Genomic DNA, 56,284 nt, shown 5'->3' with positions numbered 1-56,284 from the left:
TCAGTCCGTGCAGACCTATAACACAAGGCGACCACATCTTGCCTTGAAATACAAAACGCCCGATGCGGTGCACCGGGCGTTTCAATAGAAATAGGTGTAAACCTATTTCAGGACTAGACACTGTTTATTCCCCGAAGATTTCCTCATAAAAGCGCATGGTGCCCTGCCATGAGCGCCGCGCAGCCGCTTCATCATAGGCGATTGGCATGTCGAACTCTGCCGCCACCTTATCGGCATTGGGATTGGTAAAGGAATGCTTCACGCCAGGGAAGCTGACCAGCGTCAGATCCACTTCGGCATTCTGCATTTCCCGAACCAGCCCGGCTACCTGTTCCGAGGGAACCATGTCATCTGCGCCGCCTGTGTAAACCTGCACTCTTGCTTTCACCGTGCCAGCTTCGGCCTGCAGCGGGCTGCCCAAGGCACCGTGGTAGCTGACTACGCCATCCAGATCCACGCCCATACGAGCCATGTTCAGGACCACGGCACCACCGAAGCAATAGCCCTGGGCAGCAATACGGTCTGGATCAACACTGTCATGGTTCTGCAGAAGTTCCTTGGCTTTCAGGAAGCGGGTTTTAACCTGCTCCATGTTGCTCGTGGCTTCCTGCATGAACTTCTGGGCGGTATCCGGATGGTCGGCCTGTTTGCCGGAGCCATACATATCCAGTGCGAAGGCGGTGTAGCCGGAGGCTGCCAGCTTTTCCGCCTGCTCCCGGGCAAACTCATTGTGGCCCCACCATTCGTGTACCACCAGCACGCCGGGGCGTTTCTGGTCAAACTCGTCGTCCCAGGCCAGGTAGCCGGTGAAGGTTTCGCCGTCTACGGTGTATTCAATGGTTTCGGTCTGCATTTCTGCAAGCGCCTGTGTGCTGGTCATAAAAAGGGAAAGGATTGCTGTGGGTACTGCGGTTCTGATGCGGATCATCGCGTTTGTTACTCCTTGCCAGGGTTGGTGACACTTCCATGATTACGTTGGCAGCCAGAAAATCGATCCAGACTCACTGGTGTGTCCTGTTCTCAGAACAAAACGGTCTTATAGGCCGGATCTGATAAGTAAAGAGAATCAATGCCGGCTTTCCCGAATCTGATTCTTGACTATAGTTAAGAACAGGAACGGTTTTAAGTCCGAAATGGTTCGGGCACCGTATCCACCCATACCAACAACAGCAATAAAGGGGGTGGTTTATGCTTCTGTCCCATGCGTTTGGTCTCTTCACCCACCCGGAAGATGAGTGGGTATCCATCAAGAAAGAACACGAACATCCAACTCGTCTTTATGTGGCGTACGTCGTCGTTCTGGCGGCCATAGCGCCAATCTGTGCCTACATCTCGACGGCCCATTTTGGTTGGTCTATCGGTAGCGAACGGCTGATCAAGCTCACCGAAATCAGTGCGCTCCAGATGAGCGTTCTGACCTACCTCGCCATGCTGGTGGGGGTCTTCGCCCTCGGGTACGCCATTAACTGGATGGCGAAAACCTATGGCGCCAAGGAAGAGCACGTGCCGTCTAACGGTATTGCCCTGGCAGCCTATTCCTGCACGCCACTGTTCCTGGCCGGTTTCGCGCTGCTGTACCCGGTGCCCTGGTTCAATGCTGTGGTGTTCCTGGCGGCGGCCTGCTACGGCGCCTGGTTGATGTACGACGGCTTACCGATCGTCATGGGCATCGAAAAGGAGCGGGCGGTCATGTACGGAGGGGCTCTACTCACGGTGGCACTGGTGATCCTGGTATCCACCCGTGTCGGTTCGGTCATTCTCTGGAATCTGGGGCTCGGGCCGGTGTTCGTCAGCGGCTAGCCAAACACGTTATTCACTCTGTCATAACGGGAGCTTCGGCTCCCGTTTTTTGTTTGCCCGGCGAAGCCGGCAAACCCGGCCATCTGAAAGAAGGTGGCGTCACCCCGACTGAGGGGAAGACAATCCGACTGGCAAGGGCGTCACTGGCCAACGGTGGGGTCTGAAGGAAGCCATAGGAAGTTAACGGTACACAACGCAAGTGAACCTGCTTCGGCAGCTCAGGTGGGTTAGCGTGCAAAATAGCGCGACGCCCGATACTCAGTCAGACCTGTGCTGTGTTTGAGGGTGGCATCGTTAACAGGGAGCCGGTGCAGTAACCGGGGAAGCCTGACACCGAATCCGGCGATGCCGGAGGCTGTGGCGCAAGGTGAAAGCCGAGGCCGCAGTCGGTGCGAGGTGGCAGATGAAGCCGTAGTAGTGAGGAAGTTCCGGCCTGAGAAGCCTGGTAACAGCGTGGAGGACAAAACCGGAATGACCGCTGGCGGAGGTTCAGCGGACCGGTCAGGGTCAAAAGCTCTGGTCGGATGCGAAGGGCGGAAGTCATTAACGAGAGTGACGGACGACGAGCGAACAGGTGGACGCTGCGTTCACAAGCTGCCCGACGGGGCAGGGACGTGCATCGGGGTGCTGCGGGAACGCAGTGCTCTGGTGTTCTCCGAACAAGGGAGTAGAGCGATACCGTGGCGGCAGATTGCCAGAGCGCTAGTACCCGGACGGATCGCCTGAAACAGACCGGCAGCCAGACCGATCCCCGAAGCCGTCACCACAGAGATGAGCAGGCATGAGGAAATACTACAGTCTGTACGGGCAATTGCTGTCAAAACAGCGCCTGTATGAAGCCTTCAGACACATCAAACGCAACAAGGGCGCGGCCGGAATCGATGGGCAGAGCCTGAGTGCGTTTGAGGCGAATCTGGAGGTGGAGCTGTCGTGCCTGTTGCTCGAGCTGAAGGAAAAGCGCTATCGGGCGCAACCAGTCAGGCGCGTAGCCATCGCCAAGGATGACGGCGGTGAGCGTCTGCTGGGCATTCCGACGGTTCGGGACCGGGTTGTACAACAGGCGCTGCGCCGTATTATCGAACCGATCTTCGAGCCGGATTTCCACCCGTCGAGTTACGGGTATCGTCCGGGACGCAGTGGTCACCACGCCATCGGCAAGGCGGAGTTGTTTATCCGCCGCTACCGGCGTGACTGGGTTGTGGACATGGACCTGTCGAAATGCTTCGACACGCTCAACCATGACCTGATCATCCGCCAGTTCCGCCAACGGATCACGGACGGCAGTGTCCTGTCACTGCTGCGCCAGTTCCTGGAAAGCGGCGTGATGGTGGGGTACCACCTTGAAGAAACGGAGCTGGGAAGCCCGCAGGGCGGCGTGATCAGCCCGCTGATTGCGAACGTCTATCTGGACGCCTTCGACCAGTTCATGAAAGCCCGGGGTCACCGGATCGTCCGCTACGCGGACGACATCCTGATCCTGTGCGGCTCACGAGCGGGCGCGGAGAATGCGTTACGGGTTGCCCGGCGCTATCTGGAAAATGAGTTGAAGCTGACGGTCAATACCACCAAAACCCACATCGCCCATAGTGATGAAGGGGTTAAGTTCCTGGGCGTGGTGATACATAGCAAGTACACCCGCATACAGGGAAAGAAGGTGGTCAGGCTTAAGCAGAAGCTGAAATCACTGACGAAGCGAAACCGGGGCATCGGACTCGCGGCCATTATACGTGAGCTGAATCCGGTGTTGCGGGGCTTTGTCAGCTACTTCCGGGTGGCGAACTGCGCGCGGGTGTTAAAGCAGGTGATGAGTTGGCTAAGGCGGCGCCTGCGCTGCATCCAGCTCAAGCAGTGGAAAAAGCCGAGTCGGCTGCATCGGAGGCTGAAACAGCTGGGTTACCAACCCCCGTTCCGGCATATCAAGATGCAAAGCTGGCGCAATGCGGCATCTCCACTGGCCAGTCTGGCCCTGCCCAACACCTACCTGCACAATGACCTGCAGTTGATGGATCTTGCGAAGGTCAAAACCGGCATCACCGTCCCCGAGTTCGGGGTAAGTTAATGGCATGAGCCGTATACGTGGCCCGTATGTACGGTTCTGTGAGAGGGATGAGGCGGTAACGCCTCACCCTACTCGCTGTGACTGCTGTCTGCTTGCGATGCACCTGTCGGAATTTGCCACAGCCCTGTCGCAATCCGGCAACGCGTTCTTCATATCTCTGGTCTAGCTTTTCAGGCCAACCGGTTTTGGTTTCCGGACACGATAAAAAGCATATGACGAACATGACAGGGGTGGACAATGGCTAGACTGACGAGACGGGATTTTCTGAAAGCATCGGCACTGGGTATGGGGGCGGTGGCGATTTCCACCGGCCTGGCGGGGTGTGTGCTGGACAGCGACGACAAACGGCGGGTTGATTTTACCCATGGTGTGGCCAGTGGCGATCCGCTACAGGACAGCGTTATCCTCTGGACCCGTGCCGTGCCCGAGCGTGGCAGCAAGGTGAAAGTAGGTTGGGAAATCGCCACCGATGCGGAATTTTCCTCGGTGGTGCGTTCAGGTACTGCAGAAACCACCGAAGCCCATGATTTCACCATCAAGGTGGATGCCCAGGGGCTGATGCCGGGCCAGCGTTACTATTACCGGTTCCGCTCCTCGGGTGCCACCTCTCCCGTAGGTGCCGCGACTACCTTGCCGGACGGATCGGTAGAGCAGGTGCGACTGGCCGTGGTGTCCTGCTCCAACTACCCGGCCGGTTACTTTCACGTATACCGGGAAGTGGCAAACCAGGCGGACCTGGATGCTGTGATTCATCTGGGCGACTATATCTATGAATACAGCAGTGACCCGGACAGCTATGCCTCGGAAGATGCCCAGGCTTTGGGCCGTACCTTCCCGGAAAACAATAACCGGGAGTTGCTGACACTGGCCGATTATCGCCGCCGGTATGCTATTTACCGACAGGATCCGGATCTGCAGCTGGCCCATCAGCGGTTACCGTTCATTGTGGTGTGGGACGACCATGAAGTGGCTAACGATACCTGGCGTAACGGTGCTGAAAATCACGATGATTCTGAAGGCGATTTTGATCAGCGCAAGCTGTCGGCGCTGCAGGCCTTCTTCGAGTGGATGCCGATCCGACCGGTGATCGAAGGTAATGACGAGGCCATCTATCGCAGCTTCCATTTTGGCGACCTGGTGGATCTGCATATGCTTGATACGCGCATTATCGGGCGCGATCAGCAGCTGGATTACCTGAATTATCTGAGTGAAAGCGGGCTGAATGCACAGCAATTCATGGCCGATGTGACTGATCCAAACCGGACACTGCTGGGTGCTGAACAGCGTTTATGGTTGCAGAACAAGCTGGCCACGTCGTCCGGGCGATGGCAGGTGCTGGGGCAGCAGGTGTTGATGGGGCGTATGGATTTGCCTGCGGAATTGTTGCTGGGTATTGCCACGGGGAACGTTTCGGAACTGCCGCAAGCCCTGGCGGAACTCGCGACTATCAAATTCCGAGCCCTGCAGGGCGACCCCACACTCACCGAGCAGGAACTGAGCCGAATCAGCACGGCCGCGCCCTACAATCTCGATGCCTGGGACGGCTATCAGGCAGAGAGAGAAGTTGTTCTTGGCATGGCGCGGCAATTGGACAAAAACCTGGTGGTGCTGGCCGGAGATACCCATAACGCCTGGGCCAATAACCTGAAGGATATGAATGGCAACCAGGTGGGTGTGGAATTTGCCACCGCCTCGGTGTCTTCTCCCGGACTGGAGGACTATCTGGGGCTGCCTGATGCCCTAATTGCCGATGCGGAGCAGGGCATTGGCCTGCTGGTGGATGGCCTGGACTATCTGAACATCAATCAACGTGGTTATATGGTGGTTACTTTCACTCAGGACGAAGCCCTGGCTAACTGGTATTTCGTGGATACCGTCAAGAGCCGGGAATACACGGTTGATAACAGTCGGTCTGCGGCGCGGAAGACCTTGCCGGGTGCCGGGAACCGAACGGTCGATCCGGTATAGCCAACCGGGCGCGGCTATACCAGCCTTCGGTTTGACCTGGCGCATTGGCGGTATCGGCAGAATCCTGTGTAGTTGACCCAGACCTTAGGCAGGGAGCAGGGATATGTCAGAAGTCAGCACGCCAGGTTCACAGCGGACACTAGCCGGGGGCGCACAGTCTCAGCCCTGGCATGCCCTGGCCGCAGAACAGGCGCGGGTTCTTCTGGAAGCGCCGGAGCCTTTGACCGACGAAAGTGCGCGGGCCAGGTATGAGAGGTTTGGTCCCAACCAGTTGCCAGAGGGTAGGACGTCCGGCCCCCTGGCCCGGCTCGGTCGCCAGTTACGTAATTTCCTGATTTATGTACTGCTGACCGCAGCGGCCATCACCGGTGCTCTCGGACACTGGGTCGACGCCGGGGTGATTCTGGCGGTGGTGATTGTCCAGACCCTGGTCGGCTTCATCCAGGAGGGGCGGGCCGAGCAGGCATTGTCCGCTATCCGTCATATGCTGGCTCCCCGCGCCCGCATTGTCAGGGCCGGCGGCCAGCATCAGGTGGATGCCGGCGAGCTGGTACCTGGTGATACCGTGCTGTTGGAGGCTGGTGACCGTGTGCCCGCCGATCTTCGCCTGGAAAAAACCAACAACCTCAAGATTGAGGAAGCTATCCTGACGGGCGAATCCGAGGCGGTGGACAAGTTCCCCGATCCGGTGGAAGAGCAGTCGGCCCTCGGCGACCAGACTGGCATGGCGTTCTCCGGCACCATGGTGGCCACGGGCACCGCCCGGGGCGTTGTCGTACGTACCGGTATGCATACCGAAATCGGCCGCATTTCCGGCCTGCTGGCTGATACCACCAGTCTTAAAACTCCGCTGCTGGAACAGATGGACCGGTTTGCGCGGGGGCTTTCTCTGATTGTCATCGCCACCGGTATTGTCATCTTCTTTGGCGGCCTGGCGTTCAGTGGCCTGGAATTCCGGGAGCTGTTCATGGCGGTGGTGGGGCTCACGGTGGCAGCCATTCCGGAAGGCCTGCCGGCCATTCTTACCATTACCCTTGCCATTGGTGTACGCCAGATGGCCCGTCGCAAGGCGGTGGTTCGCCGGATGCCTGTGATCGAAACCCTGGGTGCGGTATCGGTCATCTGCTCCGACAAGACCGGCACGCTCACCCGTAACGAAATGATGGTGACCACAGCTGTGACCTCTGGTGAGCGCTATGAGATTACCGGCGAAGGTTATGGTCGCGATGGCATGGTCTGCCGGGAGGGTCAGCCGGTCACCGGCGACGGGGTGCTGGCTGAGCTTGCCCGGGCGGCGGCACTGTGTAACGACGCCAGCATTATTGGCAAAGACGGGCAGCCTTCTATTCATGGTGACCCCATGGAAGCCGCGCTGAAAGTGTTTGCCGGCAAGGCGGAATTTGATCATGTGGACAGTGCCTCCGCCTGGCCACGGGTTGATGAGGTTCCCTTCGATACCCGCATAAGGTTCATGGCCACATTGCACCATGACCACCACGGCCACGGTATTGCCTATCTCAAAGGCGCTCCGGAACGGATCCTGGCTATGTGCGCGCACCAGGTATCCCCGGATGGTGGAACCGAATCGCTGAGCAAAGAGCACTGGGAACAGGTCATCACGGAGATGGCTTCCGAAGGTCTGAGAGTGCTGGCACTGGCGCGCAGGCCAATGGCGAAAGGCAGCCGGGAACTGGTGCTGGAAGAGCTGGAACAGGGCGCTGAATTGCTGGGGGTGGTGGGCTTGCTGGATCCGCCCCGGCAGGAGGCTATCCGCGCTATCAAAGAGTGCCACGATGCCGGTATTCGGGTGAAGATGATTACCGGCGACCACGCCCTGACGGCCGGTGCCATTGCCCGAAAACTCGGGCTGCGTAATGCCGACCGGGTACTGACCGGCAAAGAGCTTGATGACCTGGATGAAGATCAGCTCCGGAGTCTGGCCGGAGAGGTGGATGTGTTTGCCCGCACCAGCCCCGAGCACAAACTTCGGTTAGTGAAAGCGCTGCAGGCACTGCACGGTGTGGTGGCCATGACCGGTGATGGGGTCAACGATGCACCGGCACTGAAGCGCGCTGATGTTGGTATTGCCATGGGCGTAAAGGGTTCGGAAGCGGCCCGGCAGGCGTCATCGGTGGTGCTGCTGGATGACAACTTTGCCAGCATTGCTGCGGCTGTCCGGGAAGGGCGCACGGTTTACACTAATCTGCGCAAAGGCATCGCCTTCATGCTTCCGATTAACGGCGGTGAATCCGTCAGCCTGATCACCGCCTTGTTACTGGGCCTCACGCTGCCTATTTCCGCCTTGCAGATTCTCTGGGTGAATATGGTCAGCTCAGTGCTGCTGGCCATGACTCTGGCGTTTGAACCGCCCGAGCCCGGAGTCATGCGGCAACCGCCAAGACCACGGGATGAATCCTTGCTGCAGGGTTTTGTGGTCTGGCGGGTAGCGTTTGTCTCCCTGCTGTTTCTGGTGGGTATCTTCGCGGCCTGGTTCTGGGTGATGCATCGCCATCAGGATCCGGTGCTGGCCAGCACATTAGCGGTCAACACCCTGGTGGCGATGGAGGTCTTTTACCTGTTTGCGGTGCGTTATCTTGATAGCGCCTCAATTACCCTGCGGGGGGTACTCGGCACGCCCGTTGTGCTGGCAGCGATCGCGGCGGTCGTGGCGTTGCAGCTGTTGTTCACCTATCTGCCCTGGTTCCAGAGCACCTTTACCACCGCTGCTCTGAGCCTGGAGCAGCTGGCATTTTCCGTGGTGGCCGGTGTCGTGGTCCTGGTGGTGCTGGAGCTGGAAACCGCGATACGTAACCGGCTCAAGGCAGCCCGCGGGTAATCACTCCCGGATCACCCCGGCCCTCCACAGCGGCCAGTTCGGCGCTGGAAAGCCATTCTCCGGGAGGTTTGTCCATCACCTCGGCGCAGGCCGCCAGGGCATGGCCCCATGAGCAACGGTTGGCGAACAGCATGCCCGCTTCATTCAGGGTACCACCCCGATTGATGTAGCCCAGTACCCGGGAATGGCCGGGCTGCGGGAACAGCGTGTGCAGGTGTCCGCGAAACACTTCCGGCCGCATATGGGTCAGGGCAACCCGTCGGTGCATGCGATGGGGGAACAGGCGCTCCCGCTCAAACTCGGTCAGGCAGGAGGCCGCTTCCATCGGATCCCGGGGTTGGCGGAAGCGCCCGGGTTCCTGCAGATAGACCAGCCGGAACGGTGTGCCGGTCTCGCGCAAACGCTCGCAGGCCCGTATGGCTTCGGAAAGCTGATAGGCGCCGTTGGCAATCAGCAGCAGGGGTTCTTCGCCAGCCGAGGTATCCTCGTCCACCACCAGTGCGCCGTGTTTTGCCAGTGCTTCGGCTTCGCTGCCGTTGAAGACGCACGGGCGCTCCCGTTTCGGGATAACGAGGCAACTGATGCGGCCCCGCTCCCGGTAAACCGATGGCAGAATCGCCAGAGCGCTGTTGTAGTCAGCCGGGAAAATCACCCGGGAGACATCGCTCATTTCTCCCAGTAAAGCCTCACAGAAGCTGGTGTCCTGGTGGGATTGCTCGTTCTTGCCGTTTTCCCAGGTATGCGAGGTGGCAATCACTGGCAGTCCCAGCCATTGCGGTGGCCGGCCCACTTCTTTCTGATGTCGGGCGAAGATCAACTCCTGCCGGATAGCGCCGAGCATTTTCACGCAGAAGGCTTCGTAGCTGGCCACCAGATTCAATCCCGCTTTGTTGGCCAGGCAGGCAGAGACGACCGCCTCTTCATTCAGTGCCGTAATGATCTTGCCGTGTACTGACTCGGCCTCGTTCTCCGGGTCGTTCACGCGGTGCTTGAGGCTGTCGAGCACGCCTTTGAGTCGATTGCTGGCGAGTTCGTCCGGGTTGCCGACCCGGGGCCGGAGTTCCGGGTTGTCCGCGACCAGAGCCTTGAAGAATTCATCAACGGCAGTCATGGGTGAGCATTTGTTCTGAGCCCAGGGCAAAACCGGAATGGCAGGTTCCGAGGGGCGGCGAAGCGCCAGCGGGTGATCCCGCTCCAGTGGCCGGCCCTGTTGGCTGTGTTCATTCAGCTCGGATACCGCCAGGTTTAGCTCCTGCGGCTTTACCCATAGCGGTGTTGCGTACTCATTGAACAGCTCCCGGGATATGGCATCCATACGAGGATTGCCGGGCAGAGGCAGATTGTGAGCTGCGTTTTCTCCGGCGCCATAGAAACCATAGCCTTTCACGGTCTCTGCGATACCGTAGGGTATGCGAACCGGGTAGCCGGTCTCACCTTGTTGCGCAGCAGTGCCATGGGCTGCTAGTGCCTGCTCCATGTCGTACATGGCACAGACGAAGGCCGCGGGATCACGGCCGTCAAATCGTACCGGGTCAAAGCCCCGGTGTTGCAGGTGCTGCTCAAACCGTTCCAGACCCTCTCGGGTACCAAGCTCGGTTCGTTGTTCAATGCGACGGCCATTGGCAATCATCACTGGTAAGACCAGTCCGCAGTCCTCGGCCCGCCACCACCGGGGTATCCAGTCACTGCCGCGCTGTTCTTCAGCGGCTCCGTCGGAAAGGAAGGCCACCAGGGATTCACCGGGCAGAGGCATATGAGCGTATTGCAGCTCGGCAAACCCAAGGTAGCCACCTTCGATAATGCCCCCGGCGGTATGGGGGTTCACGTGGCTACCGAGGGGCGCCGCCATCGTGCCATCCGGTTTCTGGCGATAGCTGTAGAAGTCGGAGGCCAGTCGAGATAGCCCCTCAGGCGCCAGGTAACGGGCGCGTTGCTCGGGATGCAGATTGCCGGTCAGAACGTTGAGTGCATCCACGGCGGCCACACAATGCCCTTGTCCCATCAGCCAGCTGCGGGTTTTTCCGGTCAGGTTGTTGAGGGCCAGGTAGGCCGCGTAGGCAGGCACCATGTTCAGGGCGCCTCCGGTATGGCCTTCCGGCGAAGCCTTGAAATCCTGGGCGACCAGGGGGGCGCCGGCAATGTCCACCCGGTTGCAATAGGTCATGTGCACCACCAGCCACAGGCCGGCGCTGGTGAGCCGGTCCAGGGCGATCAGCTTCCGGTACACCGTATCTTCATCCGGTTGGTGCCCGGCACTAACCAGTTTTCCAGCGAGTTCCCGGACTCTGGCGGAGGTCTGTTCGGAGTGCCGGATAACGCCATAGCCCTGCTGCCAGCACTGGAAGGCTGAGCCTGGTGTTGCCTCGTTGGGCGCCGGAGCTTGTTCAATTGGCGATGACATGACGGCCTCCATGGCTGATGAGTGTGAAAGAAGTGTAGAACGGACCGCGGGCAGCCCCCTTGATGCAGGTCAGTCGTATCTGCATCTTTCAGCATGCACTGAGCTGGTGCGGGGCTTGGGTCCGTGCGGATTTCGGTATAGGATGGCAACCCAGGACTCAATGATGAAAGGAATCAATCCATGAGTAAGGCGATAGTATTGCTGGGCGATCTCGGTATGGACCATCAGGGATTTCCGCCCACACCGGTGATTGCCGGTTCCCCCGATGTTCTCGTTGACGGCAAACCGGTTGCCCGGGTTGGCGATCCGCTGCAACCCCATTCGAAGCCCAAGCACCCGCCCCATCCCCGGGCCATTGCGGCCGGTTCCGGTACCGTGATGATCAATGGCAAGCCGGCTGCGGTTACCGGTAGTGCCGTATCCTGCGGCGGTGTCACCGTTGGCAGTGGAACGGTAATAATCGGCAGTTAACGGTTTTTGTGTTCCAGGCTGAACGGGCGGCCCCAGTAGTAGCCCTGCCCGTGCAAGCCCGGGAACTGGTGTAGCCAGAGGGCGATGGTTTCGTCTTCCACGCCCTCGACCACCACATCCAGATCCAGGGCTGTGCCCAGCTCAAGAGCGGCACGCAGTATTTTCTGTCTGGAGGGGTAATCCAGTACCCCCTCCAGAAAACTGCGGTCGATTTTCAGCTCATCCAGCTCGAACTGTGCCAGGGCTCCGAGTGAGGAGTGGCCGGATCCGAAGTCATCCAGTGCAATCCGAAAGCCCATCGCGCTCAGGGTTCGGATGGTACTGCGGGCCGTGTCCGGATCGGTCATCATGGCGGTTTCAGTAATCTCCAGGCTGACATTGGCCGGTTCCAGCTTGTGCCGTCGAACGATGGCACCGGCTTCCTCGTGGAACAGGCTGTGGGCCAGGTCCTTGGCGGAAATGTTCACAGCTACGGTGATATCGCGGCCATACTGTTCACGGAGCTGGTGACTGTCCCTGCAGGCACGGTCCAGCACCCAGAGTGTAACCGTGTGAATGATCCCCACTTCCTCGGCCAGGGGAATCCACTGGCTGGGCGATATCCTGCCGAATTCCGGGTGCTGCCAGCGAATCAGGGCTTCCAGTGAGCCAATCCGGCCATCGCGGATGTTGATCTTGGGCTGGTACTCCAGCCACATTTCGCCGGAACGCAGCGCTTGTTCCACATCCAGCATCAGCATTTGCTGGCGGTATTGCCATTCGGCAATGGCCGGATCATAAACCACCAGCGGCAGGCTCTCATCCAGTGAAGCAAAGCCGGCACAGGCGAGTACGCCGGCCGGTTCAGCACCGTGTTCCGGGGCGTGGGCGACGCCAACCGAGGCGGCCCAGGAAAATGAAAAACGGCCTTCGCGGAAATTCTCGGACAACCAGCGGCTGATGGCTTGCAGACGTTGTCTCTCCAGCGCCTCGTCGGGGTGGCGCAACAGGGCAAAGGCATGGTTGACGGTGTCCAGGGTAGCCACGCTGTAACCGTTGATCATGACCAGTTGATCGCCCACCGTTTGCTTGAGATACCGGTTGAGTTGTCGGAGATACTGCTTCAGGAGCTCTTCTGCGGCACGGTAGCCCAGGGCCTGTTCCAGTTCATTGAACCGGGCCAGGCGAATCATGCACAGGGTGTAGGGGGTTTTATGGCAGTCCAGAGCGCCCAGGGTTTCCTCCAGCATGGGCCGATTGGGCTTGCCGGTTACTCTGTGGGTTTTCAGTAAACGGTCATAATCGCGCTCGATGCTGGCCCGGAGTTTCTGTTCCTCCTGAACCCGTATGTCTGAGCTCATGCGTTTCTTGCGTTCTTCCAGCAGTAATTTACCCACACCACTGGTCAGGATCAGGGAGCCGGTTGCGGCGCCCAGGAAAAAAGCAGAGTCAGTCAACGCATTCACGGGCAACCAGCCAACGGTGCGAAGTGATGAGGTGACAGCCCCGATCACGATTGCCAGCACCGACAGGGCATAGTAGCGGGCGTAAACATGGCTGTTCAGCTGCCGTAGGCTCAGGGCAAAAATGAATAGCCCGCCGATGGCGCTGCTCATCAGGAAGGCGTGTTGTCCCAGGAACTGAAAGCCCAGAGGCGCAGCCAGCAGGTGCGCTCCGGCAAGGAGGCTGAAGGCCCGGAGTATCCGGGCCTCAGTGCGGGCCAGCTGGAGAAAATGCGGGGTAAATTCGCAAAGCGCGATCAGACACAGCGGCAGACTGATGTTGAGCAGGGCATTGAGCTCTGGCACTGCCGGCCAGATCAGCCACAGCCCCAGGCCATCCATCACCAGCTGACTGTAGATAACGCTGATCATCAGCACGCTTAGCCAGGCCAGGCCCGGTCGGCGGAGCTTGGCGACGATGCTCAGGTTGAGTAAGAGGGCAAACACCAGCAGGCCGGTGACAAAGGACTTCCAGGCGGTGATGGCGGTGCCGGCACCGAGAGCCTCGGCGCTGTCTGACAGAATGACTGGCAACAGTACCGAGCCGTGATTCTGCACTTCCATCAGCAGGGTGGTGGTGCCCGGTTGCAGCGTGACCGGCCAGACCCACTGCGGCAACGCCAGGTAGCGTTGATCGAAGGGATATCGATCGCCCATCGCAGGTAGGCGTTCAATCTGGCCGTCCGGGTGAATCAGGGCCGGCTGCAGGTGATCCAGGTAGGGTGCGGGCACCGTCACCTGGCTGGTCGCAGGTTCTGACGCCGGGTTCTCAAGTGTCAGGCGGAAAGTTGCGGGCTTGTAGGGGTAGCCGATTCCGGAATAGCGGGTATCCGTGCGGCTCCAGGCTTGGGCTTGCCAGAGTTTGTCTTGCAGTACCTTGCCCAGAGGATGGATCAGATATTCGATCTGGCCAGTGATCCGGGGGCCGGTTGCGGAGCTGTCGGTTTGAACCGAAGGACTGACCGACAGGGTCGGCAGTTCCTGCCAGAAGGTGGTGGCAAGTCCGTACGTGATGGCCAGGAGAAGGATGACAAACGGAAATGACTGGTGCAGCCACGCTGGTAATCTGCCCGAGCGGGTTTCCCTGGAGAGAGTCTGGCCGAGCGACGGAGAGTCCATCCTGAACGCATCCTGAAACTGAAAAGCGGCACCGTTACACTCTGGTTACAATAATTAACGAGATGTAACGAATTGATTTGACTAATATTTTACATGAATTTAAGATTTTTTACATTTGCTGTTTAAAACGCATGATTGAAAATGAGACCTGCGCCCGGCCCATGTGCGCTGATATAGTTCGCGCTATCGATCAATTCCCAGTTAAGGCCCGAGAGGCAGGTAGTTCACCATGCGTTACTCCGTATTTCTCACTGTTGTCGTCTTTCTCCTGGCGGTGTCCTGCCAGAGTGCTGCCAGTCCGGAGCGGGTTCCGAACCTGGCGTCGGTGCAGGCAGCTGCGGCGGAGGTTGGCCAGGAGGGCTTGCTGTTCGGGAAGCATGCCGACCGTCCGGTGCCTGTAGCGTCGATTACCAAGCTGATGACAGCGCTTGTGGTGGTGGAATCCGGCCAGGATATGGACGAGTGGCTGACCTTCGAGAAGCGTCATGTCGAGGCTGCTGCGAACGCCTGGAGCAGGATCCGGGTGGGCTCTCAGCTTCGGCGCCGCGACGTGCTGCGGATTGCCCTGATGTCATCCGAGAACTTTGCTGCCTACACTCTGGCACGTACTTATCCCGGCGGCTTTGACGGTTTTGTGGCCGAGATGAACGCCAAAGCCAAAGCCCTGGGGATGCTTCAGACCCGATTTGTTGACCCGACCGGTCTCTCTACCGGCAATGTGTCCACGGCAGCGGATCTGGTGATCCTGGCGCGTGCTGCGCTCAAGCATCCCGAAATTCGTGAGGCCTCGACCACCGGCTACTACCGGGCCGAGTTCCGCAAACCCCGGTACAGCCTGTCGTTTGGCAATACCAATGCGTTGGTGCATCGGGACAGCTGGGGCGTGAGCCTGAGTAAAACCGGATACCTGACGGAGGCGGGGCGTTGTCTGGTGATGGTCTCTGAGATGAACGGAACGCCCGTGATCACGGTTTTGCTGGACTCTCTGGGTACCCGGTCTCCGATGGGCGATGCCGGCCGAATCAAGCGCTGGCTTGCCACGGGTCAACCAGGTTCGGTGGCGCCGGCCGCGAAGCGTTATGCACAGGAAAAAAATTCAGCTCTGATGGCGGCAGAGGCAGAACAGTCTCGAACCACCACGGCGTCCTCACAATAAAGGAACAGCTCAGACCATGATTGAGATACTGACCACCGGTGGCACCATCGATAAGGTCTATTTTGATGCCAACAGCAAGTTTGAAATCGGGGACAGCCTGTTGCCGGAACTGTTGACGGAATCCAACATCCATGACGGCTATGAGGTTCGCCCCCTGATGCGCAAGGACAGCCTGGAACTGACCGATGCGGACCGTCAAACCATTCTGGCCGCAGTCAAGGCCTCGGCCAGCCAGCGTATCCTGATTACCCATGGCACTGATACCATGGCGCAGACCGCCGAGGTACTGAAATCGGTAGCCGATCGCACGATTGTGCTGACAGGCGCCATGCAACCCGCGCGTATGCGGCGCACCGACGCTATCTTCAACGTTGGCTTTGCCTGGGCCGCGGTGTCGCTGTTACCGGCGGGGGTCTATATTGCCATGAATGGCGAGGTGTTTGAGGCGGGTTCGGTGCGGAAAAATCTGGAAGCCCAGAGGTTTGAGCGCGCTTAGGTGGGTGGCGTTCACTCGGTCACTGATCGGATTTCCTGAGCTGTCAGTGCCCGGAATTCTCCGGGCGCCAGGGCATCGTCCAGCTCAATGCTGCCGATGCGGAAGCGGTGCAGGGCTTCCACGCGATTGCCAACGGCGGCCAGCATTCGTTTAACCTGGTGGTAACGGCCCTCGCTGATGGTCAGGTCGATGACCTTGTCGCTGTGCACACGGACCTCGGCGGGCCTGGTCGCCGTGGTTTCACCGTTTAGCATGACGCCTTTTTCAAGCGCCCGGCGGGCCTCGTCCGGGATAGCCTCAGCTAGCCAGACCCGATAGCTTTTGCGGCATTCCCGCCGGGGTGAAGTGACCGCATGGGACCATTGGCCATCGCTGGTCAGCAACAGCAGGCCAGTGGTGTCTTTGTCCAGACGCCCTGCCATATGAACCCGACTGGCCAGATTACCGGGCAGCAGGTCGAGAGCGGTTGGCTGACTGCTGTCAGTGGTGGCACTGAGCACCCCGGCGGGTTTATGCATCATCAGGTAGATATCGCCGGGTAAGGTAACCGGCGTACCGTCAAGATGAACAGATTGTTCGGCCTCCACCCGACGATTGGCTTGCCGACAGGTTTCTCCGTTCACCTTCACACGCCCCGCCGACACCACCTTTTTTGCCTCCTTGCGGGAAAGTTCTGTAGCGTTCGCCAGATACTGGTCCAGCCGCATCAGCAAGAGCTCCCCTGGTTGGGAACGGATAGGGTCGCCAGGCACAGTACCGGCACCTGGCCGGTCATTCGATCCCACAACAGGGGCAGGGCGGCCCGGTTAAGCGCCGGGCGGGGCAGGCGATCACTGGCGAGTGGTTGTAGTCCGCCTTCGGCGGTTTCAGCCAGGATGAAGGTGAAGGGGTGAGCGCCGGGTATGCCCAGCCGGATATCCGTTGCGGTTATCTGAGTGCCGTTCTGTTGGTAGTCCAGAAAACCGCCGGTAAACCATTCCAGCCGCCGGGATTCCGGAAGCTCGGCGACAAGGCGGGCAAGCTCCGGCTGCCGTGGGAAGCGTTCCAGCACCAGCTCATCGCTGGCATCAAGAAAACCGGTTACAACTTCGATTCTTTGCTCGGCATTGACTGCCGTGGCACGCCACAGAACAGTGTTGAATGGCATGGGCTGAACCATCAGGGCTGCCTGCTCCATACCGGCATTCGCCAGGGCCGGTCGCACGCGCTCGGTGATGATCTGCTGTGCAACCAGGGTCCAGCCGAGATAGAGACTGGATAGAAGCAGTCCGGCTGCAACGGTTCTCGAAGCCGGTGGTCGATACAGAAAGGCCAGGCAACCCGCCAGCAGTGGCAACGTATAGAGCGGATCAATGATAAAGATACTGTTGATCGCCACGGGCCGGCCAATGGGCCAGAACAGCTGGGTACCGTAGGTGGTAAAGGCATCCAGCAACGGATGCGTGAGCAGGATCAGGCCAACCAGAGCCAGCCATCGCTGATAGGAGATGAGCGGTTTCCAGCGCCACAGACCCCAGGCGATGAGCAGAGACAGTGGCGCCAGAATAAACAGGGAATGGCTGAACCCCCGATGCTGGGTAAAGTTGGCAACGGCTGTGCCATAGTCAATGACTACGTCCAGGTCGGGTAATGTGCCGAGCAGGGCGCCGGTCAGAAGGGCTGATCGTCCCAGGGTTTTGCCGGCAACCGCGCCCGCAATGGAAGCGCCAAGTGCAGCCTGTGTGATGGAGTCCATAATGTCCCGATTCGTGGTGACTGGGTGATACCACTATTATGCGCGGATTCGGGATTCAGATCACGGGAGGTAGGAATCGCCGGCAGCACAGGGTACTGCCGGCGAAGAGGGGATTGCTCAGACCTTACGGCGGCGCGCCAGTCCCAGGCCGGCCAGACCGAGGCCCAGCAGCGCGAGAGTGCCGGGTTCCGGAACGGAGCGAACGTTCAGCTTGGCCAGCAGATCGACAGAGGTTGCCTTGCCTTCCTGGGTTTCAATTTCATTCAGGCCATTGGCAAAGCCAAGTAGAGACAGAGAATAGATGTTGGAGCCGAACTGGAACTCAGAACTCTCAATCATGTTGTCAAGAATAACGACATCATCAACGTCCTGCTCGACGCTCCAGCAGAACCCCCACCAGCATTCCTGACCGACATTCGGTGTTTCGTTGTGAATGAAGTCAAAGGTATAGGGGCCGGTTACCGTGTTGTTGCTTACCGTTGTGGAGAAGGTGGCGAATACATCCAGGCTCACGCCGGTGATGCTTTCACCGGTAATCCGGTTGTTGAAATGTGTAAAGGTTCCCAACACAAACGGATCGTCTGAGGTGATGGTCTGTGGCAGGCTGGCAGGGCCCTGAAAACCATAGCCACTCTGTGGGCCTTCGTTGCAGGTTTTCCACCACAAGTGCCCGGTGCAGGTAACTTCGCCGGTTCCCCAGCGCAGGGTGTCAGTGCCCACGCCCGTAACGTTGCTGCCATTGCTTGGTGAGTTCCAGGTTCCTGAAACCGATTCAAGATCGACCGGGAAGGCCCAGGCAGTTGCGGCGAATCCAAAAGTTGCCGCCGCTACGATTCCTTTCATAAATTTAAGCATTGTCCACACCTTACTTCTCACAGTTGTAGGATTGCCCGGAAATCGCCAGGCACTGCGAAAGTGTGTAGCTAAATGTGTGCCATCATTTTTGTCCATAAAATACAAGGTGTTATAGCGCTGTGTTTCGCTGGCTGTAAAAAAACTGGACGCTTTCAGGAGCCGCTGTAAACCCCGAGAGCCGCTAATACCTGTTCGGAGGGAAAGCCGTCAGCCACCAGGCCCTCCGCTTTCTGGTACGCGCGAATGGCCTTGCGGGTGTTGGAGCCCAGGATGCCATCGGGTTCGCCGCTGGGGTAGCCTTTGTCATTCAGTGCCTGTTGAAGCTCCAGCACCTGATTCCGTGACAGCGCGGGCTGATCCTCTGGTGGTGGGTTCTGAAGCTTTCCGGCGCCGGCAATCCGGTCTGCCAGATGGCCAACGGCGATGGCGTAGAACTCGGACCGGTTCCAGCCCATGATCACCCGGAAATTACTGTAAACCAGGAAGGCCGGGCCCTGGTGGCCGCTGGGCACGATCATGGCCGCCTCAATGGGCTCGTTGGCCAAGTGGTTACCGAAGGCATCGGTGATGCCCATCTTGCGCCAGTCTGCCAGGGGCAGACGACGACCATCGGCCACACTGAAATCAAAGTTGTCGGGTAACAGCACCTCCCGCCCCCATCGATAGTCGCCATCCCAGCCCATGGACTCGAGAAAACGACCGGCAGACATCATGGCGTCAGGCAGGCTGTTCCAGAGATCCCGGCGCCCATCGCCATCGGCGTCGACCGCGTGTTTCAGGAATACCGTCGGCATGAACTGCACATGGCCCATGGCGCCGGCCCAGGAGCCTTCCATCTGATCAGCGGGAATAGCGCCTTCGTCAATAATCCGCAGGGCAGCGATCCATTGCTCTGTGAAGAAGCTGCTGCGCCGGGCATCGCAAGCCAGGGTGGCGAGGGCACTGGGCACCTGCATCTTGCCGAAGTAGCTGCCATAGTTGGTTTCCAGACCCCAGAATGCGGCCAGATAGGGGGCGGGAACACCGGTTTCCGCGGTCACGCGGTCCAGGAGTTTACGGTGTTCTGCCAATAATTCCCGGCCTTTGCCGACCCGGGCGTCGTTAACCCGTCGGTTCAGGTAGTCGGCAAAGGTGGTGGTAAATTCGGGCTGTCTTCGGTCCAGCTCAATCACTCTGTCGAGGTGCACCACGCCGGCCATCACCGACTTTACTGTGGATTCACGCACACCGGCGGCGACGGCTTTCTCTCCGAGCGCCTGTTTGCATTGCTCAAACGCCGGTGTGGCGGTTGTTTCGGTTTCTGCCCTGGCAACCAGCGCCAGCGTGCTCAGGGAAATCGCCACCAGTGTACGGCGAATGGCAGTCCGGGAGATCAGGTCAGGCACGGGAATCCTCGCAATAGAATCGTTTGGGCATCGGCTGCCATGTTAGCGCGTTTTCCGTGTCGGGAAATACCGCCATAGCCTACAGTGCCACGTGTTTTTTTCGGTTGGGAAGGGGCCCGGTGAACGCCGGTTTTGTCGTCTTTTTGTAGCACTCCGGTCACGTCAAGACCGGGATGTTCTATAGTTGGAGCATGAGTGGAATCCGGAGCAGATGTCGCTATGGCAATACTGAAGGCGCTGGTGGTCGACGACGCCAGTTTTGTGAGAGATCTGGTGAAACGGACAGTGCGACAGCGCTTTCCCGTCATTGAAACCACGGATGCCCAGAATGGCCGGCGTGCCCAGTCCCTGATGTCCAGAACCAGTTTTGACCTGGTGCTGTGCGACTGGGAAATGCCGGAGATGTCCGGGCTGGAACTGCTGCAGTGGATGCGCCAGCAACCGCAGTACCAGAAGGTGCCGTTCATCATGATTACCAGTCGCGGCGACAAGGATCATGTTATTGAGGCGGTCAAGGAAGGGGTGTCTGAATACCTGGGCAAGCCTTTTAGCCCGGAGGGGTTGAGCAAGAAAATCATCAAGGTAATGGGTCGCCGCCTGAAGGACGCCATGGATCGCAGCGGCAAATCACTGGAAGGACCGGCGGAGGCGTTCAAGGAATCCGCCGCCTTGCTCACCCAGAAGCGGGAGGCGCCGGCATCCAGGCCCGAAGCCTCAAAGCCTGAGCCCGTTGCTGATAACCCGCTGCTGAATGTTGGTAGTGCAAAAGCGGCAGCCGGCAAGCCTCAGGCTCGTGGTGTCATGAGTATGGCATCTGTAAGGTTTTCCGACAGTACACTGAAATCGGTGGTCAAGGATATCAATCTGACGGAAGTGCGGGTGATCGCCAAGCGGGATCAGGAATTCCCGGGGATTCTCGATCAGGCGGTGGTGGATATCGACATGGGCGATGGCCAGATGGCGCGTCTGAACGGTTACGTGCATCAGTTGCAGGCTGTGGACAAGCGCCAGGATACCGACTTTGTCAGTGTCACTATCCGTTTTGTCGATGAAGACCCTAAGAAGCTGGAGGATCTGTCGCGATTTGTGGCCAGGTTCCGGGCCTCAAACCGCTAACTGAGGGCGCCTCAGTCCTCCGGAACCTGTTCGGGAATCCTCTCGACCAGGCGCTCCCTTGGAAAATGGCAGATAAATTCGCTGCCTTCGCCGACTTTGCTGCGAATTTCCAGGTTGCCGTCGTGATTGATCAGCACATGCTTGACGATAGCCAGGCCCAGGCCGGTTCCGCCGGTGTCCTTGTGGCGACTGGGATCGGCGCGATAGAACCGTTCGGTCAGCCTGGGGATATGGATCGGATCAATGCCGATGCCGGTATCCTTGACGGACAGATGGGCGCCTTCGCGATTGGTGCTCCAGGCAACTGTGATGGCTCCGCCGGCCGGCGTGTATTTCACCGCATTAAACACCAGGTTGGAAAACGCACTGCGTAGCTGGCTTTCATCGCCCTGCAGCAGGCGGTGGTCACTGATCTGAACACTGATCTGGTGGCCCTTGTCGCCGCTCAGGGCCCTTGCATCATGACAGATCTGGTTCAGCAGGGCATCGACATCGGTCAGGGTGTCGTCCACCGTATGTTCGCCGGTCTCGATGCGGGACAGCAGAATCAGGTCTGTAATCAGGGCTTCCATCCGTGAAGCCTGAGCCGCCATGGTATTGATGGCCCGGCGCCACTTGGGTGGCAGCTCTTCGCCATGATCCACCAGGGTTTCAAGGTAGCCACTGATCACGGTCAGCGGTGTGCGCATTTCATGGGAGACGTTGCCGACAAAGTCCCGCCGCATTTGTTCAAGCTGATACAGCCGGGTGACATCCTTGGCCACGATCAGGCGATCGTCGTCGCCGAACAGGCTAATCTGGATCTGCAGATGGATGTGGGGCTTGGCCGGCGAGTTGATTTCCAGGGGCTCGCGGTAATCCCGGGTATCGAAATAGGCCTTGAATGCCGGGTTGCGGATCAGGTTATGGATGTACTGACCCTGATCGGTGCTGCGGCGGAAACCCAGCAGGTATTCGGCCGAGCCGTTCCACCACTCCATGGCGCCACGGGCATCGGTCATGATTACGCCGTCGCGCATGGCGTTGGTGGATTCCTGAACCCGGTTGATACGGGCCCGCAGGCGATCCTGGGTCATCAGGTGGTTCTGGTTCAGCTTGTGCAGGTTGTCGAAGATATCACCCCACAAGCCGATGCTCTGGGGCGCTTCGTCGGAAGCGCTGGGGTTTCCCAGCCACTGGTAAAGGCGCCGGGCCTGGACCAGGGTCCACCAGAGATAGGCAACAAGCCCCACCAGCAGCCCGTAGAGCGGCTCGCCGAAATAGAACCCCACCAGTGTGGTGCCTGCGAGCGCGGTGATGATCAGTCTCAGGTAACGGGACCAGTTGTGTTGCATCCACTACTGCCTTGTCGTGTTGCCGGCGCTGATGCCGTGATCGCCGGACGATAAGTGGCGGTCCGGGGCTGTCGTCAGGAAGTAAATCAGGCCACTTTGGTGGAAAACCGGTAGCCCGTTCCCCGCACGGTCTGAATCAGATGATCGTAGCTGTCTCCCAGGGCCTTGCGCAGGCGGCGGATGTGAACGTCGACGGTGCGTTCCTCGACATACACGTTGCCGCCCCACACCTGATCCAGCAGTTGAGACCGAGTATAGACCCGTTCCTGGTGAGTCATAAAGAACTGCAGCAGGCGGTACTCGGTCGGGCCCATATTAATGGCACCGTCGGCCGTGGTCACACGATGGCCGACCGGGTCCAGGGTCAGACCATCCACTTCGATGGGGCTGTCGACACCCGGCGGTGTGGCACGACGCAGAACCGCTTTCAGGCGGGCTACCAGCTCACGTGGGCTGAACGGCTTGGTGATGTAATCGTCGGCACCGACTTCCAGGCCCTGAATCTTGTTATCCTCTTCCACCTTGGCGGTCAGCATGATGATAGGGATATCGGCGGTGGCCTCTTCTTTCTTCAGCCGGCGCGCAAGTTCGACACCGCTGGTGCCCGGCAGCATCCAGTCCAGCAGGATCATGTCTGGTTGCTTGTCGATAATCAGGGCATGGGCTTCACGGGCGTCCGCTGCCTCCAGGTAGTCGTAATCCGCCATTTCGAGCGCGACCGCAATCATTTCACGGATAGGCGCTTCGTCATCGACGATCAGGACAGTTTTTCCACTCATATGCATCAACCTGTGTCAGACCTCGGGAGTTCTCTGATCAGAGGTGCGAACACACTCCCTTGTAATGTTGCCGAGTCATTACAACGCGTCTTTGTTACAAGTATATGACATGGGCGGGTAGTCAGAACGCCAGATCCAACGCCAGCCCCAGAAACACTGCAAAGCCGGCCCAGTTGTTATTGAGAAATGCCTTGAAGCATCCTTCCCGGTTCCGCTCCCTGGCCAGGTACTGGTGGTAGACGAAGAGCGTGGCCATGGCCACGACACCGAGATAATAGAACGAGCCCAGTTCCGCCCGCTGGCCCACCATCACCAGAATCACCACCACCATGGTCTGCAGCAGAGCGATGATCGCCCGATCTGCATCACCAAACAGGATGGCTGTCGATTTTATGCCGACTTTCAGGTCGTCATCCCGGTCGACCATGGCATAGAGGGTGTCATAGGCGACAGTCCAGAGCACGTTGGCGGTAAACAGCAACCAGGTGAGCTGACTGAGCTGGTTGGCCTCAGCTGCCCAGGCCATGGGAATGGCCCAGGAAAAGGCAGCGCCCAGAAACAGCTGGGGCAAATGGGTGTAACGCTTCATAAACGGGTAGATAAAGGCCAGTAGTGCACCACCGAATGACAGATACAGGGTCAGGGTGTTGGTGAACAGCACCACCATCAGAAACGACACCAGGCATAGCCCGGCAAACAGGGCGACGGCTTCCCAGGCACGGACCCGGCCGGCGGTGAGCGGGCGGTCCTTGGTGCGTTTGACATGGCGATCCCAGTCCCGGTCGGCAAAATCGTTGATAGCACAGCCTGCCGCCCGCATGAAGAACACGCCGAGGGTAAAAATCACCAGATTGGCAAATGACGGGGCCCCCTCGGCCGCCAGCCAGAGTGCCCAGTAAGTTGGCCACAGCAGCAACAAAGTGCCGATCGGGCGGTCGATGCGCAGCAGGCGTGCGTAATCAGCGAGGCGGGCATGAACGTGGGTGGGCAGGGCGATCTGCAACATAGGAACTGGTATCCGCGTGTCGATGCGTGAGAGTGCGTTCGATTATAGCCAGCGACAGCGGTAGGGTTAACCCCGGCTGGGCGACCGGTATAACCGGGGCAGAAGATATTCCCCCACCAGAAGGGCGCAGGAACCCCGGTGGAACAGGGATCTGCGGGCAAGACGAGGGTGGCCGTTGCTGCGGACTTTGCAGAGACCTGTTTCCAGAGGCCCCCGCTGCCACTCCGGGCTGCTGAACAGATAGGCACCCAGGGGCTTGTTGCCAAGATTGCGCAGGCGGCGGCCGTGGCCATGCAGACAGTTCTGCGGGATCACTGTCCTGGCCAGCACCCACGGACGGCCGTCACCGCAAAGGCGAACTTCCCGTACCCAGGCGAGCTGGCGCGGTGCCAGGTTCAGGCGCTTGGCCTCTTCAGGGGTTGGGGGCGAAAAACCCTCCCTGAGAATCTCAACGTGAAAGCGTTCCTGACATTTTTGCTGCAGGGCCCGGGTAAACGATCCCTCCACCGTTAGCCAGTAGCGGGCCGGGCCATGAACCTCAGGACAGTAAAGGCCGGCCGCCACCAGCGACCGGTACCAGAACGTGGGAGGTATGCTCAGCTCGGGGGGCTGGTCACAGTCCTTTAACGGCATAGATTCCCGGAGCGTTGCGCCAATAGCCTTTGTAGTCCATGCCATAGCCGAACAGGAATCGATCCTCAACGTAAAGGCCGGTAAAGTCTGCCTTCAGGTCGGGGCGCGCCTTGCGATCGTGTTTCTTGTCTACCAGTACCGCAGTCAGGACCTCGCTGGCACCATGAGCCAGGCAGTAATCTGCAATGGCGCACAGCGTCGTACCCTCGTCAAGGATGTCGTCGACGATCAGAACCGTGCGGCCTTTCATGTCGGCTTCCGGCTGCAGCTTCCATTCCAGAATGCCACCGGTGGTCTCCTGGCGGTAGCGGGTGGCATGCAGATACTCCGCCTGCACCGGAAATTTCAGTCGTGGCAGGAGCTGACCGGTCAGGATCAGGCCGCCGTTCATGACGCAGAACAACAATGGGTTGCTGTCTTTGAGGCGATCGGTGATGGCGCTGGCCATGGTGTCGATGGCGGCATGCACCTGCTCTTCGGGAACCAGGCAGTCAGCGTCTGCCATGACCTGGTTCATTTCAGCGACGGTATCGGTCATAACGATCGGGTCCTGTCCAAAACGGCGGATTATACCGAAGTGGGGCGATCGAAGGGAGGGGCGCGGCGGTATTGCCAGGTCTGTAATTGTGGCTATTGGCAGAAAACCCCGATCCAGGCTGTCGGTGGTGGCATTGGTCAACGCCGGTGTCGCGGTTATGATGGCAGCCGATCGGGTGAGTGGTGGTCGGCTGGAACTCGGTCGCATTTTGTGACCTTTGTGCTTGATTGCTTTATTGTTCGACAATAATATCCTCGCAGACAAATCGGTGGGAGTTAGTTATGAAGAAGTGGCAGTGTGTGGTGTGTGGTCTGATTTACGATGAAGCCGAGGGTTGGCCGGAGGACGGTATTGAGCCTGGCACCAAATGGGAAGATGTGCCCGAGGATTGGGTTTGCCCGGACTGCGGTGTGGGCAAGGAAGATTTTGAAATGATCGAAATCGGCTAAAGGCAGGACAGAGTCATGACCGAGCAGACACCTATTGTGATCGTTGGTACCGGTTTGTCGGGTTACTCACTGGTACGGGAATTTCGCAAACTGGATAAGGAAACCCCGGTCATCATGGTGACTGCCGACGACGGCGTCAGCTATTCCAAGCCTATGTTGTCGACCGGCTTTACCAAAGACAAGGACGCGGATGGTCTGGCCCAGGCCAACCCTGAGGCTATGGCCGAGCAACTGGGGGTGGATATTCGTCCCTGGTCCACGGTTACGGGCATTGATACCGATGCCCATGAGCTCAAGCTGGGCGACCAGTCCATACGCTATGCCAAGCTGGTTCTGGCCTGGGGCGCCGACGTCATCCGCCTGAGTCTGGATGGTAACGCGCAGGACCGGGTTCATTCCATCAACGACCTGATGGATTACCGAGCCTTCCGTAAGGCCCTCGCCGAGGGCAAGCGGGTCGCGATTATGGGGGCGGGCCTGATCGGGTGTGAGTTTGCCAATGATCTGCGCAATGGTGGCTACGAAGTGGATGTTATCGCCCCGGATTCATCTCTGATGCCCAGCCTGTTGCCGAAGGCTGCTGCCGGTGCGGTGCAGGCAGAGCTGGAGAAACTTGGCGTTCAGTTCCACCTGGATACGGTGGTTGAGCGGGTAGAGCACCACGGCAGTGGCGTTGAGCTGACACTCGGTAATGGGAAGAAACTCCAGGCTGACCTTGTGGTGTCGGCAGTGGGTCTACGCCCGCGTACCGAGCTGGCTCGCGCTGCCGGCATCACTGCAGGCCGGGGTATTCAGGTGAATCGGGCTCTGGAAACCTCCGTACCGGATGTCTATGCCCTTGGCGACTGCGCCGAAGTGGATGGGCGCGTTTTGCTTTACGTGCTGCCATTGATGGCCTGTGCCCGGGCGCTGGCGAAAACCCTGGCCGGTGAGCGCACGGAAGTGAGCTACGGCACCATGCCGGTGATGGTAAAAACCCCCTGTTGCCCGACGGCGGTCTGCCCGCCGCCTATGGATGCCGAGGGCGAATGGCAGGTGGAACAGGAAGGGACAGACGTCAAAGCCCTGTTCCGGAGCCCGGACGGCGACACGCTTGGCTTCGCGGTGACCGGCAGGTTTGCTCTGGAGAAGCAGGCACTGGCGAAGGAAGTCCCCCCTATTCACCGGGCCTGAAGCCTGCGGCTACCAGTGAGGTTTGCTGGTAGCCGTTTGTCGTCTTTGGCAGTTTCAGCCGTTGCGAAATTTTCCTGTCTGGGGTAGAAAACCCGTTCGTGAGCTAACAAAAGACAGGAGCGCGCATGCTGGATGTAACCCGAAAACTGGTGGAGTTGCTGGATCTTTCCCCGATCGGAGACGATCATTTTCAGGGCGACAGCGAGGATCTGGGCTTTCCGCATGTATTCGGGGGGCAGGTTCTGGGGCAGGCCCTCATGGCGGCCAGCCGGACTGTCGAAAATCGCCTCTGCCACTCCCTGCACGCCTATTTTCTGCGCCCTGGCAATCACAGCATGCCGATCGATTATGAAGTCCAGCGGGTTCGGGATGGCGGCACGTTCTCGGTGCGCCGGGTGATTGCCCGTCAGGACGGCAAGGAAATCCTGACCGGTTCCATGTCGTTCCAGGTCGCAGAAGACGGGTTGGATCATCAGGTTGCCATGCCGGCAGCGCCGGATCCGGATACACTCAAGTCCGAGCAGGACTGGGGCAAGCTGATCGCAGATAAAGTGCCGGAGAAAATGCGGGACATGCTGACCCGTGACCGGCCCATAGAGATCCGTCCGGTAGACCCGATGAACCCATTCAAGCCGGAAAAGCGCCCGCCCCATCGCCAGAACTGGTTTCGGGCCCTCGGACCTTTACCGGATGACCCGGTACTGCATCGGTGTCTGCTGACTTATGCCTCTGACTTCTCCTTTCTGGGAACGTCCCTGACTCCTCACGGGCGCACCTTCATGAGCAAGAACATGCAGGTTGCCAGCCTGGACCATGCCATCTGGTTCCATCGGGATTTCCGTATGGATGACTGGCTGCTTTATGACAAGGACAGTCCGAGTGCCTCGGCGGGCAGGGGCTTCAATCGGGGCAATTTCTTTACCCGGGATGGTGTTTTGGTGGCCTCCACCACTCAGGAAGCACTGATTCGGGAACGTAAGGCCTGAGGATTGTAGTTGCCGAGCCAGTCAACCATTTCGTTAAAGGGTAGCGGTCGGGTTAGGAAGTAGCCTTGTACCAGATCGCACCCCATGTCGTGCAGCAGTGACAAGGTTTCCTCATCCTCCACCCCCTCGGCCACGACGGTGTAGCCGAGGCTGTGGCACATGTCGATGGTGGTGCGCACGATCACTCTATCCTGCTCCCGTTCCGCGATATCGGTAATCAGTGAACGGTCGATTTTGATTTCGCCGGCCGGCAACTGCTTGATGTAGGACAGGGACGAATAGCCGGACCCGAAGTCGTCAATGGAGAGCGGAATGCCCGCGGCATCAAGCGCATTCAGCGCCCGCAGGGAATTGGTAGGGTCCTGCATCATGGAGGTCTCCGTGACCTCGAAGGTGATGGCCCCGGAGTGGATCTGGTAGCTTTGCATCAACCGTTGCACGAACACGGCAAAATCCGGTTCCCGTAAATTGTTGGGCGAGATGTTGACGGCGATTCCGGCATCCCAGCCGATCTCCAGCAGCCGCCCGCGCATTTCCAGCGCCTCTTTCAGTACCCAGCGCGTCAGCGGTTTGATTAGCCCGGTCTGTTCGGCCACTGCGATGATTTCATCGGGCCGAACCGGCTGCTCCCGCCCTGGCCAGCGAATCAATGCCTCAAATCCGGTAATGGCTCGGGTACGCAGGCACAGCTTGGGTTGCAGGAACAGCGTCAGTTCGTCGTGATCAATGGCGTGCCGCAGGTCGGAGACCAGGGTCAGTCGGTCGGCGCTGTAGGAATCCCGGGAGGATTTGTAGTAGGCAATTCCGCGGTCTCGGGCGCGGTCAGAACCTTCGGCAATCACCGCGCGGCGAATCAGGGTGTTGGCGTCGTTTCCGTGAGTCGGGTAGAAAGCCACGCCGAGCTGTGGGTTCAGGGGAACCTGCATGCCAAGGAAATCTACCGGGTAGCGGATCTCTTCAATGCTGCGCAGCACGATTCTGGGTACCGACAGCGCCTGGTCAGCATCCACCACAAAGGCAAAGGTTTGCGGGTCGAGGCTGGCCAGGAAGAAGGTTCGGTTGTCGGTCTGCTCCAGAGAGATGGCCCCAGGTACATCCTTGATCACCGCGTTGTAGTGTTTGGAGGCCAGCTCCAGTATGCGGTCGGTGTTGCGGTGGCCCAGGGTCTTGGTGACCGCATACAGGTTGTCCAGATGGATGATGACCACGCCGAAGCGTTTGCCGCGCTGGCTCCGGATCAATTCGTTCAGGCGCATTTCATAGCTGCTGCGGTTAGGCAGGCCGGTGAGCGGATGATGCAGGGCCTGGTCCATCAGCCGGAGTTCGGCCGCGCGTCGGGCTTCAAGCGCCTTCAGTTCAGCCTCCTGGGCCAGCACTTTCTCCTGGCGTTCGTGATATATCCGGATGGCAAGGGCGAGGCTGAGGAGTATGGCCTGGAAGGCCGAGCCCAGCTGCATGCCATACACAGAGAAGAAGCTGGTGGCAATCAGACCGTACTTATTGGCGGCGGTAATGGCACTGCCCAGAGTGACGGCCCCCCAGGCCAGAGTGTAGTAAACCGCCTGTGGATTGCCTCTGGCCCACTGTATCGGCCCGACAACCGTTAACAGCAGGCAACTCGGCATGGCCAGAGCGACAGCCAGTCGGATACCCGTGCCATAGTCAATCACAGTTGTGGCAAGAGCAAGAGCCAGGGCGCCGTTTAGCAGGATAGTGCCGAGTATGAGTCGATCGAGTTGGGGGCTGCATTGCTCCAGTTTCAGAAAGGATCTGGCGAACATGAGTGTGAAAAGCAAGGCCAGTGGTATGGACAGGACCATGGCGTTGCTTTGCAGGCCAGGAAGCGCGGGCCAGATAAACTGGTAGGTAATACCGTTCAGGGTGCCGATCAGGATCAGGTAGCCCAGAGTCGAGAGTACGTAATAGAGGTAGATCGACTCCCTGAGCGCCAGGAATACAAACAGGTTGAAGCAGATGGCGGTAATCAGTATGCCGTAGTACAGGGCGTGAACCTGGCTTTCTACGGAGGTCTTCTCGAAAAAGCTGCGATTGTTCCACAGCCGTAGCGGCACCTGCATGGCACCGTCGGTGTCGATTTTCAGCAAGATGCGGTAGTCGTGACCGGCTTCAAGCTGGAACGGGAACAGGAAATGCGGATGTTCCACCGGTCGCTCCGAGAACAGCATGCGGTCGCCGGTCTGATAGCTCAGATGGATTTCGCCGTCCCGTAACAGATAAAAATCGATTCGATCCAGATGCGGGTAGGTGATCTCCAGGAGATTGGTGGTCTGGGGACGGGTGATGGGGAACCTCAGCCAGACCTGGTCACGGGTGTAACCAAAATTAGGCGTTTGTTCGTTCAGGATCTGCCAGTCGCCGGATTCCAGGGCCTGTTGCGGGCTGCGTTGGTCGTCCGGCGCCAGTCTCAGATACTCAATGGCTGGAATATAGCCATCACTGGCAGCCATAGCGGGAAGCGAAAGCGCCAGAAGAATCAGCAGGGCTGCCAGGGATCGGGCCAGTTGCATCAGAATCACAGGTTACCGTTCTTGTCGTTATGGCCTGAGTATGGCCTGTCGTCTGAGGCGGCTCAAGCCGTAACCGGCAGACTTTTGGTAACTTGTGTAATTATTGGTCAAATGCCGTTAATCCAGTTCCGTACCCAGGGCAGGGCCTCGGCCTCCGGCTCCAGAGTTTCCAACGCATCAATCCGCAGAGTGTCACCGACCTTGCGGGCGCCGGTTTCATAAAGCGCCTCTTCCATCAGATCTCCGGCACCGCAAAAGGTATCGCCGTAGGAGCTGTCGCCCAGCACGATCACGCCAAAGGGGCGGCCGGGTTGTTGGGGAAGTTGTTCGCGCAAATCCAGATAAAACGGTAACAGGTTGGCAGGGACTTCTCCCTGGCCGGTGGTGGAGGTGCATACCAGCAAGGCATCGTGGTTGTCGCTGATATCGGCCAGAGTTGGATTCTCCAGAACCGTGACGGTATGCCCTTCGGGTTCCAGTTCCTGCTTGATACGGCGCGCTGTCAGCAGGGCGCCCCCGTAAACGCTGCCGGTTAGAATGCGGATTGCTGCCATGACCACTGCCTGTGTTGGTGGGGTGGGAATATTCGGGAGCAGATAGTAATGGCGTGGCGGGTTCGGCTCAAGCCGGCGTCTGAGGGCTGGACCCGGTGTCCTGGCTCCTTACCCGGGGTGAAATTCGATTCCGACCGCTCTCCTTGGCGTTGTAGAGCTGCACATCTGCTTGCTTGAGTAATTCGTTGATCGATCCGGATTTGGAAATCGAGCATACCCCGGCACTGATGGTGACCGGCAGGGTCTGTTCCCGGTGGTGAAAACGGGTGGCCGCCACTTCGGCGCGCAGGCGCTCAGCCAGTGTGAGGGCCTGCAGCAAGGTGGTGTCGGGCAGTAGCAGCAGAAACTCTTCGCCGCCCCAGCGGGCAGCCACATCCGACTGGCGGACCATTTGCCGGACCAGATCGGCGAACTGGCGCAAGACCTCGTCGCCGGCATCATGGCCGAAATCATCGTTAATGCGTTTGAACAGATCCAGATCGATCAGTACAACGGAAAAATGGTGGCCGGAGCGCTCGAATCGCGAGAATTCGGTGTTCAGCCGGCCCTGCATGTCCCGCCGGTTGGCCAGCCCGGTCAGTTCGTCGGTGCGGGCAGCGTGTTCGTGGGCCTGAGCCAGTGCCACCAGTTTGTTGCGGGCCCGTAAACGTCCGGCTTCCAGCACGAAACAGAAGATTGACTCAAAGGTAAGCGTGGCGAAGAAACGGATCTTGAAGTCGGTACTGTATTCGGCACTGACGCCGGGCATATCGGGAAACTGAAAAACCAGAACGGCAAGCAGGTAGCAGAACAGCAGGATGGCGGTGCCACCCTTGAGGCTGGTCAGGTAGAACAGCAACGGTGGGAACACATAGAACCAGAGTGGGCCCGTGTTGCCCTCGCCGCCGGAGGCAATCAGGTAGGTAAACAGCAGGCCGACAATGACCAGCAGTCCCCTTTTCTGTACCGTTCGATCCCGGCGCCAGGCGTACCAGCCTATATTGGCGACAATTGGAACAACAAATGCCCAGAGCACCCATGCGTGCAGATGATGCTCGGCATACCACGCCTTGGCACCGATACCGGCCAGGAACAGGACCGCCATGGCTGACAGGCCATTGAGCAGCCGGGAGATCTGCAGCTCTTCATGCTCGCTGGACTGGATTTGGCTGGTATTCGTCATTAACTGTTGTTCTTTTTGACATATTTTCCGGAATTATGCGTCAAAAACCATCTGAATTGCAGCATTAACTATCAGGATTGTGAAGGGGGCCATCAACCGGGATTTGTTTCAATTTGATGGCAAAAAATTTATAGTTTGCCCCGGCGAATACTGCCGAAACCCCTTCTGTCCACAAGACAAGAGAATCAATTGGTATGGCCCGTTCCAGCAGCTTTCTGGATAACCTTCTCACCAGCCCCTCCACGGAACGGTACAGGGTCGGACTTAGCGTACTTTTCCTTCTTTGTGTCTGGCTTGTGGTTGGCTCCTTCAGCCAGGGCCTGCCTAACGCCATGTTATTGATGGCCGCCGCCGTTATCGGGGGCTACATGGCGATCAATATCGGGGCCAACGATGTGGCCAACAATGTTGGTCCGGCGGTGGGCTCCGGCGCCTTGTCGCTGGGGGCTGCCGTTCTTCTTGCCGCGGTATTCGAGGCGGCCGGCGCGCTGATCGCCGGTGGCGATGTAGTGTCGACTATCAAGGGTGGAATAATTGATCCGACTAGCCTGGAAGATCCGCGCGCCTTTGTCTGGTTAATGACGGCGGCCCTGCTTGCTGGCGCCCTGTGGCTGAACCTGGCCACCTGGATGGGTGCGCCGGTTTCAACCACCCACTCAATCGTTGGCGGTGTCCTGGGGGCTGGTATTGCGGCCGGGGGCTGGGCCATTGCCGATTGGGCGGTGATGGGCAAAATTGCTGCAAGCTGGGTGATCTCGCCGGTGCTGGGCGGTGCCCTGGCGGCGTTGTTCCTGTTCGCAATCAAGAAAACCGTACTGTACCGCCAGAATCTGGTGTCTTCTGCCCGTACCTTTGTGCCCTGGCTGGTGGCGATTATGGCCTGGGCCTTTGCCACCTATCTGATGATCAAGGGCGTCAAGAAGATTGTCAAAGTGGATATGGTGGAAGCCTCGGTGATCGGCCTGATTGTGGCGGGTGTTGTGTTTTTCGTGATGCGCACCCTCGTGGGTCGCAAGGCCTCGACCATGGAAAACAGTGCTAAGGGTGTGAATACCCTGTTCACCTGGCCGTTGATCTTCGCCGCAGCCCTGCTGAGCTTTGCCCACGGCGCCAACGACGTGGCCAACGCCATTGGCCCTTTGGCGGCCATCAATGATGCCATTCAGGCCGGTGGTGGTGTGGTTACCTCAGCGCAGATCCCGCTTTGGGTGATGCTGGTAGGTGCTCTGGGGCTGGCGGTCGGGCTGATGCTGTTCGGCCCGCGCCTGATTAAAACCGTGGGTTCCGAGATTACTGAGCTGGATAAGACCCGGGCTTTCTGTATTGCACTGTCTGCGGCACTGACGGTGATTCTGGCTTCCCAGCTTGGCCTGCCGGTCAGCTCCACCCACATTGCCATTGGCGGCGTTTTCGGTGTCGGCTTCCTGCGTGAGTACCTGAAATCCAACTACGCGACCCAGTTGCACAAGATCATCGAACAGCATGACCCGACCGATCAGGAGCGCCTCAAGCCGTTCCTGGATGATTTCCGTAATGCCTCTGTGGAGGAAATGGAGAAGCTGCTGAAGCAGGCGAAGAAGAAAAAGCAGCAGGTGCCTTTGTCCAAGTCGGAGCGCAAGCGCCTGAAGAAGATTTACCGCGAGGAGATGGTCAAGCGCTCCCATCTGGTAAAGATTGCCGCGGCCTGGATCATTACCGTGCCGGCGTCAGCGATTATGGCGGCGTTCCTGTTCTTTACCCTGCGTGGCCTGATGGTCTGACTGTTGTGCGGGGCTGGTGATGGCCCCGCGCTTTGTCCATACTATAGGCAATGCATCCGGCAGGCGTGGCCTGTCGCTATCCATATTCGGGGAGTAAAACATGAGTTCATCTGTCGAGAGCCGTCAGGCGCGGATGATTGAAGAGTTGCGGGTGTTCATCAAGAAAGTGATGAGTGATCCGACGATTGCCGTGAAGTCCATGGAGATTGCCCGCAAGTACAAGGGCGAGGCCAATGCCGATGAGCTGATGGCTCGTGAGATCAGTGCCAATACCACGATCCGGATTCCGGAGAACTGGAGTGAGGCCGACAAGATGTTTCTGGAGATCCTGCACGAGGTGCTGGATGACGAAGAGGCGCTTTATTGATTCTGGCTTTGGAGTAGGTTGGGGCTCCCACAAGCCCCGCCCCAAAGCTTTGAAGCGGCTTCGCTAAGTTCAGGCCTGCCTGGCCTCTTTCTGGTTCTGTTTCAAAACCGCCGCAGCCATCTGGTGCAGGATGGCCATTTCATCGGCAATGCCTTCATCCTTCGACAGTTCCCTCTGCTCCCTGAGAATGTCTTCCAGAATATCCGGCGTTGTTAACGGGTTGGCAAGAACCACCCGGAACACAATGCACGGGAAGTGGTAGTAACGGGCGGGCTCAAGTCGGGTTCGGGAGACGAATGCTTTGCCGCGTTCCCGTTGGGTTTTCTGGATGAACTTGGTGATGCGGTTCAGGCAGGTGTTCATCTTTTCTGCCTGCAGCTCATCGGCCATGGCCAGTGCCTGGCGTACATCTTCCGGGCAATAGCGGTAGGTCAGGATGTTCAGTTCCGGGCGGGTGACCAGTTCAAAATCCGGTTGTTCGTCGATCATCTCGGCGAAGGTGCGGGCTTTTTCGATGCCCTGATCGATCAGGATTTCGTAGCCTTCCCGGGCGAGTATTTTCAGGCCGGAGTGGATCAGCATGGACATGCCCGGCCGTGAGCCCTCCAGGGTGGTGCTGCCGAGGTCCCGGGAACCTTTCCGGATGATGTACTGGGCGTGGTGCTCTACCGCGCTGGCGAGGCTGGGGTCTTTGAAGACCACCAGGCCGGCACCCATGGGTACGTAAAGCTGTTTGTGGGCGTCGAAGGTGACCGAGTCGGCTTTCTCGATGCCGCGCAGCAGGTGTTTGTGGGTGCGGGAGAAAAGGGTTGGCCCGCCCCAGGCTGCGTCGACGTGGAAGTGGGCGCCGAATTCCCGGGCGATATCGGCCATGGCGTCCAGCGGGTCGACGTTGCCGGTTTCGGTGGTGCCGGCCACGCCGCAGATGGCCATGACTTTGATTTTCTGTTTCTGCAGCTCCAGGCATTTGTCGCGCAGGGCGTCGGTCTGGATGCGGTTGAACTCGTCGGTTTCCACTGGCACCAGGGCGTCCCGGCCAAGGCCGAGGACGTCGGCGGCCTTGCGCAGGGAGTAGTGGCCGCGTTTGGACACGACAATGGCGGCGCCTTCATGGCCGTAGTATTTCAGGGCGCGGAACAGGCCTTCTTCGTGCAGGCCGCGGAAGCTGCCTTCAGCGGGGAAGGCACGGTTGCGAGCCACCCACAGGGCGGTGAGGTTGGCGACCGTGCCGCCGGAACACATGGCGCCCAGGGCGTGCCGGGGATCGTGCATCCATTTACGATAGAAAGAACCGTCTTCCTGGTACACCAGCCGGTGTATCTGGCCCAGTACCTGGCGTTCCATGGGCGTGAACGCCTTGGAGGTTTCGGTTTTCACCAGGTTCTGATTCAGGGCGATCATGATCTTCGACAGCGGCAGCATGAAGTAGGGCAGTGCCGAGGTCATGTGGCCGATGAACGCGGGTGACGCGGTATGAACGGAGTTGGCCACCAGTTTGTCGAGCAGGAACTGGGTCTGCTCGGAGACGAAAACAGGTTTCTCCGGGATGACGTAGTCGGAGAAGTCTTTCTCGACTTCGGACAGGTCCCGTTCGATGGCGACGATGTGCTCCTGGAGGAATCCGGCCAGGTTACGGGAGATGTCCTGGTCGATCCGGCTCAGGGTCGACTCCGGCGCTTCGGGCACCGTGAACACGCGATACATTGCCTCTAATGAGGCCTGGGCGGATTTTTTCTTTCCGGTCATAGCACCACACACATTCAGTGGTATCCGATGGGTTGGTTCCGGAAACCCGTCGGATGGAGCCGGGCGTGGCCCGGTTGCGAAAATGTCTGCCAGCCGCCAAGCGGGGCATTGGTTCCCTGAGGCTGCGTAGTATAAGACCTGTCAGGCAATGACGCCATGCCTGGCGGGCCAGCGGGACCTACAGGATTTCCCGGTGCACATCCAGAATGGCGGCGTCGATGCGGTCCTGGATGTCTTTTTCGACCTGATCGAGGCGCTGGGTGATCTGCTGGGCGCTGGCGCCGAGGGCGGCGATGGTCCAGGTGGCACAGTCGAGGGCTTCCTGGTCGGCGGTTTCGGCCACGGCCAGGTCCGGTTCTTTGCCCCAGATGGCTTTCATGGCGGTGAAGGCTTTGCGTTTGGCTTTGAGGTCTTCGCAGCCGTAGAGCTGGAAGTGCAGGGTGAGGACGCCTACGTGGGGGGTAATATCCTGGTGCTGTTGTGGGGTTTTGCCTTCTTTCAGCAGTTTTCTAAGGGCGTCCGACATCGTGGCCTTAACCTTGGAGTTGGAACATGCGGGGGATGCCTTTCCAAAACACGCTGTGAATACTTCCCTGTACGCTCTGTTCCGCCATCCATGGCTCCACAAGGTTTTGGAAAGGCATCCCCCGCATGTTCATGAACCTTATAGGGGGAGTCCGGTTTGCATAACCGTTTTGCCTCCGTGAATGTCTTTAGCCTACTACAGGCGTCCCCCGTTTGATAATCGCCGCCGGGTTGGTGCCGGAGGGCAGGTTACCGTAGTTCATGCCGCCGCTGCTTTGCAGGCGGGAGGCGCAGAAGGCATCGGCGACGTGTTTGTCGCCAAAGCGCAGTAACAATGAGCCTTGCATGGTCAGGGCCATGCGGTCGACCAGGTTGCGGGCGCGGTACTGGAAGTCGCTGATGTCGGCGAAGTCGTGTTGCAGTTGTGCCAGGTACTGGTCGAAGCGGCTGTCGGTGCCTTTGGCTTCGGCGGCTTCTTTGAAGAAGGCGTCGAGGGTTTCCGGTTCTTTCTGCAGGGCGCGGAGGGTGTCCAGGCACTGGACGTTGCCGCTGCCTTCCCAGATGGCGTTAACCGGGGATTCCCGGAACAGTCGGGGCATGATGCAGTCTTCCATCACGCCGCTGCCGCCAATGCATTCCATGGCTTCGTAGGCGTGGTTGGGGGTGCGTTTGCAGATCCAGTATTTGCCTACGGGGGTGGCCAGGCGGGCCAGCAGGCGTTCCTGTTCGTTGTTCTGGTTGTCCATGGCCCGGGCGACGCGCATGGTGTAGGCGAGGGCAGCTTCGTTTTCGATGATCAGGTCGGCCAGGACGTTCTGCATCAGCGGCTGGTCGCTGAGGGTTGCGCCGAAGGCGCTGCGGTTGTGGCAGTGGTGCGTCGCCTGGGCCACGGCCTGGCGCATGCCGGCGGCGCTGCCAATCATGCAGTCGAAGCGGGTCATGGCGACCATTTCGATGATGGTTCTGACGCCGCGGCCTTCCTCGCCCACCATCCATGCCAGTGCACCGCGGATTTCCACTTCGCTGGAGGCGTTGGCAACGTTACCCATTTTGTTCTTGAGTTGCTGCACCTGCCAGGGGTTCTTGCTGCCATCCGGGCGCCATCTGGGCATCAGGAAGCAGGACAGGCCATTGGTGGTCTGGGCCAGTACCAGGAAGGCGTCGCACATGGGGGCGGAAACGAACCATTTGTGGCCGACCAGTTCGTAGGCCTGGCCGGGACCTTCCCGTCCTGTCGGGTAGGCCACGGTGGTGTTGGCGCGCACGTCGCTGCCACCCTGTTTTTCGGTCATGGCCATGCCGATGGTGACGGAGGTTTTGTCGCCGTCCGGCACGTTACGGCTGTCGTATTCGTTGGCCAGGATTTTCGGGGCCCAGAGTTTGGCCAGGTCTGGCTGGTTCTGGATGGATGGGATCGCCGCGAAGGTCATGGTGACCGGGCAACAGTGAGCGGCTTCCACCTGGGAGTGCAGGTAATACTTGGCGGCCCGGGCCACGTGGGCGCCTTTGCCCGGGTTGGTCCAGGGGGAGCTGTGCAGGCCGTTTTCCAAGGCCACGCGCATGAGTTCGTGGTAGGCCGGGTGGAAGGTGACTTCGTCTATCCGGTGGCCGTAGCGGTCGTGGGTACGGAAGCTGGGTTTGTTGGCGTTCGCCAGGTTGCCCAGCTCGATGGTGTCGGCCTTGCCGGCCCAGGCGCCGAAGCGGCTGAGGTCTTCGCTGGCGTGGCCGGCGCCTTCTCGCAATACGGCTTCCCGGAGCGCGCTGTCCTGTTCGTAGAGGTTATAGTTTTCCAGCGGTCGGGGCTGGTTGATGACCTCGTGAGTGGCTGACAGATAGTGGCTGTCGGCGTTGGACTCGGTCTTGCGCTGCGGGCTGTTCATGGTTAGCTCCTGGTGCCGGTTAACCCCCGTAGGCAGAAGCAAACGATGGTGTCGACCAGCTCATCTTCGTTGTTGTCGTGTCCCGGTGGTGTTTCTGTCTGGGTCGGTGACAGCGGCCCCACCAGGGATTCCGAGATGGCGCCAACCAGGCAGGTGCTGGTAAGGCGGGCATCCTGATCCGGTATGCAGCCCTCGGTTATGCCGCTCCGGATCGCTTGTTCAAACAGGTTGGCGTAGGCTTTGCGGTATACCAGTCGCTCTTCTTCGACTTTCGGGTCTACCGGCTCGGCAATCAGTGCCCAGGCTTTCATCGGGCCTTTCAGGGCCCGACGGGCGAACTGACGCAGAGCGTTGTCCAGGCGTTCAACCGCACTACCGCCTACCGCGAGTGCTTCGGCGACTTTGTCGACTTCACGTTGGGTGGCCAGGCGAAAGATTTCTGCAAACAGGTCCTCCCGTGACTCGAAGTGGCGGTAGATAGTGCCCGTGGCAACGCCGGCCAGCCCCGCGATGCGGGTAATGCGTGCGCTGCGGAAGCCGCCTTCGGATACGCACTCCCAGGTGCATTCAATGATCTTTTTCCGCGCTTCGGCTTTGCGCTGGCGCATTTTTTCAGTTTCGCGGTAGGCCATGCCGGCTCCTTGCAAGCATTGAATCAATATTCATTCTTTGTGTCAATTCTGTGTGCCGTTAAAGGGCTGTTATCTGATCTTTTAAAACAATGGGTTATCTCCAATTACAAAAAATTACAAAAAAGTGGTTGTCAGGAAATAGCGTCGGTCGTGAAAGCAGATTATAAAGACGCCAAGACGGGCCGTCAGATGGCCGGCAGTCGAGACGGGGTGCGTCTTCCAGAGCATCTGGCCACCCGTAAAGCTGTTTTCGTTGATGGAGATAAGCCATGAGTGAATTCGACGAAAGCAATCTGGAGCAGTCCAGCAACTGGACCAGCGACAGCGACGATAACCATTCCATTGCCGGCCGTGCCCGGGTTCGGGCCCAGTTGCAGGCAGATATTGAGGCCTTCCTGCAAGGCGGCGGAAAGATACAGGAGGTGGACACCACCTTCCGTTCTGATACCCCGCGCAAGGTGGAGATCGGGTTCAACAACCGTTCCCTCTGATGGCGTTTCCTCGCCGGGCAGCGGCTTCCGTTGCCCCGGCAACTCTGTTTTTCTGTCATCTCTTTGTCATCTGTCAACGGCACACTCGGCTCAGGCCTGCAACGGGCGGCTTCTGGGGTGTATGATGTCATCACTTTCCAAGGCCATCCATGTTCAGGAGGTTATCCGTGTCGAAGCCGCGTCTTGCGCACTCCAGTCGAGCCTATCCGTTCACCCGTTTGCGTCGCAATCGTGCCAGTGATTTTTCCCGTCGTCTGGTTCGGGAGAACCAGTTGTCACCCGATAACCTGATTTTCCCGGTGTTTGTGCTTGAAGGCGAGAATCAGCGTGAATCCGTACCCTCCATGCCGGGTGTCGAGCGCCTTAGCGTCGATCTGCTGGTGGAGCAGGCGGCGGAACTGGTAGAGCTGGGTATTCCCGCCTTGGCGCTGTTCCCGGTGGTACCAGCGGAGAAAAAGAATCTGTCCGGCTCCGGCGCGTGGGATTCTGATGGCCTGGCCCAGCGGGCGGTTCGTGCCCTGAAAAAGGCGCATCCGGAGCTGGGGGTGATTACCGATGTGGCGCTGGATCCGTTCACCACCCATGGGCAGGACGGCATTATCGACAACGATGGCTATGTGCTGAACGATGTCACGGTTGAAGCGCTGGTCAATCAGGCACTGTCCCACGCGGATGCCGGTGCCGATGTGGTGGCACCCTCTGACATGATGGATGGTCGGGTGGCGGCTATTCGAGAAGCCCTGGAAGGGGCAGGCTATGTGAATACCCGGATTCTGGCCTACTCTGCCAAGTATGCGTCCAGTTATTACGGGCCGTTCCGGGATGCGGTCGGCTCGGCTGCCAACCTGGGCAAGGGAAACAAAGCGACCTATCAGATGGATCCGGCCAACAGTGATGAGGCCATTCATGAGGTGGCCATGGATCTGGCTGAAGGCGCCGATATGGTGATGATCAAGCCGGGCATGCCCTATCTGGATATCGTGCGCCGGGTGAAAACCGAACTGCAGGTGCCAACGTTTGTGTACCAGGTCAGTGGCGAATACGCCATGCATATGGCCGCAGCTCAGAACGGCTGGCTGGATGGCGATGCGGTGATGATGGAGAGCCTGATGGCCATGCGCCGGGCCGGTGCCGATGGCATTCTGACCTATTTCGCCGTGCGCGCCGCCAGGCTGATGCGGGAACGACAGCGATCATAACCGGGCAGCGGCTGGTGGCCGAAGCCCGCCTCAACGATGGATACAAAGAGCAATGACAAGCGAAACCGTGACAGAGACAGGCAGTGAACAGAGCGTCCCGGCGCCGGTAGATCTTCCACCCGTTGGTGAGGAATTGAATCTGGATGCGAGCGAAAACTACTTCAACCGCGAACTGAGCCAGTTGCAGTTCAATTACCGGGTGTTGAAGCAGGCGCTGGATACCACGCACCCTCTGATCAATCGTCTGATCTTCTGCTGCATTTTCAGCAGCAACATGGATGAGTTCTTTGAAATCCGGGTGGCGGGCCTGCGCCAGCAGATGAAGTATGGCCGTGAAACCGTGGGTGTCGACGGCATGCTGCCGGAACAGGTGCTGGCGGAGATCAGCCGCGTTGCCCACGACTATATCCACGAACAGTACGATATTCTCAATAATGTCCTGATTCCGGAGCTGGAGCAGGAGAACATCCACTTTGTCCGGCGCCGCGAGTGGACACCGGCCCAGGCCGAGTGGGTGCGCAATTACTTTGACGAGGAAATTCTGCCGGTGGTCAGCCCGATCGGGCTGGACCCATCACACCCGTTCCCCCGCCTGGTGAACAAGAGCCTGAACTTCATCGTTGAGCTGGACGGCAAGGATGCCTTTGGTCGTGAGACCGGGATGGCGATTGTGCCCGCGCCCCGCTCCCTGCCGCGCCTGGTGCGCTTGCCGGATGAGGTGTGCGAGGGTGGTGACAACCTGGTGTTTCTGTCGTCCATGATTCACGCCCATGCTGATGAGCTGTTTCCGGGTATGGAGGTGAAGGGCTGTTATCAGTTCCGGCTGACCCGGAACGCGGACCTTGAGCTTGAAGACGATCTGGAAGACCTGGCGTCGGCCCTGCGCGGCGAGCTGCTAAGCCGTCGGTTTGGCGATGGCGTTCGCCTTGAGGTGGCGGATAACTGCCCGGAAGAGCTGGTGCAGTTCCTGCTCCGGGAGTTCGGCCTGACCGAGCGGGATCTCTACCAGGTCCACGGCCCGGTAAACCTGACCCGCCTGATGGCGGTGGGTGGCCTGGTGGACCGGCCAGACCTGACCTATTCCAGCTTCTCGCCGTCGATTCCTCGCCAGATTCGTAGCAAGGAATCCATGTTCGATGCCATTCGCAAACGGCCCCTGCTGCTGTTACATCCCTATGAAAACTTCAGCCCGGTGGTGGACCTGCTGCGCCAGGCGGCCAAGGACCCTCAGGTGCTGGCCATTCGCCAGACGCTCTATCGCACCGGTGCCGACTCGGAAATTGTTGAGGCCCTGGCCGATGCCGCGCGTCGAGGCAAGGAAGTGACGGCGGTTATCGAACTGAGAGCCCGTTTCAGCGAGGCCGAGAACCTGGAGTTGGCCAGTCGGCTGCAGGAAGCCGGCGTGATCGTGGTTTACGGTGTGGTCGGGTACAAAACCCACGCCAAGATGATCCTGATTGTCCGCCGGGAAGAAGGCCGCCTGCGGCGCTACGTGCATCTGGGCACCGGTAATTACCATGCCGGGAACGCACGCCTGTACACCGACTACAGTTTCATGACCTGTGACGAGTCCATAGGCGACGACGTCAACAAGCTGTTCCAGCAGTTAACCGGCATGGGCAAGGCGTTGAAGATCAAAAAGCTGTTTCATGCGCCGTTTACCTTGCACAACCGTCTGATCAGTCTGATCGAACGAGAGGCCAGCTATGGTGAGCAGGGGCGGATTATCTTCAAGTTCAATGCCCTGACCGAGCCGCAGATGATCAAGGCCCTGTATCGGGCCTCCCAGGCCGGGGTCAAGATTGATCTGGTCATCCGTGGCATCTGCTGCCTGCGTCCGGAAGTGCCGGGACTCTCGGACAATATCCGGGTGCGCTCGGTGATCGGCCGCTTCCTGGAGCACACGCGGGTGTACTATTTCGGTAATAGTGGCCGGCCCGAGGTGTATTGTTCCAGTGCTGATGGCATGGAGCGCAATCTTCTGCACCGGGTCGAAACCGCGTTCCCGGTTGAGGAGCCCGCGCTGATTGCACGCCTGCGGGAAGATCTGGATACCTATCTGGCGGACAATTGCCAGGCCTGGGTGTTGCAGCCCGATGGCAGTTACATTCAGAATCAGCCCGGGGAAGGCGAAGAGCGACTGGCATCACAGCTGGTCCTGCTGGAGCGTCTGACCGGCAAACCCAACTGAGGCCGGTGGGCCGGCACCGAAATAATCACAGGACGGATACCTTGAAACTGAAAAAATGGACGCTGGCCGGTCTGGCCGTACTGCTGGTGGCTGGCGGTGCTCCCTGGGGTGTGGGCTATGTCACCGAGCAGCACTGGCGTGAAGCAACACTGGAAGTAAACCGGGCCCAGCCCTTTCTGAATCTTGAGACCGAGCAGTATCGTCGTGGTGTGCTTGGTTCCGAGGTATCCGCTACCGTGACCCTGAGAGATCCTGAGACCGGTGATTCTCACACCATAGCCATCGAAATCCAGGTGTCCCATGGCGTCACCGGCAGCCTGATGGATTTTCGCCCGCGCCAGGGGTGGCAGCCAGAGGGTGCTGACTGGTTTCCGGACGATGAGCCCAGTCTGACGCTGGAAACCCGGCTCTGGGGCAGCGCCACGCTTGAGCTGACAGCACCGGTGATGGACATTGATAACCCGGAGCGGGAAACCTCCCTCAAGAGCAGTGGCGGTCTGGTGCGGATTGATGTTGGGCGTCTTGGTGAAGCGGCAGACTTGCTGGTGGTCTGGCCGGCTATCCGCCTCAGCGATCCGGAAATGGATGTGACGATCGATAACGTCCATATGGAACAGAGCATGGAATGGCTGGTGGGGGATATCTGGACCGGCGCTGGCGTGATGACCGTGGATAACCTGACCTTGCAGGGGGCTCAGGCTCCCGCAATGACCTTGGCCGGGATGTCGCTTGAAAGCGCCAGTGATGCCCGCCAGAACGGCGAGCGCCTGGACTCGCAGGTTACCCTGTCGCTGGAATCGGCCGCTCTGGCGGATCAGGCCTTTGGGCCGCATCGGCTGGAGGTGGCGCTGGAGAACCTGGATGTGGCCAGTTGGAATGACTTCAGTGGCGCCATGGCGGATATGCAGGCACTGGCTTTGACCGCCGGAGACGACCCGAGGGCCGCGTTTGAACAACAGATGGCGGTGATGCAGCGTTTTAACGAAGCCCTCCGCAGTCTTGCTGCCGAAGGATTTTCCATGGGGATCCGGGAGCTCAGTCTGGCAACGCCTGAAGGGGAAGTTACCGGCTCACTGGACATCAGCCATCCGGAGCTCTCCGATCAACAGCGTGACAACATGTTGATGGTCATGCAGGCGCTGACCGGGAGTGTGAATTTCAGCATGCCGGTTGCCCTTGCGGAAGACTATCCCGCCGTGCGTATGCAGGTGGCGCCGTTGATCAAACAGGGCCTGCTGGTTCAGAACGGTGAGCGCCTAGTAATGGATGGCCGGATGGAGGATCTGGTACTCACCGTCAACGACGTGGAAATCCCCCTGCCTCCGCTGCTCTGAATCTCAACGACCCGCCAGCTGCTGGTACTTCGCCATCAGCTGCGCTTCGGTGATCATCAACGCCCTTCAGATTTTCCTCAGGATTCGCTGAACTTCTGTTGCAGGGCTTCTGCCACAGCCGGGTCTACAAACTCGGAAATGTCCCCGCCCAGCGAGGCAATTTCGCGAATCAGGGTGGAGGAGATGTAAGAGAGGTGGTTGGCGGGCGTCAGGAACACGCTCTCAACTTCCGGCGCCAGCCGGCGGTTCATGTCGGCAAGCTGGAATTCATATTCAAAGTCAGAAACCGCGCGCAGTCCCCGCAGGATAACGGAGGCGTTTTGCTCGCGCACGAAGTCGGCGAGCAGGTTGCTGAAACCGGTGACGCTGACGTTGGGGAGGTGTGCGGTGGCCTTGCGGACCAGTTCGCAGCGTTCTTCAAGATTGAGAAGTGGCTGCTTTTTGGGGTTGTAGGCGACGGCGACGACAATTTCATCGAACATGCGGCCGGCCCGTTCGATGAGGTCGGTGTGGCCGTTGGTGATGGGGTCGAAGGTGCCGGGATATATGACTTTGGGCATGCACAGCTCCTTTTGTTGGTGAGCCGTAGGATAGCAGCATTGCCTTTGGGGCTGTAGTCCGGAGCGCCGACAATCTGTTTTATGACTCTGGTGCTGGCGCAGGTCGGGGGCGGGTTTCCGGGAGACGCTACAAGCACATCCATGTGCGCTTCTTTCGGGCCGTCCATGGCCCTCAAGACTCCCGGAAACCCGCCCCCGACCTGCGTGATCAACTGGAGTGCTGGCCGCCCCGGCCTCCTACTTCAGACTCCTTATTGCCTCTCTGGAAGGTGGCCTCTTAATCGCGGTTCAGGCAGAGTTGGCAAGCCTCTGCGCCAGTCTCGAGCTGTTCCTCGCTGCCAACGCATACACCGACAACTGCGGGTTTGCACCGATGCTGGTGGGAAAGATGGAGGCATCGTGGATGTTCAGGTTGGCGATGTGGTGATGCTCACCGAAGCCATTCACCACCGAGGTTTCCGGGTCTGTGCCCATGCTGCAGCCGCCCATCTGGTGCGCGGTGAACAGGCGGGCGCGGTGGGGTTTCATGGGCAGGTTGTTGATGGCGTCTCTGGCCTGGTTCCAGCTGGTGTACCAGTCAGAGTCCAGGTGCATGGCCTGGACGGCTTCGGCGCCAGCGGCGAACTGAATTTCGGCCATGGTGAGGTAGGCTTTGCGCAAGCCTTGCCAGAGGTAGTCGGTAATCGGATAGTCCAGTACCGGGCTGCCGTCGTCTCTGAGTGATACTGTGCCGCCGGGGCTGTCCGGGTGGAAGCCGTCGCGCAGCAGGGCGATGACTGATTGCATCCAGGGCAGTTGGCCCAGGTTGTCTCGCTGTGGCTGGCCGTGGCCGGGTACCACGCCGGCTGCCATGGCCGGGTGCAGGGGCGGTACTTCCAGTTTGTAGCCTGCCGGGCCGTCGGTGCCTGCTTTGAAATTGAATTCGTCCGAGTAGATGGACTGGGGAGCGCCGTAGAACGGGTCGATTTTCGCCGGCATGCGGGCGACGGTGGCGTTGACCGGATGGATGAACGATCGCTTGCCCACGCGCTGGTAAGGGTCGGGCAACTGCGAGCGAAGCAGCAGGCCGGGGGAGCCAATGGCGCTGGCGGCGACCACGAATTGCCGGGCTTTCAGGGTGACCATAATGCCGGATGGGGTGACGCCATCCGGGCCCATGGCGGAGGCGAGCAGGTGGTCGATCCGGTCCTGACTCATCACCAGGCGTTCTGCCCGCAGACCGTGGAAGAGCTGTGCTTTGTGATCCAGTGCGCCCGGGATGGTGGTGAGTAGTGCCCCCTGTTTGGCGTTGGTAGGGCAGCCCACGCCGCAGTAACCGCTGTTCCAGCAGCCTTTGACGTTTCTTGGGATTACCTGCCAGGAGTAGCCGAGTTTTTCGCAGCCCTGGCGCAGGATGTCGTTGTTCAGGTTGGGTGGGGTTTCCCAGGGCGCCATGTTGTGGCGCTGCTCACGGCCCTCAAACCATGGGGCCATGGCGTCCGGTGCCAGTCCTTCGAGGCCGAGCTCCTGGCTCCAGTAGGTGAGCGTTTCGTCCGGGGTGCGGAAGCTACTGGTCCAGTTTACCGTGGTGGAGCCGCCGACACAGCGGCCCTGCAAAATCGCGATGGCGCCATCGGCGGTGACCCGGCTCATGCCTTCCTGGTAAAGATTGGCGTAGGACGTCAGCTCGTCCATCTTGAAGTCTTTCTGATAATACAGTCGACCCTCTTCCACCAGAATAACCGACAGCCCCTGACGGGCCAGGATCTCCGCGGTTGTGCCGCCCCCGGCACCGGTGCCGATAACCACAACATCCGCCTCTACCGTGCGGTTTTCGCTCAGTTTGCTGGCGTCGGTCACATTCCAGCCGGCAGCCAGTCCCCGGGCAATGGGATCGTTCATGGACATACTTCGCTCCTTAATACGATGGGTATCCGGGGTTTCTCAAACGGCAGGTTTGAACTGTGGCAAGGCATCCACCATCCAGGCGGGAGGCCCCGGATAACCAGACAGGTGCCAGTGGTCTTCATGCCCATAGAAGGCGACGTTGCTGATCTTGGTCAGGGCAATGTAGCCGTTGTTCAGCAGTCCGATCCGGCTATCGCGCCAGCGCCGCAGAAACGCGTCGGCATCGGCGGTACTGACTGAGGGCCAGTCTGACCATACCCGGGCCAGGGCGATCCGGGTGGGGGCAAAGTTAAGCAGATCAAAGAGCTTGCGCAGCTCCTGCTGGTTCGCCGGGCCGAACTTCACAATGCCCTGGTCGATCCGTTCAATCGTTCCGGCAATGGCAAAGCGACGCTGGTTCGGTTCCTCCGGCAGAGCTCCGGCAAACATGGCCGGCAACAGGGCCTCGAACAGGGCGATGTCATCCCGGCTCAGAAACTGGAACTGGTAGCGGGCGTCCATGCGGCTGTCGACCGAGCTGACCCGGCCTGCGGGGGCCGTAGCGCAGCCGGTTAGCCCGGCAGAGAGGCTGATGGTGTTCAGGAACACCGCGCCGCCTAAACCGGTTTTGAGGAAACTGCGGCGGTCCAGAGAGGATGCGTTGGGCGAGCTGTCTGTCGAAACTGGGTCTGTCATCTGATTGTTGGCCGTTTTGTTATCTTTTTTTTGCGCGTTGCGAAACGTTTGATCGCCGGTGGGAGGGAGGTCTTTCCGGGACTGTGCAAAACAGGGATGTTTTGCTCAAGCCTACAGGGAAGTATTTACGGCGTGTCCCGGAAAGACCTCCCTCCCGCCGGCCTGCACCCAGTCCGAAGGCTGGGGCTGGAGAGAAGTGGTGTTCTCTGATTAACGAATAAACAGCTTATATACCAACCGATGCGCCGCCGTACCATGGGGCGCATACACGTATTTGCCGCTGTTGAACTTCTGCTTGGTGAAAATCGCCCGGTGATGGGAGAAGGTCAGGAAGCCTTCCTTACCGTGATAGTGCCCCATACCGGAATCACCAATCCCGCCGAACGGCAGGTCGTCCTGGGCCACGTGCATCAGGGCATCATTGATGCACATGCCGCCGGAATGGGTGTTGTCCACCACATGCTGCTGGTGCGACTTGTCGTAGCCAAAGAAATACAGCGCCAGTGGCCGTGGCCGGTCATTGATGTAATGGATCGCCTCGTCCAGACTGCCGTAACTGATGATCGGCAGGATCGGGCCGAAAATCTCGTCCTGCATCACCTTCATGTCCGGCGTGGTCTTCAGCACCAGTGTCAGCGGAATCTTCCGGGTACCGTCCTTCATGTTCTCGTTGGCGGGATTGATCTCCACCAGTTCAGCCCCCTTGGCCCTGGCATCTTCCAGATAGCCCTGCAAACGATTGTACTGGCGCTCATTGATGATGGCCGTGTAGTCGTCGTTATCCCGCAGGCTCGGGTACATCTCGGCGAACCGTGCCCGGAATTCATCCACGAACGCCTGCACCCGGTCGGCGGGGCAGAGCACATAGTCCGGTGCCACACAGGTCTGGCCGGCATTGAAGGCTTTGCCGAAGGCGATACGCTGGGCCGCATCTTCCATCGGCACATCCGGCGAAACAATGGCCGGGGATTTGCCGCCGAGCTCAAGGGTTACCGGGGTCAGGTTTTCGGCTGCCGCGCGCATCACCAGCTTGCCCACCGAAGTAGAACCGGTAAACAGCAGGTGATCGAAAGGCCGTTGGGAGAAATCGGCCGCCACATCGGCCTCGCCAGTGATCACCGACACCAGATCCTCCGGGAACATCGACTCGATGATCTCCTTGAACAGGGCCGACGTGTGCGGAGTGAATTCCGACATCTTGATCATGGTGCGGTTGCCAGCCGCCAGGGAAGCGACCAGTGGACCGACCGCCAGATACAGAGGGTAATTCCAGGGCACGATGACGCCTACAACTCCTTTTGGCTGGTAGTAAACCTTGTTGCTGGCGGGCTGGAACAGAACCGAAACATGGCGTTTGGAGGGCTTCATCCAGTCGCCAAGATTCTTCAGCGTGTAATTGATGCCCTGAATAGACGGCATGACTTCGGCGATCAGGGATTCGTCTTTGGAGCGACAGCTGAAATCCCGATCGATGGCCTCGACCAGGCGATCCTGATGGGCCAGTAGCGCCCGTTTCAGACGCTTGAGGTTCTCTTTGCGCTCGGTCAGGGACGGCATCGGGTTGTTGCGGAAGGCCTTCTTCTGGTCCTCAAAGACGCGATGCGTGTGCTGGATCTGCTTCTTGCTCTCTGTGAGCTGGACGACGGTGGCACCCATGGTTTTCTCCCCCTGACTGCCTGGAGCGACAGGCGCTGGCAGTCGGTTATTGTCGTTGGCCAAAATCTGTGCGATTTGCGCTTGAGGCTATTATTAGAGTATATACTCTAGGCAGTCAAGAAAGCCGGATGGCTCTTTAGGCCATCCGTGACACTGATAACAACAAACACCGGCATGACGATGAAAACCAGAGACAAGATACTGTTATCCAGCCTGGAGCTGTTTAATGACAAGGGTGAGCGCAACATCACCACCAATCACATTGCCGCGCACCTGGCGATATCGCCGGGTAATCTGTATTACCACTTCCGCAACAAGTCCGACATCATCTACGAGATTTTCCAGGAATATGAAAAGCTGGTGGACTACTACCTGGATATTCCGGAAGACCGACCGATCACCCTGGAGGATATGACCTTCTATCTGGAGTCGGTGTTTGACGGCCTCTGGAGCTATCGCTTCTTCCACCGGGATCTGGAATACCTGCTCGACAGTGACCCGCGGCTGCGCCGGGACTACCGGGAGTTTACCAATCGCTGTCTGGCGGCCATCAACCGGATTTTCGCAAAGCTGGCGGATGCCGGCATTATCCAGCCTCAGCCGGAGGATCTGCGTTCGGCCATGTCACTGAATGTCTGGCTGGTGATTACCAACTGGATGGCGTTCCTGAAGACGGCTCATGCGGCCGAGGAGCCTGCCAGTCTGTCCCTGACCGAGTTAAAACAGGGGGTCTATCAGGTGCTGACACTGGAAGTGCCCTATCTCACGCCGGAGTATCGTGAGCGGGTGCTGGCATTGCGAGAAAAATACCGTCCTACCTTGCCTGAAGCCCAGGGTGTTTCTGGCGTTGAGGCATGAGCCTGGCTGGCCTGGTCAAAGTTTGATCTGAAATTGAACTTTTTGAATGCGGCGCAGTCACAGCTAATGACGTTGGGAACCGGACACTCCCTGCGTCTCCTGAGTGAGTTCTCAGGTTTTCGGCCTCTGTGGTTGCAGAGGCACATAGCACGTCGCAAACCCTGACGTTTTCACCGGCCTGTCTTCTTCAGGCCGGCTTTTTATGCCTCAACCGGCGCCTGTTCCGAGGCTTCCAGCCAGTGGGTCAGCGCTTCCCGGCACTCGTCGACTCCGCGCTTGGAGGTGGCGGAGAACATGATGAGGTGCTCCACACATTGATATTCCTTCAGTTTTTTCGCGATACCCAGCATGGCGGTTTTTGCCTGACCAAACTTCAGTTTGTCGGCCTTCGTGGCCAGAATCATGAGCGGAAGGTGGTTATGTTCACACCATTCGACCATCATCTGGTCGAAATCGGTGAGCGGGTGCCGGATGTCCATCACCAGAACCAGACCACGCAGGCAGCGGCGATCATTCAGGTAATGGCCGAGATGCTGTTGCCAGTCGTCTTTCATGTCCCGGGACACTTTCGCATAGCCGTAACCGGGCAGGTCGACCAGACGAGCATGTTCCCGGTTCAGGCTGAAAAAGTTGATCAGCCGGGTCCGGCCGGGGGTTTTACTGGTGCGAGCCAGTTTGCCGTTGGCGGTGATAGCGTTCAGGGCGCTGGATTTGCCCGCATTGGAGCGGCCGGCAAAGGCAACTTCAGCGCCATGGTCGGGGGGGCATTCGTCCAGTTTGGAGGCGCTGATGAGAAAACGGGCGCTGTTGAACGAGAGGCTTTTTTGAGTCAGATCAGGGTCCACGACGGTTGGTGTTCCTTTGGATTTCAGTTATCGGCGATTAATGTATAATGCTACACCAATTTCCGGCGGGACGCCTCGCGTTGCCGCTGTATGCCCCGGTTTTGCACCTGACGACCCAGTGCCTGCCGGCTGCACAACGAAGAATACTTTCAAGATGCAAAGATGAGAGAAGCGGAGCGAGCATGAAAAGACTGATCGCAGGAGTTGTTCTCGGAGTTGGCCTTACAGCGATGGCTCACGGGGCAGGAGATCCGGCAGCGGGTGAACAGAACGCAGCAGTGTGTGCGGGCTGTCATGGTCAGGGTGGAGCCAAGCCGGTAATGGCTGTGTACCCGAAACTGTCCGGTTTGGGCGAGAAATATCTGTACAACCAGCTGGTTGACATCAAATCCGGGGATCGTGCCATTCCTGAAATGACGGGCCTGCTCAACGCCATGTCTGATCAGGATTTGCAGGATCTGGCTGCCTACTTCAACAGCCAGGAAATGGTTGTTGGTCAGGCCAATCCGGATCTGGTTGAACAGGGTCAGGCACTGTACCGCGGCGGCAATATGGCCTCTGGTGTACCGGCCTGTTCCGGTTGCCATAACCCCTCCGGCATTGGCAACGAGCCGGCAGGTTACCCTGCGTTGGGCGGGCAGACTGCAGAATATGTTATCAAGCAGTTGAAGGCTTACCGGGCGGGTGAGCGTGCTGGAGGCGCGAATGCCGGCATCATGATGGATGTTGCCTCCAAGCTGACAGACGCTGAGATTGAGGCGGTCGCCAGCTACGTATCCGGCCTGAACTGATCGACAGCCGTCAGTTACGACTGAAAACCCCGCCTCGGCGGGGTTTTTGGTATCCGGTATTCATAATACCTAACCGTTCGGTAACGCATTCCTTTGGCCCTCCGGTGGAACTTTTTCGCATCCCTGGGTCATAATCCCCGTTAAAATTCATTGATGGCTCGGAGATTCCCGATGATCAGAACCCTGACGTCTTCCGCCGTTCTGGCACTTTCACTGTTGTCTGCCGCTTCCCTGGTCAATGCCCAGCCCTGGGTGGCCGGAGAGCATTACCGGGTACTGGATAATCCGGTAAGAACGGCATCGGATAACGGTGTCGAAGTGGCGGAAGTCTTCTGGTACGGCTGTCCGCACTGCTACAACTTCAAGCCGCTGGCTGAAGCCTGGGAAGCGGAGGCTCCGGACTACATCAACTATGTGAAGCTGCCAGCGGCACTGGGCCGCAGCTGGGAGCCGCATGCCTACGCATTCTATGCCCTTGAGGCGATGGGCGAGCTGGACAAGGTGCATGACGCGCTGTTTGATGCCCTGGCCGGAGAGCGCCGTCCCCTCAATACCCCGGAAGCTCTGGCTGATTTTGTTGCCGGGTATGGCGTGGACGCCGAGAAGTTTCTGGAAAACTACAACAGTTTCGGGGTGCGTGCCAGAGTGCAGCAGGCCCAGGCCAAGATTCGTGGCGCGCGCATTACCGGTACACCGACTATGCTGGTTGATGGCAAGTACGTGGTAAGTGCCTCCATGGCGGGTAGTCACGAAAACACCCTGAAGGTGGTGGAGTATCTGGCGGAAAAAGAGCGCAGCGGGTCTGAATAGGACGCCATGCGGTTCGCCGGGCGCTGGATGGGCTGACCGGAGAAGCGGCTGATAATGTACAAGCGAATCCGTAACCAGCTGAACGGTATACTCAGAAATCAGGAAAGCTCCCGGGGTGCCAGTTCCGGGAGCGAGCATGTGCCGGCGTTCGAGGCCCACCGGCATATTCGACTGCTCACATTCAATATTCAGGTTGGTATCAACACCTCGTCCTATCATCATTATCTGACCCGCAGCTGGCAGCATTTCCTGCCCAATCGCCGTCGTTATGAAAACCTGGATCGGATTGCCACCCTGCTCAGCCAGTATGACGTGGTCGCCCTGCAGGAGTGTGATGGTGGCAGTCTCCGTAGTGGTTACATCAATCAGGTGCAATACCTGGCCGAGGCGGCCGGGATTCCTTACTGGTATCAGCAGTTAAACCGTAATCTCGGCCAGATTGCCCAGCACAGTAATGGGCTGTTGAGCCGTTTTCGCCCGCTGGATGTCACCGAACACAAGTTGCCGGGATTGATTCCCGGGCGTGGCGCTATCATTGCGCGCTATGGTGATGAGGAAGACCCGCTGGTGCTGGTTCTGATGCATCTGTCCCTCAGCAAGTCGGCCCAGCAGAAGCAGCTTGGATTTATCCGCGAACAGATCGCGAACTATCGGCATGTGGTGCTGATGGGGGATATGAATGCCCATGCCGAGCAGTTGCTGACACGAACACCGCTGAAAGAAACCGATCTGATTCCGTTGCCAGATACTGCCCACAGCTTTCCGAGCTGGCGCCCGGAAAAGGCGTTGGACCACATTCTTGTCAGTCCCTCGCTGGAAATCCGGCGCTCTGAGGTGGTGAGCTACCCGGTCTCCGACCACCTTCCCATTGCCATGGATGTGGCGTTGCCCAAGGGCTATCTGGAAACGTTCTGAGCCTTGTCTGGTATGTTCAGACAATAAAAAACCCGGCAGATGCCGGGTTTTTTGTGGAGGCAGGACCAATTACTTGATCTTGGCTTCCTTGTACGCAACGTGCTTACGGACAACCGGATCGTACTTTTTGATCTCGATTTTTTCCGGGGTGTTACGCTTGTTCTTTTTGGTCGTGTAGAAGTGACCAGTGCCTGCTGAAGATACCAGCTTGATTTTCTCGCGCATGATGCGGCTCCTTAAACTTTCTCGCCGCGGGCACGAAGATCGGCCAGCACAGCGTCAATGCCTTTTTTGTCGATGATGCGCATGCCCTTGGTGGAAACGCGCAGCTTCACGAAACGCTTCTCGGACTCAACCCAGAAACGGTGGTTCTGCAGATTCGGCAGAAAACGACGACGAGTGTGGTTCATCGCGTGGGAAACGTTATTACCGGTAACCGGACGCTTACCGGTAACCTGACAAACTCTGGACATACTTGCCTCCGACCTGAGCAATGGTCTCTATCAATACGAATTCGTTTTTAATGCGTCTCTGGTTGCTCCGGAGCCATACCTGCTGCCGGTTTGCGCTTCTGAAACAGAACGCTGCTCGCCAGACGCCGCCAGAAAGGGACGCTTTTATACCAGAACTGGCTGTCCAACGCAAAAAATTGTTGGGAATTTGGCCAGTTTCGGGGCGGGATCCTTTACGGGGCTACATCAATCCACGTTCAGCGAGGGATATTACCTCACCGTGGCCGATAACCATATGGTCAAGAACCCTGATATCGACCAACCCGAGGGCTTCTTTCAGCCGGCGGGTCAGGGAAATGTCAGCCTGGCTTGGCTCGGCCACGCCGGACGGATGGTTGTGGGCAAAGATGACCGCGGCGGCATTGTCCTCCAGAGCCTGGCGTACCACCTCACGGGGATAGACGGCGGCGCCGTCGATCGTGCCCCGGAACAGTTCCCGGTACTGAATGACCCGGTGGCGATTGTCCAGGAACAGGCCAGCGAACACTTCATGAGGATAAGTGCCTAAACGGCTGGTGAGAAAGCGCCGGGTATCCTCCGGTGAACGCAGCGGGTCGCCCTGGCGCAGAGGCTCGTCCATCACTCGCCTCGCCATTTCCATGGCAGCCTGCACCTGGGCGTACTTGGCGGTGCCCAGGCCTTTGACCTCGCAGAACTGTCGGCGCGAGGCGGTCATCAGGCCGCGCAGTCCGGAAAATTCGGTGATCAGGTGTCGGGCCAGGGCCATCACCGGCATGCCGGTGGTGCCGGTGCGCAGGAAAATGGCCAGGAGTTCTGCGTCAGACAGGGAGTCAGGGCCGTGAGTGAGCAATCGCTCACGGGGCCGCTCATCGGCGGGCCAATGGCTGGAGGTCATGTTTGCTTCCTTGCTGGTTTTGGGGGATGCGTCCTGCACCGGGTTCTCGAAATTACAAAGGTTACTCCAAAAGGTAACATTTGGTAAACGAACAGGGGTGCTGGCAGGCTGCCCGTCTGCGCTTGGCATGCTATCTTATAACTCTTTCATTTTAGGGGATTACGGAGCCCGCATGACCGCCAAGCGAATATTGTTGGGAATTACCGGTGGTATTGCCGCCTATAAAAGTGCGGAGCTGGTTCGGCTGCTGAAAAAGGCGGGTCACGAAGTCCGGGTTGTCATGACTCGTGGCGCGGAGGCATTTGTTGCGCCGCTGACCTATCAGGCTCTGAGCGGCGAACCGGTGCGCTCCTCGCTGCTTGACCCGGAAGCCGAGGCTGGCATGGGGCACATCGAGCTGGCCAAGTGGGCCGATCAGGTTGTGGTAGCGCCGGCGTCTGCGGATTTTATGGCCCGTCTGGCCCATGGGCTGGCCGATGACCTGTTGACCACGGTCTGTTGCGCCACCGAAGCGCCGATAGCGTTGGCCCCCGCAATGAACCAGGCCATGTGGAAGAACTTCCGTACCCAGCGGAATCTGGCGCTGTTGACGGAAGACCCGCAGATTACCGTCTGGGGACCGGACCAGGGCGAACAGGCCTGCGGTGATACCGGTCCTGGGCGCATGCTTGAGCCGGAACGTCTGGCTCGTCTGGTAAACGGAGAGGGCGTGGTTGAAACTACCGGGCCGCTGTCAGGCAAACGGTTGGTGATCACGGCCGGGCCAACCCGGGAGCCGATCGATCCGGTGCGCTACATTACCAATCACAGCTCGGGCAAGATGGGCTATGCCCTGGCCGGTGCAGCCGTTGCCGCCGGAGCCGAGGTGGTGCTTGTCAGTGGACCTGTCAGTTTGTCGGCCCCAGCGGGGGTTGATGTCCGGCCTGTCAGCACCGCTCAGGAGATGCTGGAAGCCGCCAGCAAGGCGGTCGATGAAGGCTGCGATATCTTTATCGCCACGGCCGCGGTGGCAGATTACCGGCCCGAGGTGTTCGCCAGCGAGAAAATCAAGAAAACCAACGACAACATGAGCCTGGCGCTGGTCCGTAACCCCGATACCCTGGCGACCATCGCGGCCCGGGCCGATGCGCCGTTTACGGTTGGCTTTGCCGCTGAGACCACGGACGTGGCGCGCTATGCGACCGACAAGATGCAGCGCAAGAAACTCAATATGATTGTCGCCAACGATGTGTCCGTGCCCGGGCTCGGCTTCAGCAGCGATCGAAATGCGGTTACGGTGTTCTGGCCTGAGGGTTCGGAATCCATCGGGCCGGACAGCAAACAGGCGATCGCTGCCCGTCTGGTGGCGTTGATTGCAGACCACAGCAACAGGATTGAACAGGCATGAGTAAAAGAAAGTTTGAGGTACGGGTTCTGGATGATCGCATTGGTACCGCGATTCCGTTTCCCGAATACGCTACGGAAGGCTCTGCAGGCCTTGATCTCCGGGCGGCATTAAAGGAAGCCAAGACCGTTATGCCGGGTGAGACCCACCTGATTCCCACCGGCCTGTCTGTGCATATTGCTGACCCGGGGTTGGCTGCCATGATCCTGCCCCGGAGCGGACTCGGACACAAGCATGGGATCGTGCTCGGAAATCTGGTGGGGTTGATCGATTCTGACTACCAGGGCGAGTTGATGGTGTCCTGCTGGAACCGGGGCCAGACGCCATTCACCATCGAGGTGGGCGAACGTATTGCCCAGATGGTGCTGGTGCCTGTGGTACAGGCGGATT

51 protein-coding genes (1 of these 51 running past the window's edge) are annotated in these 56,284 nt (G+C 59.0%); 24 read left to right on the top strand and 27 right to left on the bottom strand.

Going from position 1 to position 56,284, the window contains the following annotated elements; genetic code table 11:
* Positions 1–124 precede the first annotated feature (124 nt).
* Positions 125–928, bottom strand: a complete 804-nt coding sequence (locus tag QPL98_RS07585) for a dienelactone hydrolase family protein (RefSeq protein ID WP_014422877.1) — start codon at positions 926–928, stop codon at positions 125–127.
* 260 nt (positions 929–1,188) lie between these two features.
* Between QPL98_RS07585 and QPL98_RS07580 the strand changes: the two genes are divergently transcribed.
* The 4 genes from QPL98_RS07580 (at position 1,189) to QPL98_RS07565 (ending at position 8,663) form a co-directional block, all read left to right on the top strand.
* Positions 1,189–1,800, top strand: coding sequence for a Yip1 family protein (locus QPL98_RS07580; protein WP_011787018.1), 612 nt, complete (start codon positions 1,189–1,191; stop codon positions 1,798–1,800).
* A gap of 781 nt (positions 1,801–2,581) precedes the next feature.
* On the top strand, positions 2,582–3,859 hold the full coding sequence (gene ltrA / locus QPL98_RS07575; RefSeq protein ID WP_303293012.1) for a group II intron reverse transcriptase/maturase: 1,278 nt from the start codon (positions 2,582–2,584) through the stop codon (positions 3,857–3,859).
* A 237-nt stretch (positions 3,860–4,096) separates the two neighbouring features.
* Positions 4,097–5,827 carry an alkaline phosphatase gene (locus tag QPL98_RS07570; RefSeq protein ID WP_303293011.1) on the top strand — a complete coding sequence of 577 codons (1,731 nt, stop codon included), beginning with the start codon at positions 4,097–4,099 and terminating at the stop codon, positions 5,825–5,827.
* Between the two features lie 103 nt (positions 5,828–5,930).
* Positions 5,931–8,663: an HAD-IC family P-type ATPase gene (locus QPL98_RS07565; protein WP_303293010.1), complete on the top strand. Its 2,733-nt coding sequence runs from the start codon at positions 5,931–5,933 to the stop codon at positions 8,661–8,663.
* On the opposite strand, the gene QPL98_RS07560 is transcribed toward QPL98_RS07565, so the two are convergent.
* On the bottom strand, positions 8,644–11,064 hold the full coding sequence (locus tag QPL98_RS07560; protein WP_303293009.1) for a xylulose 5-phosphate 3-epimerase: 2,421 nt from the start codon (positions 11,062–11,064) through the stop codon (positions 8,644–8,646). The genes QPL98_RS07565 and QPL98_RS07560 overlap by 20 nt on opposite strands.
* 180 nt (positions 11,065–11,244) lie before the next feature.
* Between QPL98_RS07560 and QPL98_RS07555 the strand changes: the two genes are divergently transcribed.
* Entirely contained in the window at positions 11,245–11,535 is a 291-nt protein-coding gene (locus QPL98_RS07555) for a type VI secretion system PAAR protein (protein ID WP_014422872.1), read from the top strand.
* Here QPL98_RS07555 and QPL98_RS07550 read toward each other — a convergent pair.
* A complete protein-coding gene (locus QPL98_RS07550; RefSeq protein ID WP_303293008.1) occupies positions 11,532–14,135 on the bottom strand; it encodes an EAL domain-containing protein in 2,604 nt (867 codons plus the stop codon). The genes QPL98_RS07555 and QPL98_RS07550 overlap by 4 nt on opposite strands.
* A gap of 229 nt (positions 14,136–14,364) precedes the next feature.
* On the opposite strand from QPL98_RS07550, the gene pbpG reads away from it, so the two are divergent.
* Positions 14,365–15,291 (top strand): D-alanyl-D-alanine endopeptidase, encoded by a 927-nt coding sequence (pbpG, locus tag QPL98_RS07545; RefSeq protein ID WP_273031760.1) that lies wholly within the window; start codon positions 14,365–14,367, stop codon positions 15,289–15,291.
* A gap of 16 nt (positions 15,292–15,307) precedes the next feature.
* Positions 15,308–15,787 carry an asparaginase domain-containing protein gene (locus tag QPL98_RS07540; RefSeq protein WP_273031761.1) on the top strand — a complete coding sequence of 160 codons (480 nt, stop codon included), beginning with the start codon at positions 15,308–15,310 and terminating at the stop codon, positions 15,785–15,787.
* Positions 15,788–15,798: 11 nt separating this feature from the next.
* On the opposite strand, the gene QPL98_RS07535 is transcribed toward QPL98_RS07540, so the two are convergent.
* The 4 genes from QPL98_RS07535 to QPL98_RS07520 all read right to left on the bottom strand — a co-directional run bounded on the left by QPL98_RS07535 (position 15,799) and on the right by QPL98_RS07520 (position 19,762).
* Positions 15,799–16,494: a pseudouridine synthase gene (locus tag QPL98_RS07535; RefSeq protein ID WP_273031762.1), complete on the bottom strand. Its 696-nt coding sequence runs from the start codon at positions 16,492–16,494 to the stop codon at positions 15,799–15,801.
* Positions 16,494–17,522 (bottom strand): metal-dependent hydrolase, encoded by a 1,029-nt coding sequence (locus QPL98_RS07530; protein WP_273031764.1) that lies wholly within the window; start codon positions 17,520–17,522, stop codon positions 16,494–16,496. Before QPL98_RS07530 ends, QPL98_RS07535 begins: the two co-directional genes overlap by 1 nt.
* 117 nt (positions 17,523–17,639) lie before the next feature.
* The gene (locus tag QPL98_RS07525; protein WP_303293007.1) at positions 17,640–18,377 is read right to left on the bottom strand and encodes a THxN family PEP-CTERM protein; all 738 of its coding nucleotides are present in this window, start codon (positions 18,375–18,377) and stop codon (positions 17,640–17,642) included.
* 152 nt (positions 18,378–18,529) lie between these two features.
* Positions 18,530–19,762, bottom strand: a complete 1,233-nt coding sequence (locus tag QPL98_RS07520) for a lytic murein transglycosylase (RefSeq protein WP_303293006.1) — start codon at positions 19,760–19,762, stop codon at positions 18,530–18,532.
* A 219-nt stretch (positions 19,763–19,981) separates the two neighbouring features.
* Between QPL98_RS07520 and QPL98_RS07515 the strand changes: the two genes are divergently transcribed.
* Complete coding sequence (locus QPL98_RS07515) at positions 19,982–20,878, top strand: response regulator (protein ID WP_303293005.1); 897 nt, start codon at positions 19,982–19,984, stop codon at positions 20,876–20,878.
* Positions 20,879–20,889: 11 nt separating this feature from the next.
* On the opposite strand, the gene phoR is transcribed toward QPL98_RS07515, so the two are convergent.
* The 5 genes from phoR to QPL98_RS07490 all read right to left on the bottom strand — a co-directional run bounded on the left by phoR (position 20,890) and on the right by QPL98_RS07490 (position 25,168).
* Positions 20,890–22,212 carry a phosphate regulon sensor histidine kinase PhoR gene (phoR, locus tag QPL98_RS07510; protein WP_303293004.1) on the bottom strand — a complete coding sequence of 441 codons (1,323 nt, stop codon included), beginning with the start codon at positions 22,210–22,212 and terminating at the stop codon, positions 20,890–20,892.
* Positions 22,213–22,298: 86 nt separating this feature from the next.
* Positions 22,299–22,991: a phosphate regulon transcriptional regulator PhoB gene (gene phoB / locus QPL98_RS07505; RefSeq protein ID WP_303293003.1), complete on the bottom strand. Its 693-nt coding sequence runs from the start codon at positions 22,989–22,991 to the stop codon at positions 22,299–22,301.
* A gap of 121 nt (positions 22,992–23,112) precedes the next feature.
* Positions 23,113–23,997, bottom strand: a complete 885-nt coding sequence (gene ubiA, locus QPL98_RS07500; protein ID WP_014422863.1) for a 4-hydroxybenzoate octaprenyltransferase — start codon at positions 23,995–23,997, stop codon at positions 23,113–23,115.
* A 66-nt stretch (positions 23,998–24,063) separates the two neighbouring features.
* Positions 24,064–24,630, bottom strand: coding sequence for a chorismate lyase (locus QPL98_RS07495; RefSeq protein ID WP_303293002.1), 567 nt, complete (start codon positions 24,628–24,630; stop codon positions 24,064–24,066).
* Positions 24,611–25,168: a hypoxanthine-guanine phosphoribosyltransferase gene (locus tag QPL98_RS07490; RefSeq protein WP_303293001.1), complete on the bottom strand. Its 558-nt coding sequence runs from the start codon at positions 25,166–25,168 to the stop codon at positions 24,611–24,613. Before QPL98_RS07490 ends, QPL98_RS07495 begins: the two co-directional genes overlap by 20 nt.
* A gap of 281 nt (positions 25,169–25,449) precedes the next feature.
* On the opposite strand from QPL98_RS07490, the gene QPL98_RS07485 reads away from it, so the two are divergent.
* The 3 genes from QPL98_RS07485 to tesB all read left to right on the top strand — a co-directional run bounded on the left by QPL98_RS07485 (position 25,450) and on the right by tesB (position 27,776).
* Complete coding sequence (locus QPL98_RS07485) at positions 25,450–25,617, top strand: rubredoxin (RefSeq protein ID WP_008173532.1); 168 nt, start codon at positions 25,450–25,452, stop codon at positions 25,615–25,617.
* A 15-nt stretch (positions 25,618–25,632) separates the two neighbouring features.
* Entirely contained in the window at positions 25,633–26,790 is a 1,158-nt protein-coding gene (locus QPL98_RS07480; protein WP_153740250.1) for an NAD(P)/FAD-dependent oxidoreductase, read from the top strand.
* A 125-nt stretch (positions 26,791–26,915) separates the two neighbouring features.
* On the top strand, positions 26,916–27,776 hold the full coding sequence (gene tesB / locus QPL98_RS07475) for an acyl-CoA thioesterase II (protein ID WP_011786999.1): 861 nt from the start codon (positions 26,916–26,918) through the stop codon (positions 27,774–27,776).
* On the opposite strand, the gene QPL98_RS07470 is transcribed toward tesB, so the two are convergent.
* The 3 genes from QPL98_RS07470 to QPL98_RS07460 all read right to left on the bottom strand — a co-directional run bounded on the left by QPL98_RS07470 (position 27,743) and on the right by QPL98_RS07460 (position 32,020).
* Positions 27,743–30,304 carry an EAL domain-containing protein gene (locus QPL98_RS07470; protein WP_303293018.1) on the bottom strand — a complete coding sequence of 854 codons (2,562 nt, stop codon included), beginning with the start codon at positions 30,302–30,304 and terminating at the stop codon, positions 27,743–27,745. The two genes, tesB and QPL98_RS07470, sit on opposite strands and share 34 nt — an antisense overlap.
* Before the next feature lie 107 nt (positions 30,305–30,411).
* A complete protein-coding gene (locus QPL98_RS07465) occupies positions 30,412–30,858 on the bottom strand; it encodes a flavodoxin (RefSeq protein ID WP_011786997.1) in 447 nt (148 codons plus the stop codon).
* Positions 30,859–30,925: 67 nt separating this feature from the next.
* Positions 30,926–32,020 (bottom strand): GGDEF domain-containing protein, encoded by a 1,095-nt coding sequence (locus QPL98_RS07460; RefSeq protein ID WP_011786996.1) that lies wholly within the window; start codon positions 32,018–32,020, stop codon positions 30,926–30,928.
* A gap of 194 nt (positions 32,021–32,214) precedes the next feature.
* Between QPL98_RS07460 and QPL98_RS07455 the strand changes: the two genes are divergently transcribed.
* Complete coding sequence (locus QPL98_RS07455; protein WP_303293000.1) at positions 32,215–33,780, top strand: inorganic phosphate transporter; 1,566 nt, start codon at positions 32,215–32,217, stop codon at positions 33,778–33,780.
* 100 nt (positions 33,781–33,880) lie between these two features.
* Complete coding sequence (locus QPL98_RS07450; RefSeq protein WP_014422855.1) at positions 33,881–34,147, top strand: hypothetical protein; 267 nt, start codon at positions 33,881–33,883, stop codon at positions 34,145–34,147.
* Between the two features lie 69 nt (positions 34,148–34,216).
* Here QPL98_RS07450 and panP read toward each other — a convergent pair whose 3' ends face one another.
* The 4 genes from panP to QPL98_RS07430 form a co-directional block, all read right to left on the bottom strand.
* Positions 34,217–35,893 (bottom strand): pyridoxal-dependent aspartate 1-decarboxylase PanP, encoded by a 1,677-nt coding sequence (gene panP / locus QPL98_RS07445; RefSeq protein WP_303292999.1) that lies wholly within the window; start codon positions 35,891–35,893, stop codon positions 34,217–34,219.
* Positions 35,894–36,071: 178 nt separating this feature from the next.
* Entirely contained in the window at positions 36,072–36,419 is a 348-nt protein-coding gene (locus tag QPL98_RS07440; RefSeq protein WP_273031786.1) for a DUF503 domain-containing protein, read from the bottom strand.
* A gap of 187 nt (positions 36,420–36,606) precedes the next feature.
* Positions 36,607–38,298: an isovaleryl-CoA dehydrogenase gene (locus tag QPL98_RS07435; RefSeq protein WP_303292998.1), complete on the bottom strand. Its 1,692-nt coding sequence runs from the start codon at positions 38,296–38,298 to the stop codon at positions 36,607–36,609.
* 2 nt (positions 38,299–38,300) lie between these two features.
* Entirely contained in the window at positions 38,301–38,930 is a 630-nt protein-coding gene (locus tag QPL98_RS07430; protein ID WP_023009492.1) for a TetR/AcrR family transcriptional regulator, read from the bottom strand.
* Between the two features lie 9 nt (positions 38,931–38,939).
* Here QPL98_RS07430 and QPL98_RS07425 point away from each other — a divergent pair, with 9 nt between their 5' ends.
* The 5 genes from QPL98_RS07425 to QPL98_RS07405 all read left to right on the top strand — a co-directional run bounded on the left by QPL98_RS07425 (position 38,940) and on the right by QPL98_RS07405 (position 44,145).
* Positions 38,940–39,203: a hypothetical protein gene (locus QPL98_RS07425; RefSeq protein WP_036149906.1), complete on the top strand. Its 264-nt coding sequence runs from the start codon at positions 38,940–38,942 to the stop codon at positions 39,201–39,203.
* Positions 39,200–39,421 carry a hypothetical protein gene (locus QPL98_RS07420; protein ID WP_011786988.1) on the top strand — a complete coding sequence of 74 codons (222 nt, stop codon included), beginning with the start codon at positions 39,200–39,202 and terminating at the stop codon, positions 39,419–39,421. The genes QPL98_RS07425 and QPL98_RS07420 overlap by 4 nt, the downstream gene beginning before the upstream one ends.
* Before the next feature lie 167 nt (positions 39,422–39,588).
* Positions 39,589–40,620 carry a porphobilinogen synthase gene (hemB, locus tag QPL98_RS07415; RefSeq protein WP_226596024.1) on the top strand — a complete coding sequence of 344 codons (1,032 nt, stop codon included), beginning with the start codon at positions 39,589–39,591 and terminating at the stop codon, positions 40,618–40,620.
* Positions 40,621–40,672: 52 nt separating this feature from the next.
* Positions 40,673–42,811 carry a polyphosphate kinase 1 gene (gene ppk1 / locus QPL98_RS07410; RefSeq protein WP_153740242.1) on the top strand — a complete coding sequence of 713 codons (2,139 nt, stop codon included), beginning with the start codon at positions 40,673–40,675 and terminating at the stop codon, positions 42,809–42,811.
* Between the two features lie 41 nt (positions 42,812–42,852).
* On the top strand, positions 42,853–44,145 hold the full coding sequence (locus QPL98_RS07405; protein ID WP_011786985.1) for a DUF945 family protein: 1,293 nt from the start codon (positions 42,853–42,855) through the stop codon (positions 44,143–44,145).
* A gap of 77 nt (positions 44,146–44,222) precedes the next feature.
* Here the strand turns inward: QPL98_RS07405 and coaD are convergent, their stop codons facing one another.
* The 4 genes from coaD to QPL98_RS07385 all read right to left on the bottom strand — a co-directional run bounded on the left by coaD (position 44,223) and on the right by QPL98_RS07385 (position 48,923).
* A complete protein-coding gene (gene coaD, locus QPL98_RS07400) occupies positions 44,223–44,705 on the bottom strand; it encodes a pantetheine-phosphate adenylyltransferase (protein WP_014422845.1) in 483 nt (160 codons plus the stop codon).
* 288 nt (positions 44,706–44,993) lie between these two features.
* Complete coding sequence (locus QPL98_RS07395) at positions 44,994–46,592, bottom strand: GMC family oxidoreductase (protein WP_303292997.1); 1,599 nt, start codon at positions 46,590–46,592, stop codon at positions 44,994–44,996.
* Between the two features lie 36 nt (positions 46,593–46,628).
* Complete coding sequence (locus QPL98_RS07390) at positions 46,629–47,267, bottom strand: hypothetical protein (RefSeq protein WP_303292996.1); 639 nt, start codon at positions 47,265–47,267, stop codon at positions 46,629–46,631.
* Between the two features lie 210 nt (positions 47,268–47,477).
* Positions 47,478–48,923 carry a coniferyl aldehyde dehydrogenase gene (locus QPL98_RS07385; protein ID WP_224850496.1) on the bottom strand — a complete coding sequence of 482 codons (1,446 nt, stop codon included), beginning with the start codon at positions 48,921–48,923 and terminating at the stop codon, positions 47,478–47,480.
* Between the two features lie 180 nt (positions 48,924–49,103).
* Between QPL98_RS07385 and QPL98_RS07380 the strand changes: the two genes are divergently transcribed.
* Positions 49,104–49,781: a TetR/AcrR family transcriptional regulator gene (locus QPL98_RS07380; RefSeq protein WP_303292995.1), complete on the top strand. Its 678-nt coding sequence runs from the start codon at positions 49,104–49,106 to the stop codon at positions 49,779–49,781.
* A 200-nt stretch (positions 49,782–49,981) separates the two neighbouring features.
* Here the strand turns inward: QPL98_RS07380 and yihA are convergent, their stop codons facing one another.
* Positions 49,982–50,626, bottom strand: a complete 645-nt coding sequence (gene yihA, locus QPL98_RS07375) for a ribosome biogenesis GTP-binding protein YihA/YsxC (protein ID WP_011786979.1) — start codon at positions 50,624–50,626, stop codon at positions 49,982–49,984.
* Between the two features lie 182 nt (positions 50,627–50,808).
* Between yihA and QPL98_RS07370 the strand changes: the two genes are divergently transcribed.
* From QPL98_RS07370 to QPL98_RS07360, 3 genes are all read left to right on the top strand, one after another.
* Positions 50,809–51,417 (top strand): cytochrome c, encoded by a 609-nt coding sequence (locus QPL98_RS07370; protein WP_011786978.1) that lies wholly within the window; start codon positions 50,809–50,811, stop codon positions 51,415–51,417.
* Between the two features lie 171 nt (positions 51,418–51,588).
* Positions 51,589–52,227, top strand: a complete 639-nt coding sequence (locus QPL98_RS07365; protein WP_303292994.1) for a thiol:disulfide interchange protein DsbA/DsbL — start codon at positions 51,589–51,591, stop codon at positions 52,225–52,227.
* A 54-nt stretch (positions 52,228–52,281) separates the two neighbouring features.
* Positions 52,282–53,142 (top strand): endonuclease/exonuclease/phosphatase family protein, encoded by an 861-nt coding sequence (locus QPL98_RS07360; RefSeq protein ID WP_303292993.1) that lies wholly within the window; start codon positions 52,282–52,284, stop codon positions 53,140–53,142.
* A 69-nt stretch (positions 53,143–53,211) separates the two neighbouring features.
* On the opposite strand, the gene rpmG is transcribed toward QPL98_RS07360, so the two are convergent.
* From rpmG to radC, 3 genes are all read right to left on the bottom strand, one after another.
* Positions 53,212–53,367: a 50S ribosomal protein L33 gene (gene rpmG / locus QPL98_RS07355; protein WP_008173465.1), complete on the bottom strand. Its 156-nt coding sequence runs from the start codon at positions 53,365–53,367 to the stop codon at positions 53,212–53,214.
* An 11-nt stretch (positions 53,368–53,378) separates the two neighbouring features.
* Entirely contained in the window at positions 53,379–53,615 is a 237-nt protein-coding gene (gene rpmB, locus QPL98_RS07350; RefSeq protein ID WP_011786975.1) for a 50S ribosomal protein L28, read from the bottom strand.
* A gap of 220 nt (positions 53,616–53,835) precedes the next feature.
* Positions 53,836–54,510 (bottom strand): DNA repair protein RadC, encoded by a 675-nt coding sequence (radC, locus tag QPL98_RS07345; RefSeq protein ID WP_303292992.1) that lies wholly within the window; start codon positions 54,508–54,510, stop codon positions 53,836–53,838.
* A 172-nt stretch (positions 54,511–54,682) separates the two neighbouring features.
* Between radC and coaBC the strand changes: the two genes are divergently transcribed.
* Together coaBC and dut are read left to right on the top strand one after the other, a co-directional pair.
* A complete protein-coding gene (gene coaBC / locus QPL98_RS07340) occupies positions 54,683–55,897 on the top strand; it encodes a bifunctional phosphopantothenoylcysteine decarboxylase/phosphopantothenate--cysteine ligase CoaBC (protein WP_303292991.1) in 1,215 nt (404 codons plus the stop codon).
* Positions 55,894–56,284: the 5' portion of a dUTP diphosphatase gene (gene dut, locus QPL98_RS07335; RefSeq protein ID WP_014422832.1), read on the top strand. 71 nt of this gene lie beyond the right edge of the window; only the first 391 of its 462 coding nucleotides appear in the window; it begins with the start codon at positions 55,894–55,896; the stop codon falls past the right edge of the window. Before coaBC ends, dut begins: the two co-directional genes overlap by 4 nt.

This window comes from Marinobacter sp. ST-43 (assembly GCF_030541085.1).
GTDB classification, from domain to species: Bacteria; Pseudomonadota; Gammaproteobacteria; order Pseudomonadales; family Oleiphilaceae; genus Marinobacter; species Marinobacter nauticus.
Note: the sequence above shows the minus strand (reverse complement) of the source record. Positions and strands in the feature narration are given on the sequence as shown.

Bases quoted from the DNA above. Each gene is read 5' to 3' on its own strand.
- QPL98_RS07585 (WP_014422877.1), bottom strand. From the start codon at position 928: ATGATCCGCATCAGAACCGCAGTACCCACAGCAATCCTTTCCCTTTTT.
- QPL98_RS07580 (WP_011787018.1), top strand. From the start codon at position 1,189: ATGCTTCTGTCCCATGCGTTTGGTCTCTTCACCCACCCGGAAGATGAG.
- ltrA (WP_303293012.1), top strand. From the start codon at position 2,582: ATGAGGAAATACTACAGTCTGTACGGGCAATTGCTGTCAAAACAGCGC.
- QPL98_RS07570 (WP_303293011.1), top strand. From the start codon at position 4,097: ATGGCTAGACTGACGAGACGGGATTTTCTGAAAGCATCGGCACTGGGT.
- QPL98_RS07565 (WP_303293010.1), top strand. From the start codon at position 5,931: ATGTCAGAAGTCAGCACGCCAGGTTCACAGCGGACACTAGCCGGGGGC.
- QPL98_RS07560 (WP_303293009.1), bottom strand. From the start codon at position 11,064: ATGTCATCGCCAATTGAACAAGCTCCGGCGCCCAACGAGGCAACACCA.
- QPL98_RS07555 (WP_014422872.1), top strand. From the start codon at position 11,245: ATGAGTAAGGCGATAGTATTGCTGGGCGATCTCGGTATGGACCATCAG.
- QPL98_RS07550 (WP_303293008.1), bottom strand. From the start codon at position 14,135: ATGGACTCTCCGTCGCTCGGCCAGACTCTCTCCAGGGAAACCCGCTCG.
- pbpG (WP_273031760.1), top strand. From the start codon at position 14,365: ATGCGTTACTCCGTATTTCTCACTGTTGTCGTCTTTCTCCTGGCGGTG.
- QPL98_RS07540 (WP_273031761.1), top strand. From the start codon at position 15,308: ATGATTGAGATACTGACCACCGGTGGCACCATCGATAAGGTCTATTTT.
- QPL98_RS07535 (WP_273031762.1), bottom strand. From the start codon at position 16,494: ATGCGGCTGGACCAGTATCTGGCGAACGCTACAGAACTTTCCCGCAAG.
- QPL98_RS07530 (WP_273031764.1), bottom strand. From the start codon at position 17,522: ATGGACTCCATCACACAGGCTGCACTTGGCGCTTCCATTGCGGGCGCG.
- QPL98_RS07525 (WP_303293007.1), bottom strand. From the start codon at position 18,377: ATGCTTAAATTTATGAAAGGAATCGTAGCGGCGGCAACTTTTGGATTC.
- QPL98_RS07515 (WP_303293005.1), top strand. From the start codon at position 19,982: ATGGCAATACTGAAGGCGCTGGTGGTCGACGACGCCAGTTTTGTGAGA.
- phoR (WP_303293004.1), bottom strand. From the start codon at position 22,212: ATGCAACACAACTGGTCCCGTTACCTGAGACTGATCATCACCGCGCTC.
- phoB (WP_303293003.1), bottom strand. From the start codon at position 22,991: ATGAGTGGAAAAACTGTCCTGATCGTCGATGACGAAGCGCCTATCCGT.
- ubiA (WP_014422863.1), bottom strand. From the start codon at position 23,997: ATGTTGCAGATCGCCCTGCCCACCCACGTTCATGCCCGCCTCGCTGAT.
- QPL98_RS07495 (WP_303293002.1), bottom strand. From the start codon at position 24,630: ATGCCGTTAAAGGACTGTGACCAGCCCCCCGAGCTGAGCATACCTCCC.
- QPL98_RS07490 (WP_303293001.1), bottom strand. From the start codon at position 25,168: ATGACCGATACCGTCGCTGAAATGAACCAGGTCATGGCAGACGCTGAC.
- QPL98_RS07485 (WP_008173532.1), top strand. From the start codon at position 25,450: ATGAAGAAGTGGCAGTGTGTGGTGTGTGGTCTGATTTACGATGAAGCC.
- QPL98_RS07480 (WP_153740250.1), top strand. From the start codon at position 25,633: ATGACCGAGCAGACACCTATTGTGATCGTTGGTACCGGTTTGTCGGGT.
- tesB (WP_011786999.1), top strand. From the start codon at position 26,916: ATGCTGGATGTAACCCGAAAACTGGTGGAGTTGCTGGATCTTTCCCCG.
- QPL98_RS07470 (WP_303293018.1), bottom strand. From the start codon at position 30,304: ATGCAACTGGCCCGATCCCTGGCAGCCCTGCTGATTCTTCTGGCGCTT.
- QPL98_RS07465 (WP_011786997.1), bottom strand. From the start codon at position 30,858: ATGGCAGCAATCCGCATTCTAACCGGCAGCGTTTACGGGGGCGCCCTG.
- QPL98_RS07460 (WP_011786996.1), bottom strand. From the start codon at position 32,020: ATGACGAATACCAGCCAAATCCAGTCCAGCGAGCATGAAGAGCTGCAG.
- QPL98_RS07455 (WP_303293000.1), top strand. From the start codon at position 32,215: ATGGCCCGTTCCAGCAGCTTTCTGGATAACCTTCTCACCAGCCCCTCC.
- QPL98_RS07450 (WP_014422855.1), top strand. From the start codon at position 33,881: ATGAGTTCATCTGTCGAGAGCCGTCAGGCGCGGATGATTGAAGAGTTG.
- panP (WP_303292999.1), bottom strand. From the start codon at position 35,893: ATGACCGGAAAGAAAAAATCCGCCCAGGCCTCATTAGAGGCAATGTAT.
- QPL98_RS07440 (WP_273031786.1), bottom strand. From the start codon at position 36,419: ATGTCGGACGCCCTTAGAAAACTGCTGAAAGAAGGCAAAACCCCACAA.
- QPL98_RS07435 (WP_303292998.1), bottom strand. From the start codon at position 38,298: ATGAACAGCCCGCAGCGCAAGACCGAGTCCAACGCCGACAGCCACTAT.
- QPL98_RS07430 (WP_023009492.1), bottom strand. From the start codon at position 38,930: ATGGCCTACCGCGAAACTGAAAAAATGCGCCAGCGCAAAGCCGAAGCG.
- QPL98_RS07420 (WP_011786988.1), top strand. From the start codon at position 39,200: ATGAGTGAATTCGACGAAAGCAATCTGGAGCAGTCCAGCAACTGGACC.
- ppk1 (WP_153740242.1), top strand. From the start codon at position 40,673: ATGACAAGCGAAACCGTGACAGAGACAGGCAGTGAACAGAGCGTCCCG.
- coaD (WP_014422845.1), bottom strand. From the start codon at position 44,705: ATGCCCAAAGTCATATATCCCGGCACCTTCGACCCCATCACCAACGGC.
- QPL98_RS07395 (WP_303292997.1), bottom strand. From the start codon at position 46,592: ATGTCCATGAACGATCCCATTGCCCGGGGACTGGCTGCCGGCTGGAAT.
- QPL98_RS07390 (WP_303292996.1), bottom strand. From the start codon at position 47,267: ATGACAGACCCAGTTTCGACAGACAGCTCGCCCAACGCATCCTCTCTG.
- QPL98_RS07385 (WP_224850496.1), bottom strand. From the start codon at position 48,923: ATGGGTGCCACCGTCGTCCAGCTCACAGAGAGCAAGAAGCAGATCCAG.
- QPL98_RS07380 (WP_303292995.1), top strand. From the start codon at position 49,104: ATGAAAACCAGAGACAAGATACTGTTATCCAGCCTGGAGCTGTTTAAT.
- QPL98_RS07370 (WP_011786978.1), top strand. From the start codon at position 50,809: ATGAAAAGACTGATCGCAGGAGTTGTTCTCGGAGTTGGCCTTACAGCG.
- QPL98_RS07365 (WP_303292994.1), top strand. From the start codon at position 51,589: ATGATCAGAACCCTGACGTCTTCCGCCGTTCTGGCACTTTCACTGTTG.
- QPL98_RS07360 (WP_303292993.1), top strand. From the start codon at position 52,282: ATGTACAAGCGAATCCGTAACCAGCTGAACGGTATACTCAGAAATCAG.
- rpmG (WP_008173465.1), bottom strand. From the start codon at position 53,367: ATGCGCGAGAAAATCAAGCTGGTATCTTCAGCAGGCACTGGTCACTTC.
- rpmB (WP_011786975.1), bottom strand. From the start codon at position 53,615: ATGTCCAGAGTTTGTCAGGTTACCGGTAAGCGTCCGGTTACCGGTAAT.
- radC (WP_303292992.1), bottom strand. From the start codon at position 54,510: ATGACCTCCAGCCATTGGCCCGCCGATGAGCGGCCCCGTGAGCGATTG.
- coaBC (WP_303292991.1), top strand. From the start codon at position 54,683: ATGACCGCCAAGCGAATATTGTTGGGAATTACCGGTGGTATTGCCGCC.